Here is a 57,508-nt window from a genome sequence, read left to right on the forward strand (position 1 = left end):
TTACCGTCTTGATGTCTAAAAATCGTATCTCTATCGGTATGAGAAGAAATCTCTCCCCGAATAATTGGCATGTAAAATAAGCTTGAATTACCTACTCGGCTTAATATCCTGGGAATGGGATGGATAATGTTGAAATTAGAATGAAAACTGTAGGCGGGGCTTTCATTATTCACAATTTCAAGACTATTGGGTTTAGGTGAGTTTATCATCACCTCTCTAGGATGCTCTTTTGTTCCATTTATTGTTTCCTGAACTACCAGAAGCGTATCATTTTCTTTATAAAAAGATATAGGATGCCCCAGAAGTTTACTGCTTGTTGATTCAAATTTTCCTTCGAGGCTGTAAGTGAGAATAACCATTTTCTGCCAATCTGCCACATAGACAATGTTTTTCTTTTCATCTAAGTGAAGTGCATAGGGCATAGCATATTCATCTGGCCCTTCACCAAACTCTCCAATTTTCAAGAGAAACATACCATTATTATCAAATTTTAATAACCCTTGTTTTCTATCTAAAAGAAGGAAGAAGTTTTGCGAAAAAACCAAGTCTTGGATTGATGTAAGGGGAGGGTTTCCAAGAACCTCAAGGTTAATAGAGTCTAGTATTTCAATAATGAACTCTGGTGAATCGCCTTTCAAAAATTCAACATGAATTTCTACAGTATTAGCGGATTCCATTGTTCCGGTGTAGTCCTTTTTCTTACAGTATTGAAATAGGCTAGCTAAAATTAAAAAGAAGAATAATGTGGTATTTTCATTTTACATTTTCGAACCTTAGCTAACATGAGAGAGAGTAGTTTAATTTTAATCTGTCAGTTATTTTACCGCATTTAGTGCAACTCGAAACAGCCTAAAATAATCTCGCTCAACCTCCTCATCAGCCTTTTCCATCATCCAGAGTTGTCCATCTCGCAAAAGCATGCTGCTAGGCTCCAATCCCTGAGGAACAAAATCATTAAGAATATTTCCTGAAGAGTCAACTATTGCGATACGAGAAGGGTACTTTTTTTGCATCCTCTCTCGAAAGTCTTTGGCCTCGTCTTGAGATTTGTTTTCAAAATTGGTTTGTGTATCAAGTTGGTCGTACCCAGGAAAATATGCTACTAGAAAGAAGTTTTGAAATTTTTTAATATTTAAAATCATTCCTGAGGTAAATCGAAGTCCAAAAAATGAAACATCTTCAGAATATTCATCAGCACCTTTGAAATAGTTGTAACCCTTTAAATCTATGGGCAGAGTAGATTCTATTTCATAGGGAGGAGAAGCTTCAAACGTATAAATCACAGGTTCTAAACCGAATGCTACATGAATTTTTTTATTTTCTATGTGAAAAACCGGATCCCATGCATTTCGGAAAAAATACTTTCCACTTTTAAAAATACTGCTTTCTGGAAATTTAATGATCCCTTCTCTTTCCCCTGTTGCAGGATCTAACAAGTCCAATAAGTACATTTCATCATATCTACTCTTATTTGAATAATCGTTATCCTTGGGGGAATCCTGATTGATGTATACATATTTATCTCCCATTTTTTCCATCCCATGGCCCATCAACAAAGGGGAATAATTTGGAACTTGAAAATTAATATGTTTCACTTTTGAAATCAGTCTTCCATCAAAATTGTAGGTCATAAAACCATTATAACCATTGGCCAAAAATGAATTGTCATCGACAATTCTCAAAGTAGATGATAAAGAAGAATAAGTGTCGGGGTAATCCCCTGTTTTAGAAAATGAGGAGAAAACCAAACCTTCAAAATCGGCCAAATGGATATCTTCTGAAAACATGGAATAATTATGTACAAAAAGTATGGTCTTAAATTCAGGATGAATATCGTGAACATTGGGATTTCCTAAAAAATCTACTTTAATACTATCCAGCTTAACTAATTCGGGAATTTCAATTGATTTTAATCCCTCAACTTCTTCAGAGGATTTACCATCAGAGTTGCAGGAGAAAAAAAGAATTGAAGAAAAAAACAGCAAATAAAAAGATCTCATAGAAATTAGATTCAAGGAGTTAAAAAAAGGAGAGAATGAGGATCTCATTCTCTGAAACCATATTAAAACTTGATTTCCTAATTTAAAAAATTAAGCAATTACTTTGAACTTAAATCTTAAGTTATCATTAGAATTAACATTTTATAACTATCCGATTCATTTCAGAAACCGAATCCTAGTTCAATTGGATACCTGCCGGCTGATTCTTCAACTTAAGCTGTGGTTTTTAGGATTTGAAAAATTTATTTTGGCCAGACTGACTCATTGAGATAAAAAAAGCAAGGATTTACCCTTGCTTTTTAGATTGAACTCTACTGTCCCATATTTTTCGGCTTTTCGAAAGCAGAGTATGGATATCTCGTGAACTGTGTCAATTATTCGAAAATTTAGGAAAAGGAGAAAAATTAATCTAAAACATCTACTTCCAGTCAATAGCCCCTTTCCTTTAAAAATATTTTAATTACTTCCTCCCCTGCTTCATCGCCTCGGCCACCAGTTCTTGGGCAAATGAACCTTTGAGTTCGACGACCATCAAGTCGCCTTCATCTCCCCCTACCATCACTACCAAATCGGAAATGGTTTTTCCTCCTTTGGAATACACCACTATTTCACCTTTATCGGCCATCTCCATCAATAATTCATAGCGTTCTTTCTCTAATCCTTTTTTGAGCGCTTTGAATTCGACTCCACTCCGATCCGATTGCTCAGGTAGCTTGAAAAAATTCAGCTTCTCAATGGATTTGGCTACAGTAGCCATATCATCTTCATCAATATCAATTTTGAAACCCTCCGCAAAATTCAGGAAGTTTCCACCCAACTCCATGTTGAAGAAATCCTCATGTCCCTTGTATTTTTCTTTCAAGGCAGCGACACTTTTACTTTGAGCATTTGCAGCCAAGGCGAATCCCGCCAAGACAATTACTAAAATCAGCTTTTTCATTTTATGTAGGTTTAGTTTAATTATTTATTAAAGTCATTAAGAAAATTGCGACTTGGCAGAAAGATTAAGGAATAATTGTATTTCAAAATCCCCCTACCCTCCTTTTAAAAGGGGAATTGCTTAAGCATCCCAACCAAATCCCTCTTCTATTTAAGCCTGCTGAAAATTGCGGTTAATCCTCATTACTTTTTTCCTTTCGGTCCTTTTCCGTACTGATCCATGCCGGGGAGATTAGTTTTATCAGCCAACATATTCAGATCTTCATAAGTGAAGCTTCCCAGCAAGGAAATCATAGAAAATTCCTTCCCCTCTCCTGAAATCATCAAGAGCTCCCGGATCAAACCTCCTTCTTCCCGTATCATAAATTTCAGACTGGAACCCTTTTCCTGTACATCCATCAGCTCTTCATACTTATTCCTGGTCAATGTGCCCATCGCTTCCTTGTAGTAAGATTTTCCGTCTACTTCATCCGAAGAAAGAATTCTGATACCCTTGATTTTTTGAAGCAGTATACCTAGCTCCTTGGAGTCTTTTTCAGCTGCATTGCTTTTCAAAAACCCTCCGGCCATCTGCATCATTTTAGGAGATATATAAACTCGGCTGAACCGATCATCATCCATATATTTTGCGAAAAACCGCTGAATCGCATCTTCCTGAGCCTGCACCTTAAATACAAAGCACATGAGAAGAAAAGGAATGAGTAGTAGCTTTTTCATAATTTATTATTCTTCTGTTTTAAATAAATCTTCCGGCGCGGACAAATACTTTAAATCATTCATTTTTGACATTTTCTCCTGACCCTTGGATAAATTCTGCTGAATCAAAGAGAGTGCCGCCACCACTTCCCGATAAGCCTGCTCCTCCTGCTGTCTTTCGTAAACTCTCCAGCCTACATAAGATCCCAGCAGAATTGCGACAGATGCCGCCCAATTCAACCAGGCCAGGCTTCTCACCCTAACCCTTTTTGGAATTTTCACCCGGACAGGTTCCTCTTGCTTCATTTCATCCAGAAGCCCAAATAGCTGCTTTTCAGACTCAAAACCTTGGACTCTACTCAATAGGAGTTTGAGTTCTGCTTCTTCTTCCACACTGCTCGAAGCTTCCCAATATTTATCCAGAAGCTCTTTGATTCGCTCGTTCATTTGATTGATGCCTGTTTGGTTAATTGTTCCCGAATACTCTTCCTGGCTCGATGTAAGTTCACTTTGACTTGCTCTATGGAAATTTCCAGATATTCGGCGATTTCATCATAGCTCAAACCTTCCACTTCTCTCAGCTGGAAAACTTCCTGCTGCTTGGTCGTCAGATTTTTCATCAGGGAGAAAATCTTCGGGACTCGTTGGTCAATTTCCTCCTCTTCACTTTCTTGGAAAATCAATTCCGCCTCATCCTCTAAAGCATTGAGCTTAGCTGATTTTCTGAAATGCATCAAAGCCTCATTTTTCAAGCTCTTCACCAGCCAGCCTTTGAGATTGGGATGATTTGCCAATTCGTTTTGCCTTAGAAAAGAACGCTCGAAAACATTTTGTAGAAGGTCCTCTGCCAAGGATTTGTCCTTTACCCAAAGGAAAACCAAGCGGTATAACGCGCTTTTCATAGGCCAGATATGTCCTTCAAAAAATGAATTCATTCAGGTAGATGATGCAGATGGATTCCGAATGTTACACTTTTTTGAAAAAAATTTGGAAACAATCCGAAAAATCAGGAAACCCGAATCATTATTAACAGTTTCCTTTTCAGTTCGTTATGCTATGGTAAAGCGCCGAAAAGATTTTAGATTTATTTTAAATTATTTCAAAAAATAGTATGCATGCAGACTATTTCTTACTTTGCATTAATGAAATTGTCAAAAAAAGAGAGCGGAATAAGATCCAAAAGGGCAAAAAAAATCCCGACCACATGGGCCGGGATGGTGGTGATGAGTGGACTCGAACCACCGACTCACGGATTTTCAGTCCGATGCTCTACCAACTGAGCTACATCACCGTTCTGTAAAGTGATGCAAAGGTAGGTATTTGACTTTTCGATACAAATCATTTGAAAAAAAAATTATTCAAGTAAACCCAAACAAAACGCTAATCTCATCAATATGAGCTTTTTACCTCAAATCGCTTTTTTGGTCATTTTAGGAGTAGCAGGCTTCATTTTAGCCAAAAGGATCAAATTTCTGAAAAGAAACATCCTTTTGGGGAAGGCCGAAACCCGAAATGATCAAACCGACACTCGCTGGAAGACCATGCTTTTGGTAGCTTTTGGACAACAGAAAATGTTCAAACGTCTGATTCCCGCTTTCCTCCACCTATTAATTTATGTGGGATTCATTGTCATCAATTTGGAAGTGCTGGAATTTGTTCTGGACGGAATCCTTGGAACTCACCGACTCTTTGCACCGGCATTAGGCTCTGTCTATACAGTTGCCATGAATATCTTTGAATTCCTCGCCGTTGCAGTCTTGATCTCTTGCGTGGCTTTTCTTTGGAGAAGAAATGTCAGCAAAGTGCCCCGCTTCAACAAGCCCGAAATGAAGGGTTGGCCGAGCTTGGACGCCAATTTGATTTTGGTTATTGAGATTGTACTGATGTGTGCCATTCTCACCATGAATGCTACCGATCAAATTCTAGCCAATCGTGGAGATGAGCATTATACCATTTTAGGCACCCTGTTTTTCAGCAGTTTGATCCAGCCAATTTTTGAAGGCATGTCCACTGGTAGCTTGGTTGTGATTGAGCGCTTCGCATGGTGGTTCCACATTGCCGGAATTCTTGCATTCGCCATTTATGTCACCTATTCCAAGCACCTCCACATTTTCCTTGCCTTCCCAAATACTTGGTATTCCAATTTGAAGCCAAAAGGAGAGATGCCCAATATGCCAGAGGTGACCAATGAAGTCAATATGATGTTGGGAATCCCTTCGGAAACACCAGCAGATCCTCCTGCCGAAATTGGGAGATTTGGAGCCAAGGATGTCAATGATTTGACTTGGGTGAATGTATTAAATGCCTATTCCTGTACGGAGTGTGGTAGGTGTACAGCAGAGTGTCCTGCCAACCTAACTGGCAAAAAACTATCCCCGAGAAAAATCATGATGGATGTGCGTGATCGTGCAGAAGAAGTAGGTAAAAGCATAGACGCCGGCGGACCAGGTCTCGAGGATGGAAAATCCTTGCTGGGGGATTATATCACCAAAGAAGAGCTCAATGCCTGTACCTCCTGCAATGCCTGTGTGGAAGCCTGTCCTGTCAATATAGACCCGCTTTCCATTATTCTCCAGATGAGAAGGTATGTAGCCATGGAAGAATCAGGCACACCTGCCCAATGGAACGCGATGTTTCAAAATATGGAAACCAGCTTTTCACCTTGGAAATTCAGCCCTCAGGATAGATTCAACTGGGCTGATTCAGTCAAAGAAGAACAAGTCAAGTAATTCAGGTCTTGCTTCTCAACTCTAAAATCTAAAAGTCTAAAAAATGTCTACATATCAAGTACCAACCATGGCCGAAATGGTCGGCAAAGGAGAAAGTCCAGAAATACTTTTTTGGGTAGGCTGCGCTGGATCATTTGATGATCGCTACAAAGCAGTGACTCAGGCTTTCGTCAAAATATTAAATAAAGTAGGTGTTTCTTTCGCGGTATTAGGTCCGGAAGAAGCCTGTACTGGAGACCCTGCACGTAGAGCAGGAAATGAGTTTTTATTTCAAATGCAGGCCGTGGCCAATATTCAGGTAATGAATGGCTATGAGGTGAAAAAGGTGGTCACCGCATGCCCGCATTGTTTTAATACCATCAAAAACGAATATCCGGCTTTGGGCGGAAAGTATGAGGTAATCCACCATTCTCAATTCCTCCAGCAACTGATCAATGAGGGAAAAGTAGTCCTTCAGGGAGGGGGAGAATTCAAAGGCAAAAAAATCACCTTTCATGACTCTTGCTATTTGGGAAGAGCCAATAATGTATACGAAGCTCCAAGAGAAGTCATCAAGGCGCTGGACGTGGAATTGGTGGAGATGAAGCGTTGCCGTACCAAAGGTCTATGTTGCGGTGCAGGTGGAGCTCAGATGTTCAAGGAACCAGAACCAGGCAAAAAAGATATCAATATTGAACGCACTGAAGAAGCGTTGGCCACCGGTGCCAATGCCATTGCAGTAGGATGTCCGTTTTGCCTAACCATGATGACCGATGGTGTCAAAAACAAAGAGAAGGAAAATGAAGTCAAAGTTTATGATTTGGCTGAGATGATCGCCAAGGATATGGGAATTTGATTGATTGATTGAATCAATTTGACCCTTTTTGCCGTTAGGTAGAAAGGGTTTTTCTTTACCTAAAATTTCGAAACATGTACGTGCCATTTGATACCCTACCGGAGAATAGCAGAGTATGGCTTTATCAGTCAGAAAGAAAATTTTCTTCGGAAGAAATAAAGTTGATTCAATCCCGTCTAAGCCATTTTTGCGAAAGTTGGAATGCGCACGGGAATCCGCTCCCCACTTCTTTTGAAATTCTGGATGATCAAATTCTGGTCTTGGCAGTGGATGAATCTGCTGCTGGCGCTTCAGGATGTTCCATTGACAGTTCGGTGAGAACTTTAAGAGAGCTGGAACAGCAATTACGGGTGGATTTGACAAATAGCGGAAAAGTCAGCTTCAAGTCAGAAGATGGAGCCATAGAGGTTGCTCATGCGCTAAGTATAAAAAATAAAGTATTGGAGGGGGCAATTACCAAGGATACACCGGTGATCAACCCAGTTCTCCAATCAAAGAAAGACCTGGAAAATATCTGGATTTCTGCAGGGAAAAGTTGGTTAAACAAATATTTTCCAAATTAATTAGTAATATTCAGCATAGAGCAGCAAAGCAAGACCCATGAAACAACGATTTTTTGGCACCTTCCTTCTAGTTTTGACCCTTTTGGGGGCCTGTAAAAGCCTTCAGGAGAAAGGAACAGAGCAATATCTTTCTGGCCAATATCAATATGCAATCGGAACTTTTTCTCAGATTTTGGAAGAAGATCCGGATAATTTAGAGGCCAATGAGATAGTTGCCGAAAGCTATCGTCTTTCTAACCGAATTGAAAATTCTGCTCCTTATTACCAAAAACTAGTAGAAGAAGATCCTTCATTTAATCGCTATTTTTTCTTGGGGCAAAGTCTCAAAGCACAACAGAAAACAGAGGAAGCCAAAGAGGCTTTTGAAAATGCTAAAGCCTACACACAAGATGAAGCTCTTTTGGCAAGGGTTCAGCGAGAATTGGAAGCCATCAAATTAGCAGAAGGGATTGCAAATTATTGGCCTTATCATGAATTGGTCAATTACAGAGAACTGAATACTCCGGGACCGGATTATGCACCTATTGTCAGTGAAAACTTTTTATACTTTACCAGCGCGCGCCAAGCTTCAGGTATTTATCCGGCCACAGGGATGCCTTACACCAAGTTATTCCGAACCAGAGCCGAAGATTTGAGAGTGGATGTCAGCGGTATACGAACACTCCCCGAATTTCAAAATGAAGAGGGTTTGAATCAAGCTGCCATCGCGATCAGCCCGGATGGTAATACCATTATTTATGCAAGGGGGAACTCTACTTCTCCGAAAGACTTGCCTGAAACTGCATTATTTGCCTCTTATTTTAGAGGAGGAGGTTTTACACAGCCTATTTGGATGCCTGTCAATGAAGATGAGTTTTGGTGGAACTCAACTCCAGCTTTCAGTCCCGATGGCAATACCCTTTATTTTGCATCCAATCGCCCCGGAGGTTTTGGCGGCATTGATTTATACAAGGCAACCAAATTAGCCAATGGAGACTTTGGCAATGCAGTCAATCTAGGTCCGAATATCAATACCCCTGGAAATGAGCTTTTCCCAAGAATGGCTCCTGATGGGAAGTTTTTCTTTGCTTCAGATGGCCATCCCGGCTATGGAAAATTAGATCTTTTCGTGGCTGAAAACGACGAAAATGGAAAGCAAGTCATCAAGAATTTGGGAGAAAACATCAACAGTCCAGCGGATGATTTCGGAATCTTTTTTACGAATTACCCAAAAGAGGGCTTTCTTTCCTCTAATCGCGAAGGTGGAATCGGAGATGATGATATTTATTATTTTGTCGACAAAACGCCTAAGCCAAAAATTGTCAACGTTCTATTGAATGTAACTACTCAGGAAAGAGTAGCCGGACAGGCAAATCAGGTCTTGCCTCAAGCAAGGGTGGTTTTGTATGATGGCAACAACAAGCAAATAGGTGGTGATTTCTCCAATACCAATGGAAGAGTTAGATTCACCTTGACCCCAGAAGCAGATTATACCATCATCGCTTCGAAAAATGGGTACTTCTCAAAATCCATCCCATACACGACCAAAGGAAAAACGCCGGATCCATCCACCTTGGTGCAGGATGTCACCAACGTGACCTTGGATACCACTTTGGTTTTGGATCAACTGATTTTGGATAAATCCATCATCTTGGAAAATATCTACTATGATCTGGATAAAGCAGATATCCGAGCAGATGCCGCAAAAGAACTCGATAAGTTAGTGCAGATCCTGAAGGATAATCCTAGCATCAGGATAGAGTTAAGTTCCCATACCGATGATAGAGCTTCGGACTCTTACAACTTGAATCTTTCACAAAGAAGAGCCCAGTCAGCGGTGGATTACATCGTTTCTCAGGGTATTTCAAGAGATAGGTTGGTTGCAAAAGGATACGGAGAAACTCAGCTCATCATCCCGAATGCTCAAACCGAAGAAGAACATCAGGTCAATAGACGTACCGAGTTCAAGGTAATCGAGATTAAGGAGTAGAGGTTTTTTCGTGAAAGGAATAGGTGTTTGTTATATTAAAAAACACTTTTACTTCGAACGAAAAGTGAATACCCATTTCAAATAGGGTAAATGAGATTCTATTATTTCCCTGACCAATTAATAATCTTTAGATCTGAGACTGTCAATTTCACCTAATGCCAATTCCCCCTTTACAAAGGGGGTAAGGGGGATTTGTAAACACATTCAGTCTATCTGAGGATTTACATTTAAATCTGTAAGCTTTTTGAGGGCTAGTCAATTAAAAAATGAATTAAACTCACAGAAAAATCCCCCTAGCCCCCTTTTTTATAAATCTACTTCCCAAAGCTGTACACAGTTCCAAAGGGGGAATTGTAAGGTGCATCACCAAAGACCAATTTTCAAAATTTTACCTCAGCCTTCTTTCCTAACTATAAGCAAATCCCCCTTTACAAAGGGGGCAAGGGGGATTTTAATAGTTTAAAAACGTCTCAAAAACTTGTTCGTTCCCATCCATTTTTATCCTCCCAATCGTCTATATAGGCATTAATTTCCTCCAAAACAGAAGGCATGGATCTCTTGATTTCCACATCAGAAAATCTCAAAAAATTGAGCTCTAAACTCTCTAAAATTTTTTGTCTTTTTTGGTCAGAAATAACTGACTCTTCGTCAAAATGAGAATCTCCATCAATTTCAATTACGAGATTTAACTTTTTACAGTAAAAATCGACAATGAATTTTGATAAAGGTTTTTGCCTATTGAAACTATAACCTCGAAACCGAGAAGCTCGAAGTTGCTTCCACAAAAGAACCTCAGATAAAGTTGAGTGTGACCTCAATTCTCGTGAGAATTCCTTAAGTGATTTAGAATAGGGAATAAATCGCATTAAGGTTGAAAATCATTTTTCAACTAATTTAATAAATTAAAATAAGCATTAAATCCCCCTAACCCCCTTTTTTATCCCTTTTCTTCCCAAAATGGTGCACGTTTCCAAAGGGGGAATTGCAACGTATATCACCAAAGGCAGGAATATTCAAGAATACCTCCTCCGGATCTCTACTTTCTGCTTTTGTCGGGTCCAAAGGGCATGGGCTAAATCTGAAGCCAGGTAATCAGGATCGGATTCGTTAAGGATTTTTTTAAGCTTTTCCTCTCCTAAATCTATTCTGTAACAAACCTGTAAAAGTCGCTCAAAGTCCCTGTTTAGCATTTCCTGAACTGCCTTGCTGATGATTTTTAAATATTCCTCTTCGCTCATGGAGGCTGCCTGATCAGAAAGATTCAACTCCTTCTGAATCAATTCAAAGCTTTCAGAATTGATAGTTTGATCCATATACACATCAAAAAAGCCCCGCAATTGCGAGGCTGACTATTAGGATTCTTTTTCTTCTTTTTTATCCTCTGTATCTTCCAATACCTCAGGAGCATTGGTTCGGATAATTTTATACCAAGAAATCAATTTCTTGATATCGGAAGTATAAACTCTAGACTCATCTACATCAGGTAGAATATGCTTCATAAATGCTCTCAATTCAGCATCATCAGGATTGGCATCCAAACCCAAATCACCCTGAAATTCAGCTTCGATTTTTTTCATCACGGACTCCAAAGGCTCCGCTCCCTCTTCCGTAAGGGTATAAATTGAAATATCGCTAAGAATTGAGACTCTTTGAGCCATTCCCGCTACCATTTTCCCTTTTTTCTCATCCATGCTTTCCAAGATCACTCCTGATCTTGAAGGCTTCAACACTTTGTAAAGTCCCGGTTTACCGGATACGGTGGCTATATCTTTAAAATTCATAGGTTGTATTTTTCAGCTTGCAAATATAGAACTTGGGTCTAAATGACCTCACGGCTTTCGTATTCTTTCACGAGATCTAAGATAAATTCCTCCAAATCATCCTTTCCCTGTCCAGTTTCGGAACTGGTAATCAGGTAATCCGGAATTTCTTCGAAAATCTCATTCATTTTTTTGAGGAACTTCTGAATATTTTGATGGGTCTTACTTTTGGACTGCTTGTCAGCTTTCGTAAAAACGATTGCTGCAGGAACCCCATTGGTTCCACACCATAGCAAAAAGTCCAAATCGATTTTTTGAGGTTCTAACCTACTATCGATCAAAACAAAAACTCCACAGAGGTTTTCTCTTTTAGTGAGGTAGGTTGTGATCATATTTTCCCAACCTTCTTTCACCTTTACATTCACTTTGGCAAATCCATAACCCGGCAAATCCACTAAATACCAGCGATCATCGATTTTAAAATGATTAATCAACTGGGTTTTTCCAGGCTTCTGAGAAGTCTTGGCCAGCTCCTTCTTTCCGGTTAGCATATTGATCAGGGAGCTTTTCCCCACATTGGATCTCCCGATAAAAGCTACTTCAGCCCGATCAGGCTTTGGACAGTTGGAAGGATTATTATTGGAAACTACAAATTCTGCTTTTTGGATCATGACTCTTGTGTTCGCTGCAAAAATAAGGCTTTATTATTTAGCAAATGAATTCCATTCAAACTCAACAATTTTCAATTCCTCGGGTTTCTTGAGTAATATTGTGTCCCATTAGAATGATTTTGTGATGTCTGTCGTCCCTTACAAAGATAAAGAAGACCCGAAAAAAGCCCAGGTGGCTGAAATGTTCAATAATATCAGTCCAAAATATGACCTGCTCAATCATGTGCTTAGTCTTGGAATTGATATTATCTGGAGAAAGAAAGCAATCAAGATGCTCAAAAAAGATCAGCCAAAACTGATCTTGGACATTGCTACCGGTACCGGAGATTTTGCGATTGAAGCTTTGGCCTTGAATCCGGATAAAATCATCGGGGTAGATATTTCTGAGGGCATGCTTTCCGAAGGCCGAAAGAAAATGAAGAAACGTGGCTTCGAAGATAAGATCGAAATGCAGCTCGGCGATTCTGAAGGATTGCTCTTTGAGGATAATAAGTTTGATGCTGTCATCGTTTCATTTGGAGTTAGAAACTTCGAAAACCTGGAAAAGGGTTTGGCAGATATGTATAGGGTATTGAAGCCTGGAGGGAAAACAGTGATTTTGGAATTTAGCAAGCCGAGAGCATTTCCAATGAAGCAGGCATATTCCTTTTATTCCAATACTGTGCTTCCTCAAATAGGAAAGATTGTATCCAAGGACAATTCTGCTTATACTTATCTTCCTGAATCAGTACAGGCATTTCCAGATGGACAGGATTTTCTGGCGGTATTGAAAAAAGTTGGATTTCACAGCACTGTATGCAAACCACTTACTTTTGGAATAAGCTCGATTTACGTAGGGGAAAAGTAATTTTCCTGCTTTTTCTTGCTGTTCTATTTTCTTCTGAAAAACTGTCTGCCCAAGGACTGTTTGGAATGACCAGTACTTCCGGTTCGGATGATAAGCTGGTTTCCTATGGTTTCTTTCTGGCAGGTCACAACAGTACCTACCGTTTAGAGTATAGTAATGCGTTTTTAAATGCTGCAAACCCAGCTGCCGGAGATGTAAGGGCCATCTTCCCAAGATATAACCCCGGTTTTTCTTTGGGTTTCATCGGAATGCTACGATTTCATGATCAGGTTCAATTGCTGTTTACTCCCAAAGTAGGTTTTTACGAGTTTAAGACAGAAGTTCATTTCTTTCCAGACAACTTCCCAGGGAATAACACACCTTCTCCTGATGAACCTGTCAATTCCACTTTTGACATTCAGACTTATACTTCAGAGGCTACGATGGTGGAATTGCCTCTTTTGATGAAGTATAAATCAGTCAGGTTTAATAACACCCGAATGTATTTCCTTGGAGGTGGCAGCTATCAATTCAGAACCAAGTCTCAGGAAGAAGCAAATTTAGAGGATCTGGTTACTACTGGACAGGACTTCACTATTGAGATGGGAATGGGATTCGAGATTTATTTCAAATTTTTCAAATTTGCTCCTGAAATCCGCTTTTCTCATGGCTTGAATAATTTGTATCAGGCCGAAAATACCAATCCGGACATACGGGATGCACTCACCTCCGTCCGAAGAAAAACGATTACTTTGTATCTGAATTTCCAGTAAATTTTTCCCATTATCAGGTTTGAATTTTTGTTTTTTTCCAATTCCCCTAACTTGGGAATATGGAAAGAAAAATCGCATTGATCACAGGGGCTACTTCTGGAATTGGAAAGGCCTGTGCTCTTATTTTGGCAAAAAACGGTTATCATATCATCGCCACAGGCAGAAGAGCTGAAAGATTGGATGAACTCAAAAAGGAAGTCCCTTCAGGAATAGAGGTTTTGCCTTTGGTTTTTGATGTAAGAGATAAAGAAGCTGTATTTGGATTGATTGAGAATCTACCGGAAAACTGGAAAAATATAGAAATCCTGGTTAACAACGCTGGAAATGCGCATGGCTTAGATCCTATCCAATCAGGAAGTCTGGATGACTGGGATGCAATGATGGACATCAATGTGAAAGGACTCCTCTATGTTTCCAAAGCGGTAATTCCGGGCATGTGTGAAAGAAAATCAGGAACTATCATCAATATCGGTTCCATCGCCGGAAAAGAAGTCTATCCCAATGGAAATGTGTACTGCGGTTCCAAGCATGCTGTAGATGCCATCACCAAAGGCATGAGAATGGATTTAAATCCATTTGGTATCAAAGTAATAGGTATTCACCCTGGCTTGGTGGAAACGGAGTTTTCTGTGGTGAGATTCAAAGGCGATGAAAATCGAGCAGAGAAAGTTTATCAGGGATTTGAACCCTTAGTAGCTCAGGATATTGCCGAAATAGTAGAGTTCTGTGTAAACAGACCTTCTCATGTAGTTTTAGCGGATATTGTTGTATTGCCCACAGCTCAGGCATCCTCCACCCTAGTCAACAAAAAACTTTGAAAAAATTCATCTACATAGTATTGATCAGCATGGTGGCATGCTCGGCGCCCAAAAGCGATCAGGAAGTCTTTTCTGAAAGTCAAAGGCAAGAAGCTGAGGCAATCACGGCCCCTACCCTATATGCCGTTTCGGAACTGGAACAAAGGCTCATTGATCAAGGATTAGTGGACTTGCAGGAATATATCCCCGGGATCAGGGTAGAATTGAAGTATTCCACTACTGATAATTTTTTTGGACAGGATGTCTATGGAGAATTGGATAGAGCTTACCTACAGCCTGAGGTGGCGGATCAATTGAAAAAGGCCCAAGAGCTTCTCCAAGCAGAAAATCCAGATTATACGCTATTGGTTTATGATGGAGTCAGACCCCTCTCGGTTCAACAGATTTTATGGGACAATTTGGATAAGCCGGATAGTATTAAACCGCTTTATGTGGCAGATCCCAAAGTTGGCAGTTTGCATAATTTTGGTGTAGCTGTGGATTTGACCATTTATGATACCAAAGCTGATTCGGCACTGGATATGGGCACTGGCTATGATTACTTTGGCTACCCTGCTTATCCTGATCGGGAAAAACAAATGCTCGCCGAGAAGAAGATTACTCCTAATCAAGTGGCCAATCGTGAAATTTTAAGGAAAGTGATGAATGCTGCTGGATTCAAAGGGATAGGATCTGAATGGTGGCATTTCAACGCTTATACCCGAAAAGAAGCTGGGGAAAAATTTGAAATAGTTCAGTAAATCCAGCTCTTCACTCCTGCTGAATTCCTGATTAGCTTCCCCATTTTCTAAATGGGAATATTACCTTTGCACAAGTTCAAAATCCTGCTCCGTGTACAAATCTCTACTAAAGCCTCTACTCTTCCTAAAGAAACCGGAAGCTGCACACCATCTCACATTTGACCTCACCAAGCTGACTTTTAACCTACCCATAGTAAAGTCTGCATTGAAAGCTAATTTCAGATTGGATGATCCTTTGTTGGAAAGGGAGGTATTTGGATTGAAATTCAAAAATCCCGTGGGATTGGCAGCCGGATTTGATAAAGATGCCAAGCTGATTGATGAAATGGCCATGTTGGGTTTTGGTTTTATTGAGATTGGAACATTGACCCCAAAGCCTCAGGAAGGAAATCCTCAACCTCGATTGTTTCGGCTTCCTCAGGATGAAGCACTTATCAACAGAATGGGCTTTAATAACGGCGGGGTGCTGGAAGCTGTGGAGCGATTGAAAAAAAGAAAATCCGATGTCATCGTCGGTGGGAATATTGGCAAAAACAAGGTAACTCCTAATGAAAATGCAGTGGATGATTACCTGTATTGCCTCGAAGCATTGCATCCCTATGTGGATTATTTTGTGGTTAATGTCAGTTCACCCAACACTCCAAACCTTCGGGATTTACAGGAAAAAGAGCCCTTAAAAGCTTTGCTTTCGGCAGTCAAATCTGCGAATGATAAAAAAGAAAAGCCAAAGCCCATCCTTCTCAAAATTGCCCCGGATTTGACAGATGGACAATTGGACGATATTATAGAGATTGTCCTGGAAACAGAAATAGACGGAGTTATCGCCACCAATACCACTATTGATCGCAGTGCTTTGAAGACGGACAAGAATCAGGTAGAAGCAATAGGCGCGGGAGGGGTAAGCGGAAAAGTTCTGAAAAACAGAAGTACCGAAGTAATCCGATACCTCAATCAGAAATCCATCGGCGCTTTTCCTATCATTGGAGTAGGGGGAATTTATTCTGCAGAAGATGCGATAGAAAAATTACAGGCCGGAGCCAGCTTAGTTCAAGTCTACTCAGGCATGATTTATGAGGGACCTAGCCTGATTAAACGTATCAAAAAAGGATTATTGGCTTATTTTTCGAGGTAATTTGCCAAACTTCCTTAGGAAGCCTTATCTTAAAATCGGATTTGAATCTAATACATGGCCACCAATTCACCCAGGACCAATACTTTTCGAAAAAAAGGAGAAAACGCAAAAAAAGCAGCCTCTACTAAAAGTAAAGGACCCAAAATCTCTTTGGGAGGCTTCAAAAACTCCAAGTTTGTCTTAACCCTAGGCATCATCTTGATGTCTGCAGGGATATTTTTGTTTATAGCTTTCATCAGTTATCTGCTGAATGGCCCTGCAGACCAAAGCGTGGTCATGAACAATGATTCTGAGGCCATCAGGGAATCTGCCAGAGAATCTCAAAACTGGTTGGGATTTTTGGGTGCTCAGGCAGGCCATTGGATGATTTACAGATGGTTTGGCGTCGCAGCATTTCTTTTTCCGCCCTTTCTATTCATTTTGGGTTTTAGATGGACTTTTAAGCTTTCCATTATCTCATTAACCCGCTATACCAGCTTTGCTTTATTCTTTACTTTCTGGTTGGGTTTATTGACCGGATATATCGTGATTTTAGTGCAGGGATACTCTTATTGGAGTTTCTTGTCTGGAGGTTTTGGTTACGAATTGGCCAAGCTTTCCTCTGATTTCTTGGGATGGGGCACTTTTATTCTAATTGGCGGAGCACTGCTGATTTTCGTGATATTCTTTTTTGATATTGATAAACTAGATTGGTTTAGCCTCAAAAATACCGGAGATGATATTCCCTATGAGGAAGATGAATCTGAAGGCTCTGATGATTTGGCTATCAAGCCGAGTTCGAAAAATGAAGATCCATTTGCTCTGGATGATGAGGAAGAAATCGAAGATGATGGGTCAAGCTGGACTGTCAAAGGAAATGAAGGACCTATTGAACTTTCCACCGAAAAAACTGAAGAAGAGGATGACCTTTTCAATGTACCTCAGGTAAACCTGCTGGACGAAATCAAGGAAAAGAAATCAGAAGTAGTGGCGGAGGAGAAGCAGTTCTCTGTTACTAAGCCTGTTCATGAGGAAAAGACTGCGGAAGAAGTAGAAAACCTAGACCCCTACGATCCGACCCTGGATCTGCCGAGATACAAATACCCAACCTTGGATTTGTTGAATGAATATGATCTTCAAAAAGTAACCGTTACCCGGCAGGAACTGGAAGAGAATAAAAACAAAATCGTAGAGACCTTAGAGAACTTCAAAATAGGAATCCAGGAAATCAAGGCTACGATAGGTCCTACTGTAACGCTGTATGAAATTGTACCGGAACCGGGGGTTAAAATTTCAAAGATCAAAAACTTGGAAGATGATATTGCCCTTAGTTTAGCTGCCCTAGGTATTCGTATTATCGCCCCAATCCCAGGTAAAGGAACGATTGGGATAGAAGTTCCAAACAAAAACCGCGAATTAGTGCCGGCAAGAGCTGTTTTGGGCACAGAGAAATTCATGCGCTCAGACAAAGATCTGCCTATTGCCTTGGGAAAAACCATCTCCAATGAGGTATTTGTCGTGGATTTGGCCAAAATGCCTCACCTATTGATGGCAGGTGCTACGGGACAAGGTAAGTCTGTGGGTCTGAATATGATTTTGGCTTCCTTGATTTACAAGAAGCACCCATCTCAGCTGAAGTTTGTATTGGTAGATCCCAAAAAAGTGGAATTAACCCTTTTTAATAAAATAGAAAGGCACTTTTTAGCCAAGCTTCCAGGATCGGAAGAGGCGATCATCACGGACACCAAAAAAGTAATTTATACACTGAATTCACTCTGTATTGAAATGGATAATCGCTACAATCTTTTGAAAGATGCCGGAGCGAGAAATCTCAAAGAATACAATGCGAAATTCATAGCAAGGAAGCTGAATCCTGAGAAAGGACATAGATTCATGCCTTATATCGTATTAGTTATAGATGAATTGGCCGACTTGATGATGACTGCCGGTAAAGAAATCGAAGGACCAATTGCTCGGTTGGCACAATTAGCCAGAGCGATCGGAATACATTTGGTAGTGGCCACTCAGAGACCTTCTGTTAATGTGATCACAGGTATAATCAAAGCCAACTTCCCAGCTAGACTTTCTTTCCGGGTGACTTCAAAAATTGACTCCCGTACCATTTTGGATGCAGGTGGAGCTGACCAGCTTATTGGCATGGGAGATATGCTGCTTTCGCAAGGGTCTGAAATGATTCGATTGCAATGCGCTTTCTTGGATACTCCTGAAGTAGATGCGATTTGCGACTGGATTGGAGAGCAAAAAGGCTATTCAGATGCCTATCTCTTGCCTGAATTTGAGGGAGAAGAAAGTGAAAGTGGAGTAGGCGAAGTAGATTTATCAGACAGAGACCCACTTTTTGACGATGCTGCTCGATTGATTGTCATGCATCAACAGGGAAGTACCTCCCTGATTCAGAGAAAACTAAAATTGGGATACAACCGTGCAGGTAGAATTGTAGATCAGTTGGAGGCAGCTGGAGTGGTTGGGCCTTTTGAAGGATCCAAAGCCCGAGAAGTACTCATCCAAGATGAAGCTAGTTTGGAACAGTTATTGAATAGCTTGTAAGTACCGGTTTAGTTTCCATCGGTATTATACACATGAACAAATTAGCCCTAGTTATAACCCTGGTTCTGAGCCTGGCCTTAGAACTCCCTACCTTTGCCCAAAAAGACCCCAAAGCCAAAACCGTATTGGATGCCATGAGCCAAAAGTTCAAAAGCATGAACGGTTTTACGGCTCAATTCGATTTTACTTATCAGGATAATACAGGCTCAAGTGATAGGCAAAGTGGTGAAGTAGCCGTGAAAGGCGAACAATATCGTCTGAAGCTTCCTGAGCAGGAAATCTACAATGATGGCAAGACTGTCTGGACTTTTATTCAAGCTGACGGATACAGAGAAGTGACTATCAATGATGTCTCCCAGACTGAAGGAGAATTGACCCCTTCCAATATCTATAGAATGTATCAGTCAGGCTTTGACTATAAGCTCTTGGCTGACAAGCAATATCAAGGCAAAACAGTATCTGTTGTTGAACTCAAAGCCACCACCAACAATACACCTTTTGAGCGGGTCAAACTGATGATTGACAAAAACACCAAAGATTTGCTTGGATGGGAAATGTTTGATGGACAAGGAGGAATGTTTTCCTATACTTTCAAAAACCTCAAGCAAAACACCAATCTACCTTCCAGCTATTTTGCTTTTGATCCAAAAAAATATCCGGGAATAGAAATTATTGATTTAAGGTAATCTTCTCCGGAATCAACTTTAACCAAGAGTGGATCAATTCCAGCCCGTATTCTGTGAGCAAGGCTTCCGGATGATACTGAACTCCTACTATTGGCAAAAAGGAATGCTGAATCCCCATAATTTCTCCTGAGTTCGTTTCAAGGATTGGGATTATTTCTTGAGGCAATTGTTGAAGCTGAAGCGAATGATATCTGGTGACCTGAAAAGTTTTCGGAAGGTTTTCCAACAATTCAGGCTGCCCAACTTTATTCACGGCGTAAACTTTCCCATGAGTGGGTTTCCTGTTTTTTACCAATGAAGCTCCAAAAAACTCTCCTACAGCCTGGTGTCCAAGGCATACACCCAAAATAGGTGTTCGCTGATGATACTCTTCCAGAATAGCCATTAAGTTTCCCGCCTGTTTAGGAATTCCAGGCCCAGGAGATAATATGAGTCCTTCAAATTGAATGCTTTTTAATTCAGCAAGGGATACATCATTTCTGACTACCTGAAGCTCCTCCCCTGTTTGCCGAATCAAGTCAGCCAGCATATGACTGAATGAATCAAAATTATCTATCAGCAGTAACATCCTTCACCTTCTCAACCAACTTATCAAAACTGCTTTTAGTGGACTCTACCTCAGGGAAAAAGGGAGAAACAGAATCTATTACTCCAGGAGCCCAAGGTTCGATGTACCCGATCATTTCGGAGTTTCTCTCCCATTTTTTGGGGAAATCAAAGTCAAATTCTTTGGTAAACCACAGAAAGAGACTTAGAAAAAATCCCGCTTTTACTACTCCAAAGAGCACTCCGGCAAAGGAATCAAAAGTCCCTAAAATGGTCAAATCCATGACTTTTTTCAAAACCCATCCGACAATCCGGATAAGCAGCAAACTAATCACAAAGATGATCAGGAAGCCTATGACAGGATAGGAGATATTCACTGATTCCACATTCTCTCCCAGCCAAGCAGCTAATGGATCCATAAAATAGAATCCTAAAATCACTGCAATCACAAAACCAAAAAGGCCAAGGATTCCAAGCAGGAATCCTTGTTTGTATCCTTCATAGGCGCCTAGCAACAGCACGCCTACAATGACTATATCTATGATTGAGTTGCTCTCCAATTTAGCTATTTAACAATGCTTTTACTTTATCAGCAATAGCCTTGCCATCTGCTTTTCCTGCTAGCTGTTTGCTAGCCACTCCCATCACTTTTCCCATATCTTTCGGGCTGGAAGCACCAGTTTGTGAGATAATTTCTTTCACTGCCTGAGTCAGTTCCTCATCAGTCAATTCCTTAGGCAAAAACTCTTGAATCACCTTCAACTCGGCCATTTCCACCTCATGCAAATCAAATCTACCTTGTTGTTCGTAGATATCTGCAGAGTCTTTTCTCTGTTTGGCAGCTTTGGTCAACAGCTTCAATTCATCATCTGAAGAAATTTCTCCTTTAGCTCCGCCTTTGGTTTCTTCCAATAAAATCATCGACTTGATTGCTCGCAAGGCTGTCAATCTTCCCTTATCTTTAGCAATCATCGCTGATTTTATTTCACTTTCTATCTTCTGCTTTAAACTCATTCGTCCTAAGTTTGTGTTATACTACTATTATCCGGACAAAAATACCTTTTTGACTCGTTTATGACTAAACTAAGTGTAAATATTAATAAAATAGCCACTTTGAGAAACGCGCGAGGAGCTAATAACCCCAATGTGGTGCAGGTGGCCTTGGACTGCGAACGATTTGGTGCTGAAGGAATCACGGTGCACCCAAGACCTGATGAAAGGCATATCCGATTTCAGGATGTATTAGACCTTTCCGAGGTCGTAACTACTGAATTTAATATAGAAGGGTATCCCGATAAGCGGTATATGGAGCTGGTGAAAAGGGTAAAACCTGCACAAGCTACCCTGGTGCCTGACCCACCAGAGGCTATCACCTCCAATACCGGTTGGGACACGATTACCCATCAGAGTTTTTTGAAAGATATCGTAGCTGAATTGAAAGAATCAGGCTGTAGAGTATCCATCTTCATCAATCCTGAGAGCAAGTATTTTAAACCTGCCAAAGAAACCGGAACCGACCGGGTGGAATTATATACAGAACCTTATGCAGCCCACTACCATGAGGACCGGGAAAAAGCGGTTGCTGCCTATGTTGAAGTATCCAAAATTGCTAAGGAATTAGGTTTGGGACTAAATGCCGGACATGATTTAGACCTACACAACCTGGCATTTTTGAAACACAAAATCCCTTTTTTGGATGAGGTTTCCATAGGCCATGCCTTGGTTTGTGATGCTTTGTATTACGGGCTGGAAAATACGATTCAGATGTATAGAAGAAGACTAGAAGTCTGAAAGCTCAAGGTAGAAAGCTGAAATTTCAGAATCCAAAATTTTGAAAATACCCATACTTTAGTTGTATACTTTCAGAGTAAAAAGTATCTCCATTACTTGATGAGTTTTAGATAAAGGTGAATTTCTCATTGAAAATTAAATAGATGAAATCGAGCATGGCCCAAAGTGACACTCAGAGAGACGCCCCGATGTATCGGAGAACCAATGCGAAGATTCCATTTGACCTCTGAAAAACAAATTATAAACACATGAAATTAAACTTTAAGAAAACAGGCACAGGTAAACCTTTGGTGATTCTTCATGGGCTATTTGGTTCTGCGGACAACTGGTTTTCCATTGCCAAAGAACTGGAGAAAGACTTTACACTTTACCTGGTGGATCAAAGAAATCATGGAGATTCCCCGCACTCGGAGGAATGGAATTACGGGGTCATGGTGGAAGATTTAAAGGAGCTAATTGATGAGGAAGGCTTGGATAGAATCTACCTCATGGGTCATTCCATGGGAGGCAAAACTGCCATGAATTTTGCAGTGGAGTATCCTGAACGGGTGGATCGATTAATCGTAGCCGATATTGCACCCAGATATTATGAAGTCCATCATCAAACTATTTTAGAAGGGCTTAATTCCATCAAATTAGATCAAATCAAATCCAGAAAAGAGGCTGATGATCAGTTGGCAAAGTATATTGATGAAGTAGGCATCCGTCAATTTTTATTGAAAAGTCTGGGTAGAAACAGTGAAGGTTTTGTCTGGAAAATCAATCTTCCTGTGATCACTGAAAATATAGAAGAAGTAGGTGAAGAGTTGGACTCCGATGGAAAATACGAAGGCCCTACCCTATTTCTGGGAGGATCCAATTCAAACTACATTCGGCAGGAAGACCTACCGGATATCTTGGAGCATTTTCCCAACTATCAAATCGAATTTGTACAGGATGCAGGGCATTGGTTACACGCAGAGAAGCCAGAAGCAGTAATTCAGGAAGTCAGAAGATTCTTGAATTAACTTTAAAGGTCTTGATTGAGTTTTGTTTCAGCTTTCTCATTTGAGCTTTCTGACTTTCACTTCACCTTTCGTCCATGCTTCATCACCATATCCACATCCTGTAGCAGGTTGATATAGCGAAGCACATCCCCTCGCACAGCGATGATGTCGGCATATTTTCCTTCGGAGATTGTGCCATAGTCCTTGTCGACTTTCATCGCCACAGCAGGCCAATAAGTAGCAGCTTTGATTGTTAGGAGTGGATCCATACCGAAGCGATTCACCCAGACATCCAGCTCATTCCAGGTGCTTTGGCTATGAAACTTCATGGGGATGCCGCTGTCTGTCCCGATCAAAAGAACCGCCCCGCTTTGTCGGAGTTGATTGAATTTCCGTTCTAAGGTTGGTTTTCTCACAGGCGTAAGCTGGAAATAGGACATCCTACCTGGATAGCGCAAGGATGCCCGGATATCTCTGATAATCGAATCAGGTAAACCCAGGTGCCAAGAGGGATCATCCAGTTTTTCGGGATTATCTCGGACATATTCGTAATTGTACAAGCCTTCTACGGTAGGGGTCCAGAAAATGGGTCCCAAATTCATCTTGGCAGCACGCTCCTTCAATAGCTGCATAATATCTTCCGGATATTCAGGAGCCGAACTGAGCCCCGTATGCTCGAAGCAGTCAACTCCTATCTTTAACCCGACTCTAATTTCATCCGGTCTATGGGAGTGCCCCACCACCGGAAGCCCATATTTGTGGGCTTCATCAACCACGGCTTGTGCTTCCTCCAAGGTCATCTGATCCTGATCAATAAGCTTAATTACATCCACACCGGCGTCGGCCAATTTTTTCACTTTTGCCCGTGCATCCGCAGGACCGTTTACTCCCCATCTAAATGCTTCAGTTCCTGGATAAGGCTTCTTTTGGATAAATGGCCCGGAAACGTAAATAGTGGGACCTGGAATTTCACCCCGATTGATTCGGTCTCGTACATTAATACTTGCTTCCAAAGGGGCACCTAAATCCCTGGCGCTGGTCACTCCAGCCATCAGCAACTGATGGGCGGAGGATGGCATAATAACGGGCTCAAAAAGATCAATGTAGGTGCTGTCCCAATGTGCGTAATCGCTGTGCCCATTAATCATCAAGTGAACGTGCATATCCCAAAGCCCGGGAAGGACACTCATTCCTTCAGTTGAGATAATTTCGGCCCCTGCCGGAATCTCCAAACTTCCCACTTGCCCCACAGCCTTGATCCGCTCTCCTTCGACAATGATGACCGAATTACGAATCGGCGTACCTCCGAATCCGTCGATCAGCGTGCCTCCTACGAGGGCTTTGAGGTTTTGGGGAAACAAATTGCCTGAAATCAGGAAAAAAACAAGGAAGAGCTGGGTTTTAAAATTCATAAGCATCTGATTTGGTCTGATCCAATCAAAAGGTAATGATTTTGCTTTTTAAATTTTAACTTCGTTGTCTAAAATCAAATTCAAGATGCCCCAAGGAAAACTTTTTTTGATCCCCAATGTACTCGCAGAAAATACGGCAGATGCGGTCATTACTCCCCAAGTGAAAGAGGTGATCGCTCATACCAAAGTTTTTCTGGTCGAAAATCTCAGAACCGCACGTCGCTATATCTCCAGTTTGAAATTGGGCGTAAACTTGGAGGAAGTCCATATGGAAATCTTGGATAAAAATACCACGCCGGAGAGCATCAACCGATTACTGCAACCTCTTTTCAAAGGCGCCGATGTTGGAATTATTTCTGAAGCTGGATGTCCGGGAATTGCAGACCCAGGAGCTTTGGCAGTGGCTCATGCCCATGCCAGAGGGATTCAGGTGGTTCCACTATCAGGGCCAAGTTCCATGTTTTTGGCCTTGATGGGCTCTGGTTTTTCCGGTCAGTCATTCGCTTTTCACGGATACTTACCCATAGACAAAAAAGAAAGAAATCAGGCTCTGAGAAAACTGGAAGCAGAGTCAGCAAAAGAGCATAGAGCCCAGATTTTTATGGAAACACCCTTCCGCAACAATCAATTGCTGGAAGATGCATTGGCGGCCCTTTCTCCTCAAACCAAATTGTGCATTGCCAAAAATCTGACCGCTGCTGATGAACTGATCCAAACCAAGACCATTTCGGACTGGAAAAAGAACCCTATTGACCTGCATAAGATCCCGACTGTATTCATCCTTCAAAGCTTTTAACCATGTTTATTCTTGACGCACATTTGGACCTGAGCATGAATGCTTTGGAGTGGAACAGAGATTTGACTCGACCAATCTCAGAAATTAATGCCAGGGAAAAAGGACTGAATGACAAACCCGACAGAGGCCGGGCGACTGTCTCCCTTCCAGAGTTAAGAAAAGGAAATATAGGTTTGGTTGTCGCAACTCAAATTGCCCGCTATGTCGCTCCGGGAAATCCCCTGCCCGGATGGCATTCCCCAGAGCAGGCTTGGGCTCATACACAGGGACAATTGGCATGGTACCAAGCGATGGTTGACCAAGGTGAAATGTCCCAAATCAAAAATTGGAAAGAATTAGAGGCTCACTTGGCGAGCTGGAATGCTGCAACTGATAAAAGCAAGCACCCAATAGGCTTTATACTTTCTCTGGAAGGTGCAGACTCCCTGGTCAATTTGGATTATTTGGAAAAAGCCTACGATTATGGATTGCGTGCAATCGGGCCAGCTCATTACGGCCCCGGACGCTATGCGCATGGAACTGATGCTTCTGCCCCACTCAATTCTCAAGGGAAAGAATTACTTAGAAAAATGGATGAGCTGGGTATGATCTTAGATGCCACGCATTTATGTGACGAAGCATTTTGGGAGGCCTTGAAAATATTTAAGGGACCAGTCTGGGCCAGCCACAACAATTGCCGGGCCTTGGTGGATCATAACCGCCAGTTTTCAGATGATATGATCCAGGCCTTGATAGAGCGAGGAGCCGTGATAGGAGGAGCATTTGATGCCTGGATGCTTAGTCCCAACTGGGAAAGGGGAAAATCTACGCCAGTTGAGCGGGACGTGAGAATTACTACAGTTTTGGATCATTTGGATCACATTTGCCAAATTGCCGGAAATGCTGACCACATAGGAATAGGTTCAGACTTGGATGGAGGATTTGGCAAAGAGCAATGCCCTTGGGATTTGGAAAGCATTGCTGATCTCAGCAAGATTCCAGACCTGCTGAAGAACAAGGGTTTCGAGAAAAATGACATAGAAAAAGTCATGCACGGCAATTGGTTGAACTTTTTGAAGAAAAATTGGGGATAATTGATCTGAAATTGTATAAATCTACCCTTTGATTGGTTGCATAAATAATTCAAATTGAATTATTTGCAGTAGTTAAACGCCAACCTTTCAATTTCTATGAATTTTAAATTTCTACTAAGTTTTCTGATTTGTGGTTTTATTGTTTTTTCTTCTCAAGGCCAAAAGCTTCAAATAAGAGCAAATCATTCTGATGCTAAATTTATCTTATTAAATGATTACGATGACTCCGAAAAGCAGGAGTTGGGAACGGGATCAATTGAGTATAAGCTTGAAAAAAACTCCAAGAATCGGATAAAAATTACCAAACCAGGCTATCAGCCAGTCATCAAAGAGTACAATAAAGACCTGAAATGGGATAAATCGCAAGATGTAGTTTTAGATACCCGAAGAATTGATATCTCAGTTGAGCCTTTTGATGCCGAGATATTTGTAGATGGCAGAAAAATCGGGTCAAAAGCTATTTACATGACCATCCCCAAAGACCGCTCTGCTACTTTGGAAATTAAAAAGCCGGGTTTTGCGTCGGTTACCAAAACCTATTACAATTCACCAGAGCGAGAGACTCCTCCGGTTCGAGAATTTTTCGAATTAAAAAATAGACAAGTTCGCCTGGAAGTACAGCCAGCAGACGGGCAAGTAAGCCTCAACGGAATGCCTATGGGTAAAGGAAATCAAGATATCATCGTTCCGGCTGGTGATTGTGTTACTGTAAAAGTCAATAAAGAAGGCTTTGTAGAGTACACCAAAGTTTATTGCAACAAACCTGGAATCGACCCTGATCCTCCTGTGAGAGAATCTGCTGTTTTGGATGAAAGATTGGTGAAAATCACCACTATTCCTACAGATGCAGCGATTGAGGTATTGGGACAGCGTGTAGGCGTAGGTTCCTACGAATTGAAAGTACCTAAAGGTCGTTGTATTTCTGTTATTGTATCCAAAGATGGTTTTGTGAAATATTACAAAGACTACTGCAATCAAACAGATAGAAATACACCACCTGTAGCAGATGCTATTGAAATGGCTAGGGATCAAGCCTACGACAATTCGGTTTCTTCAGATTTGGCAAATGTCAGAATCACTGTACCTGTGAATAAATCCTACAGCGCCGAAGAAGCTTGGAGAATATTATCCTCCATTGTTACCCGATATTTTGATATTTTAGAAACTGTGGATTTTAACACAGGATATCTGACCACTTCTTGGCAAGTCGAGAATTTCAATTCATCTGTCATCAGAACCAGAGTTATTGTGAGTTCTGGAGGCAACTCCGACCAATTAGCCTATGCTGTCAAATTAGTCAGTCAAGCGGCAGATCTTAATGATCCAAGTAGGGTGAAAGAGGTGGTTACCGTTAAGGATGATGAGCTATTTAGAGATTGGTCAAGAATCATGATTAAATACCAAGGATTGATTGAGGAGATTCAAGCACGATTGCAATAAATCAATATTCAAAAACAACAAAAAAACCTCAGAAAATATCTTCTGAGGTTTTTTTATAGCCCCGACGGGAATCCCCGTCCGAATGGCTTCAGCCGGGCGGAGAACCTAGATCTAGCATTTAGGAAACGCTTGTTATTAGGTAGTTTTTCAAATACCAGTATTTCAATTGTTTGTAAATTTTTATTGCAGTAAAACACGTCCCCATTCTATCTCTAACTGCAAGGTGATTTTACCTTCATCCCCTCAGGCAACACCTACTTCGTAACAATCTTGAGGAAGTTCGAAGAATCAAATCTGACATATCGTAAAATGAAGGTAGGTGAGGGTTTTTATCTATTGCCCTGGTCATGGCTGAAGTAAAAAACCAAGGAGATTTACACACACATTCTTTCGATTTCCAATAAAAAGGAGCAGAGTTCGCTAGACAGTTTGGACGAAATTCTTAATTTAGTTTCGGAATAAGACAAGAATCCATTTAACAAATAATATAGACGACTAATGGGGACTTGGAGAGTTTGTGAATGCCCCTGATTTTGTATGGCGAATAAGAAGGGTAATATTTCAATCTCCCTTTTCATTTAAAAATCAAACAGCTCCCGATTTTTAATATGTTCTTGAGCTGATGGGAAAAAACGTGCACTAGTTCATGAGTCGCTGGCGCACGAGCGAATTGGGTAATGGGAGAATTCGTTAGGCAGTAAGATGGAATAACATTACTAAAGGTGCATCTATGCAGCTAGAAATGGTAAATAGAATTACAAAAAGTGCATAAATAAACAAGTTATAGGGCATTTTAAAAGACGACACAACTACAATGAGTTTGAAAGGACAAACAGTAAGAATAATAGTAAGTGAACCTTGGGATTGGGAAGAAAATCTTTTCGGGACGATTATTTCTGACCGTGGCGGAGAAAAATTATTGGTTAAATTGACTAAACCAATAAAAGGCAAAAAATTGACAAGCGACCTAATCGAACTTAAACCAAGATATGAAAAGGAAACATTTAAACCACTTGGACAACATTACTCTGTGACAGTTGGCGGTGCTTTGGTAAAAGAAGAAAATGACGAATTTGATTATATAATAATCGGCAGTGTAACAATCGATTAAAATGACATTAGCTGAACTACATACAAAATTAAAAAGCAATGGAATTGGCGAAGACCAATATTTCCTACACGGACTTTTCGGCTCTACTGACGACAATGACAAAATAGGCTTAACAATAAGACAAGGACAAAACGGACTTGAATATGAAACTTTTTATAAAGAGCGTGGTGAGAAACACTCAATAAGAACTTTTACGACTGAAAAAGAAGCTTGTGAACACATTTTTAAAAAACTCATTGACGAACAAATACTTTACAGAATCCAAAAAATTGTAGGTCTATCAGGAATGACAGTGAATGAAAGACTATGGGAAAGCGGACTAATGGACGAGTTTGATAGAGCCAAAAAGAAAGACAAAACAAGAGCGAAGGAAATTTTAAGGTGGTTAAGAGTTGACGAACCTTCAATTCAAAAGATTGTAAAATGACGACAGAAGAAAAAAAAACGCCCTATAACAGGCGTTTGGCTCAATGGCGGGTAACGTGGTTAATTGAACATTTTACCTCGTATCAACTTTTGTGGTGTATTGACAGTTTAGTGCTCCGAAATCCGCCACTGCGCCAAGCGCCAAAACGTTAATATAGTAGCCCTGCTAGGAATCGAACCTAGATCTAGCGTTTAGGAAACGCTTGTTCTATCCGTTGAACTACAGGGCCAAGCCTTGAATCTAAATTCAAGTCACGCAAGTTAAAATAAAACCCTACTTTTTGACAAATTATTTCGACCCAACTTATGGCATTACAGGGAATTACCCTATCTTTGCACTCCAAATTTAGGATGGACGGGTTCCATCCACTAAACAAACACAATTTAAATTATGGCAGTTAAAATCAGATTAGCACGTAGAGGTAGAAAGAAAATGGCTATCTATGACGTGGTTATCGCAGATGCAAGAGCTCCACGTGATGGACGCTTCATCGAGAAAATCGGTACTTACAATCCGAACACTAACCCTGCTTCCATCAACATCAACAATGAGCGTGCTCTACAGTGGTTGTTGAACGGAGCTCAGCCAACTGACACTGTAAAAGCTATGCTTTCTTACAGAGGTGTCATGCTGAAAAAACACCTTCAAATCGGTGTAATCAAAGGAGCAATCACTCAAGAACAAGCGGATGCGAAGTTCGAAGCTTGGTTGAACGAAAAAGACGCGAAAATCGCAGGCAAGGTTGATTCTATCGGCAAGGCTAAAGAAGAAGCTCGTAAGAAAGCTTTGGAAGCTGAAGCTGCTAAGAACCAGGCTCGTTTGGATGCTATCAAAGCTAGAGAAGACGAAGCAAAAGCTGCTGCAGCGGCTGCTGAGGCTCCTGCTGAAGAAGCTAGCGAAGAAGCAGCTCCTGAAGCTTCCGCAGAAGGCGACGAAGCAACAGAAGCTTAATAAAGAATCTCCCCATGAACAAGGAGCAATGCTTTCAATTAGGCTATGTAGCCAAGGTTCATGGACTTCGTGGTGAAATAGTTGTGGTGCTGGATGTGGATTATCCAGAGGATTATGAAGATCTGGAGCACCTTTTCCTCGAACAAAAAGGCAGATTGGTTCCATTCTTTTTGGAACACTTTGTCTTACAGCCAGGAAATAAAGCCTTGGCAAAATTTGAGGAGCTGGATCGCATAGAGCAGGTGGAGCATTTGGTAGGGTCGGAAGTTTACCTTCCGCTTAGCGAACTTCCCGAACTAACAGACGATCAATATTACTACCATGAATTAATAGGGTTTGAGGTAGAGGATGAAACCAAGGGACTTCTCGGTCCGGTGGAAATCATTTACGATCTGGAAACCCAAGATCTCCTCGGAGTAAAACACCAAAACAAAGAAGTGCTCATCCCAATTCAGGATGGCATCATTCAAAAGGTGGACAAGGCAGCTAAAAAAGTTTACTGCCGATTACCCGAAGGTTTACTTGACATTTATTTGGAAGACTGAGGCATGCACATTGACATCATCAGCGTTGTTCCCGGATTATTGGAAGGGCCTTTCTCTCACTCTATTCTAAAAAGAGCTGAGGAAAAAGGACTAGCCACAATTCGAGTGCACAATTTGCGGGATTATGCCACTGGCAAGCAAAAGCAGGTAGACGATTATGCCTTTGGAGGCGGCGCGGGAATGGTCATGATGATTGAACCCATCGCCAACTGCATCGAGGCTTTGCAAAAAGAGAGAACATATGATGAAATCATCTATATGACTCCTGACGGCAAGACTTTTGATCAGCCCATGGCAAATACGCTATCGATGAAGCAAAATCTACTGATCCTTTGTGGTCACTACAAAGGTGTGGATGAGAGAATTCGAGAGCGGTTTATCACTCAGGAAATCAGTATCGGAGATTTCGTCCTTTCAGGAGGTGAATTGGCAGCAGCTGTAGTGGCGGATGCAGTGATCAGACTCCTACCGGGCGTTTTAAACGATGAGACTTCTGCCTTGACAGATTCCTTTCAGGACAATCTGTTAGCCCCACCAGTCTATACCAGGCCTGCTGAATGGCAAGGAATGGAAGTGCCGGAAGTGTTACTTTCTGGGCATGAAGCCAAAATAAATGAATGGAGATTTGAAGCGTCGGTTCGCCGAACCCGTGAGCGAAGACCTGACCTTTGGGCCAAGTCCGGATTAGGGGAAAGCGATTTGAAATCGAACAAAAAGTAATTGAATAAGCCACGCGTTGGCCAAACAGCGAAAGCATAAAATATAGAAGCTATGAGCGAACTAATGAAAATTGTAGAAGCGGAATACAGCGAGGCGAGAGCCAAATTCCCTTCTTTCAAAGCTGGTGATACCATCAACGTACACGTACGTATCAAAGAAGGTAACAAGGAAAGAATCCAGCAGTTCCAGGGAACTGTAATCCAGCGTAAAAACCCGAATACCAATGGTGAGACTTTCACAGTAAGAAAAATCTCGAACGGTATCGGTGTAGAGCGTATCTTCCCTATCCTTTCTCCTTCTATCGAGCAAATCGATCTATTGAGACAAGGTAGAGTAAGAAGAGCTAGATTGTTCTACTTGAGAGGACGTCAGGGTAAAGCTGCTCGTATCAAGGAAAAAATCCAGGTGAAGCACTAAGCTTCTCCGGAAATCATAAAAAAGGAACTCAGCAATGGGTTCCTTTTTTGGTTTAAAGCCATTTGTAGACAGGAAAAAGCCAGCCCTCCATTTCATTCAGCTCAACCCCTCTTACAATCCTCCACAAATCCTTATCTTTGCACCCTGATTTGAAAAACTTTATATCAAATAGCCTGTTTTCAGACTAGAAACACAATTCCATGAGTAGAGAAGTTCGCGTACGATTTGCCCCTTCACCCACAGGGCCCTTGCATATTGGAGGTGTAAGAACCGCCCTATACAATTACCTTTTTGCCAAAAAAACGGGAGGTAAATTCCTCTTGAGAATAGAAGATACAGATCAGAATAGATTTGTTCCTGGTGCAGAGGAGTACATTAAAGACTCTTTGGAATGGTTGGGGATAGCTCCAGATGAAAGCCCATGGAATCCAGGTTCGGTAGCCCCTTATCGCCAATCTGAGCGAAAGGCTGACTATATGCAGTACGCTTTGGACTTAGTGGAAAAGGGACATGCCTACTATGCTTTTGATACAGCAGAGGAACTGGAAGCTATGCGGGAAAGACTAACAGCTGCCAGAGTGGTGACCCCTCAGTATAACAGCATTACCCGAACCCAAATGAAAAACTCTCTGACGCTCTCTGAAGAAGAGGTGAAAGAGCGCTTAGCATCGGGTGAACCTTATGTCATTCGGGTGAAAATCCCTCGAAAAGAAGAGGTGAGAATGAATGACCTGATTCGAGGATGGGTGATGGTTCATTCCAGTACTTTGGATGATAAAGTATTGATGAAGTCTGACGGGATGCCAACCTATCACCTTGCAAACATCGTGGATGATCATTTGATGGACATTACGCATGTCATCAGAGGGGAAGAATGGCTACCATCAGCTCCATTGCACGTGCTACTTTATAAATTCTTCGGTTGGGAAGACACCATGCCGGAATTTGCTCATCTGCCACTCCTTCTGAAACCAGATGGTAATGGAAAATTATCCAAAAGAGATGGCGATAAGTTAGGGTTCCCTGTTTTCCCACTCAATTGGGAAAATAAGGAAAGCGGAGAAACGGCTGCAGGTTTTAGAGAGCAAGGCTATCTTCCTGAAGCCCTATTAAACTTCCTGGCATTCTTGGGTTGGAATCCCGGAGATGAGCGCGAGATTTTTTCCAAAGAAGAATTGATAGAAGCATTTAGCATAGAAAGAATCGGTAAGGCAGGAACCAAATTCGACATCGCTAAAGCAAAATGGTATAATGAGCAATACATCCGTACCAAATCCAACCAAGAATTGGCTATACAGGTAATTGCCGATGCAGCCAAGGATGGCATGGAGCTTTCTCAGGAAAAGGCAGAGGCTATCGTTGCTTTGACAAAAGAGCGAGTAACGTTCGCGTCTGAAATCTGGAGTGAAAATAAATTCTTGCTAATCGCTCCTACCTCATTTGACGAGCAGGTAGCCAGTAAAAAATGGAATGAAGATGCAGTCAAAGTACTGGAGCACTATGCAGGAAGTATAGAGGCTCATTCTGGCGATTTTGACGGGGCAACCGCCAAGTCCCTATTGGAAAATTCGGCCGCTGCTGTGGAAGTTAAGTTGGGAAAAGTTATGCAAGCAGTAAGATTGGCGGTCACAGGTGCAGGTGCAGGACCGGATTTGATGGAGATATTTGCTATCTTAGGTGCTAAGGAAGTAGCAGCAAGAATCAAGTTTGCGATTGAAAGCCTTCCTGTTGCAGGATAAAATTCAAGTCATGGCTAAAAAGAAAAAAACCAAAAAAGAAGACCCAAAAGTTCACGATGAACTGAAAGGTTTCAAAATGGAAATCAACTCATTCGGAGAGATTAATTCTTCCTTTCCTATCGATAAAATCAACGAGTTTTTGAATAAAAATGTGGAAGACAAAAAGTTGAAAGATCGAGACGATTTAGAAGATGTTAAAAAACCTAAGAAATAGAAAAAAGCTCCTAATTGGAGCTTTTTTTCTTTTCTTTTAAAGATAATTATCTACAAACTAATTACTTTTAAACTTTACCTAATAGTTTCGATAAATCAGATGAAAGCAGGAAAACCACTCATTCTATTTTTGTTATTCATTCTAAATGCTTCCTTAACCTATTCCCAAACAGGCAGTATCAAAGGCATTGTCAAAGACGCTGACACAGGGGAGACACTACCGTTTTGCAATGTGTTTATCAATAATACCACCATCTCTACAGTCACAGATATGAATGGCGCTTATTTATTGGAAAATCTTGAAGCGGGACCCTTGGAGTTGAGCTTTTCCTTTATGGGCTATCAGGCAGAGACCAAAAAAGTCAATTTAAATCCTGGAGGTCTCCTGACTGTCAACCTAAGTATGAAAGCCCTTGAAACCGAGCTGTCAGATGTAGAAATCAAAGCGAAAAGAGATAAAAGTTGGGAAAGGGATCTAAGGAAATTTCAAAATCTCTTCTTGGGAAATGATGCCATTGCTGCGCAGGCAATCATAGAAAATCCCTGGGTGGTAGACTTCCCCGAAGTGAGCGATAAAAACACCTTCAAGGCCTCCACCCAATTACCCTTGGAAATCAATAACAACTACTTGGGCTATAAAATAACTTTTGACTTAAAAGAGTTTTTCAATACCCCAACCAATTATCGGATAGCAGGCGCAGCGAGATTTGAGGAGATGAAACCTGAATCGGAAACCCAGCGCAAAACTTGGGAACAAAACCGTGCCGACGTCTACAGAAAGTCCCCTCAGAACATGTTCCGGGCTATCATCAATGGAGAGCAGGAAAGGGAAGGCTTTTTCCTTTATGGAGATAAACCAGGAGGCTCTCCTTCTCTCAACATGCGCTCAGATATTTTTGCGAATGAATTGGGTCGCTCGGTAATCCCTTACAAAACTGATCAAATGGTGGTGCCAGCTGACAAGCCAGGGGAATATTGGATCAATCTGAAAGGCAGAATTGAGATTCATTATCAAAAAGGATATACACAAATCAACACCTACAAAGATGCCCCATATCCGGTATCCTGGCTGGAGGTCAATGGAGGAAAAGTTCGGGTTCGGGAAAATGGATCAATTCTCAATCCACAGGACCTGGTTTTCTCCGGAGATATGGATAGGAAAAGGATCGCTACTATCCTACCCTTAGATTACGACGCTGAGAAAGCTATTCAACTTCAAAATTTAGAGAGAACTGCAGCTAATTTTCAGGAGAAGGTCTACCTGCATACGGATAAACCTTATTACTATGCTGGAGATGAGGTGTTTTTCAAGGCTTACTTTAAGTATGGAAATCCTTACCTGAAAGAGGAATTGAGCAAAGTTCTGCATGTGGAATTATTGAATTCTACTAGGGACTTTGTCATTGAGAAAAAATTCAAAATTTTTGATGGAGTAGTAGTGGGAAATTTTTACCTACCAGATAGTTTATCAGAGAAAAAATATTACCTGAGAGCCTATACCAACTGGAATAAAAATTACGGCCCGGATCATTACTTCATTAAAACCCTTCCTGTTTTAGGCCCTTTTGAAAGACTTAACGCTAAAGGGGAACTGACCCTGGGCTCGGAATATATTCAGGTCAATACCCCTAAAAATAGCTATGGCCCTCGGGAAAAAGTAAACTTGACATTGACTCTTACTGATAAAAATCAAAAGCCAATTCAAGCCAATTTATCAGTATCAGTTTTAGATCAAAGTTTGGTGTCGCCTATGGAGGATCCTGCTAAAATCAAACAGACTTTAGTCTTGGATGAGATTCCAGAGAGCATCAAAATTGATCGCTTTTCCTATCCAGTAGAAAAATCCCTCACCCAAAAAGGAAAAGTCCTGGATGAAAAAGGAAAAGGAGTACAAAGTCAGGTTACTGTTTTCATCAATGATTTTGAAGGAATTGTAGATCTAGAGTCAGATCGAAATGGGGATTTTTCTTTGGAGGAAATGGAATTCTACGGTCCTATGAAAATTGCAATTCAGGCTCAGGACAAAAAAGGAAAGAACATCTCTAATATTCAGTTGGAGCCGGAACTAAATGCACCTGTCTCTTTGCCAAAAAACAGCATATTTCCTACGATTGAAAAAAGTGATACACCTATCCGGGAAATAAATCTCCGTGAAAGAGAACAGGAATTGGAACCTGTACTGGTAGAAGATAAAAAAGCCACCAAGATTGAGGCTATTTATGGAAATGCTGACTATGTGGTTAGCGGTGATAAAATCATGGCAACCGGAAATTCAGTTGATTTAGTCAATAGCTTGGCAGGGAATGTTCCGGGCATGCGGGTAACCCTAGAGGGTGCCTCTGGAAGACAACAAATACGTTTGAGAGGTGGAGCTACTTCAGTAAGCAGCTCGATGGAACCCTTGGTCATGATCAATGGTGCAATCATGGCCAGTACAGGAAGTTCAACTGCGGCAGACAACCTTAGAAGTATCAATCCCAATGATATTGATAGAATTGAGGTCGTTTCCAGAACTGTATCTATGCTTGGTGATCAAGGAAGAAATGGAGTAATAGCTGTTTATCTCAAAGAAGGAAATCAAAACATCTCATCCCCTTTGATGCCTACAGTAGGCTTGTCCCAATTTGTGATCGAAGGGTATGAACCTGTCAAGTCCTTCTTTTACATGGATTATGAGCAAGAAAAAGATTTCAGCGGGAAGGATCAAAGACAAACACTTTACTGGAATCCTTACCTAGTAACTGATGAATCCGGAAAAGTGAATATCAGTTTTTACACCAATGATCTAGCTGGCCCGATGATTGTGGAAGTGAGGGGTCTTGGACTCAATGGAGAGCCAGTTTCCGGAACTTTCATCATCAATTCCAAATAGTTATTTGGTTGGTTAATCCTTAATTTTGCACATGCGTCAATTCATCCTGCTTTCTTTTTTAATTTTTCTCAGTCATTTTGGATTCTCCCAAACAAGTGTTGGGGTTAGAGCTGGCTATGCGACTTCCTCTTATTCATACAGGCCTGCAGCAAATTTTCGGGCTATCAGCACCGAGAGTGTAGGTAAGCCCACTTTTGCCTTGGTCGTAGAGCATTTTAATTCAAAAAACGCTGGGATTGAACTTAATATCCAATGGATCACTTTGGGCTTTCAGCAGGTCAATGGAGAAGATGAACCCATTTTAGTCAATAGGACAGAGTTAGAATACTTGAAATTCCCATTACTAGCTAGTTTTTTTGCCGGGAGAAGCGGAAGATTTCAAATCAAAATGGGCCCTCATTTTGGTTATCTGATGAAAGCTAATGAAGTTCAAAGGCAAATCAGCAACCCCAATACACCTGTGATTCCTACTTACGGAGGAGCCAACGACAAGCCGAATCGATTTATGTATGGACTTACCGGTGGAGCAGGGATTTCCAAACTATTTGGCAAGAGCACCATTTCGGGAGAGGTTCGTTTTTCTTATGACTTCACCAATCCTGAGAGTCAGGACAGGATTTTCGACATGAATTCTACAAATTTGGAGTTTACACTAGCGTATTTGTTTAGAGTGCGAGATCCTAAGACTAAGAAATAGATTATTTAGGTAATTGGTTTTCAACCTTTTTAAAAATCTTAATTTTTTTCCTTTCGTTCTGTCATATATTCCTCTCTTTACCCGACTAAAGGATGTAAATGAATCGGTCACAGCTCGAACATATCTTAAAGCTTCATCATCGAGAAGCCTACATCTGGGCAAGGCAATGCTGTCAATTTGATGATGAACTCGCTAAAGACATGCTTCAGCAATCTTATCTCAAAATCCTTGAAGGAAAAGCTAAGCTAAAAGATGCTACTAAGGTTAAAACCTGGCTTTTTTCAATCATCCGATATACTTGCATAGATTCATTGAGAAAAGGAAATAGACTGCAGGCCTTAGGAGAAAAGGATGATTTTATAGAACCTGAGAAGGATACTGAAGAATTGAATTTTGAGGCAATTCTCAGCCAACTTCCGACAATGCAAAGAGAAGTCATTACTTCGGTTTTTTACCACCAAATGACTATTGCTGAAAGTGCTGAGATCCTTCAAATCAGCCTTGGAACGGCCCGAACTCATTACGAGCGCGGAAAAAAGAAACTCAAAGAATTAATCTTAAAATCCCAAATACTGGAATATCATGGAAAATGATCAACTGATAAAAGACTTTTTCTCTGAAATGAAGAAGCAAGATCAAAACCTTCCTATTCCCGAATTCCCGGAAACAAAGGTGAGCACCTTTAATTGGTGGTTCCCAATGGGAATAGCTGCATCCTTACTCGTTGGAGGATTATTATGGTATCAACAAGAACCAGCCAAAGAAGCGCCCAATGAGGTAATTATTATTTCTCTTCAAGAAAATGAAAATCAGCAGCAAACATTGATTATAGAGGAAAAGGCATACATCGATGTTTGGGAGTCAAGCACCTCCTCATTACTAACAGAATTCTAAGCTAAACCAACTTAACCTATGAAAAACCTATTAATAATCCCCCTTTTCCTGCTTTCTTCTATTGTGATGGCCCAGGATATTTTCAAAAAGAATTTATACTCTGCCGACCAAATCATGGAGGCACGGGAGAAAATCAACCTGACTGATGCCCAAGCCACTAAGATTAAAAAAATCCATGCAGAAAATGCTGGAGAATTCTCTACCCTAAAATGGGACTTGGATGAAGCCAATGCCAAATTGGAAAAGATGCTTCAATTGCCTAAAGTAGATGCCTTAGCTGTTAATAAACAATTAGACAAGGTTTTACAGCTCGAAAACCAATTGAAGAAAAAGCAGCTCAGTTCTTTGGTTGCCATCAAAAACGAATTGACAGAGGAGCAAATCAAACAGATGGGACAAACTCGAGTATTAGGATATTCCAGTATTAGCCCTTCAACTTCTGTACGCGGATCAATAGCTAGTGGACTTCGTGGTACTGGACAAACGAGATCGGGCCAACCTGCCTATAGTACCTATTCTGGATTTTCTCCAAATTCGAAAGTGAATGTGGTAGTAGCTGGGGAAGCCAGCAGTGACCAGCCCCTTTTTGTCATCAATTCGGATGCAGGAACTATGGAAAAATCCTCAATGGAGCAGCTTGATATCAATCCTAATGATATTGAAAGTATCACTGTGCTGAAAGATAAAAGTGCCACAGAAGTGTACGGAGATAAGGGCAAAAATGGAGTAATCATTATCACCCTCAAAAAGGGAGCAAAAGTTAAGATTAAATAATCAGGCAAGACATAAAGTAAAAAAGGAGGCCATTCAGCCTCCTTTGTCCTAACCCTCCAAGGGTTTAAAACCCTTGGAGGGTTCAAAACGGAAAATCAATTCAGAAACTTCCAGCTGGCTTTGTGATTTTTGTCTAGAGGTTTTCCAGTCACTTTCGCTCTTAAAATTTCCACGGGCATGGTATTTTGCTGCATGATCATGTCGTGAAAGGCTTTCTCATCCATTTTTCCGGAATCCACCATTTCTTTTCTCAAGGAATAAAACTCCAAAGCACCAATCATATAAGCAATCTGATAAAGCGGTCCGTAGCTTCCTTCAAAAGACCTTCTTACCTCTGCCTCTGCATTGGCGTATTCATGTCCTACTCGATTTACCAGTAAATCAATACATTCCTGAGGTGTCATTTTTCCTAAATGATAGTTGAGAGAAAAGATAATCCGTGCGCAACGGTGCATTCTCCAAAATAGCATACCTACCTTGTCTTTTGCATCTCTTGGAAAATCGCGATCCCAAAGCACAAACTCCCAATACAAGGCCCAACCCTCCGTCCAAAATGGTGTTCGAAATAAGCGCCTGTGAGTCATGTAGCGCTGATTCATAAATTGCTGCAGGTGGTGACCGGGAATCAATTCATGCTGAACTGTAGCTCTGGAAAAGTGAGGGTTATTCCCTCGCATTGACATCATTTTTTCCTCATGACTCATTTCGGAGGTAGGATAGGAAATCTGAATCACCTCTCCCCCCAAAAAGAAGGGACTTACTCGCTGCCTTTCTGCAGAAATCATGGATGTTCTCCAGGTTTCTTTAGCCAATTCAGGCACGGTAATCCAATCATTTTTTTCCATGATGTCAATTGCCTCATTTCCCAATCTTACTACTTCTTCCGGCCAAGCTCCTTCAGGTAAATAGGTTTCTTTGACCATCTCCAATGCTGCTTTCCAGTCATTCCCAAAACCCAATTCATTGGAGGCTTTGAGCATTTCTTTTTCACACCAGGCAAATTGCTTTTCCGCTTCAGCAATCAACTCCTCAGGAGTATAAGCTATCATTTCAAATGCCAATTGATTTAGCAGAGCTTCTCGCCCTATAGGCTTTCCGATGATCCCACTTCCATCATCCTTCACTGAATTGGTATAATGCTCTCTCAAGGCTTTGGCATAGGCTTTCATAGAAGCATCCAATCGCTTCCAAGGCTCAGGCATCCACCAAGTAAACTGCGGATCATAATCATAGTAAAAATTATAAGCCTCTCCTACCACACGGTTTAAGCTTTCCACAGCGGAAGCAGCCAAATCGGCTTTTTGCCAAGAATTGTACTTGGAGGTAGTCGGTAAAGTCTTTAATTGCGTATCAATTTGATTGGCTACCTGGTTCCAACTTGCTGCCAAAGCTTGAGAATCGGGTTGCTTGGCTCTTCTTCTATCCACTACGAATGCATGCAAAGGACTACCGAATGCAACCACGTTTTTGATCGCATCAAAATCCCTTTTTTCAAGTTGCAATTCTGCCAACTGAGTCTCGAGATAATTCCTGAAAAGCACATAGTCTATTTTACCATCCTCAGAGAATGCCTCGTAATTGTAGCTTTGCAAAGCATCCAAGTATTCTTGATTGAATGCTTGCATGCGTTCAAAATATTCATCAGAAAGTCTATTCGTATATAATCGCCCCAGTGCTCCCCTATCCGCTTGATAGGTGGTGATCATATTGGCCAATTCTGTGGCCTGCACCCAAAAACTAAAGCAAACAAATAGAAAAACTAAGAGTGTTTTTTTCATAATTGAATTGAGCTTGGTGGTTCAAAGTCTAAAATACCAAATAAACCCTAAGGTTACTATTTAAGTTAAACCACATAGCCACTTTTAAAACCGCATAGGAACGATAGAAAACATAGAATTAGAAACGATCCAATTTTTCAAAGTATTTATTGATAAAAGTCTTTTGGCCTTGCTGGAAAAGGTTAATTACATTAAAATTGATCAAAATACCCTTAGGGGCTTTCAGAAGATTCATATAATTCATTAGCTGGGCTTGGTGAATAGGCAAAATCTCATTAACTGACTTGAGTTCTAGAACCAAAACTCCTTCCACTAAAAAATCACATCTTAACAAAGTCTCTAGTTGCTGACCCCGATAAATTATTGGAACTGATAGTTCCGATTTATAATTAATAGATCGATAGTCAAACTCAGCGATAAGGCATTGATGATAAACACTTTCTAGAAGACCAGGGCCTAAAAACTTATGTACATGAATTGCCGCGCCTAAAACTTGGTAAGTCAGTTCGTCTAAAGATTTCTGGGTGTAGTTCATATCCCCATTAAATTAAAATAAAAAAAATTAGAAATGTAGTTTAAACTATAGTTTTTAGTCTATGATTTCTATGATCTCTATGCGGTAAAAATTTTTTCTTCATTGAGATCAAAACCGAAATAAATACCCGCCAAGATCTTTGAAAGTATTCTTTATGCGAGTAGAATCCACTGAAGTTTTCTCCAAGTATTCCTCCCAACCATTCGCATCCTTCAAGTCAAATTTCACCTCCACCAATTTCTCCTCAGCAAAACTATTCATCCCCCGCTTTTCGTCTACTAATCCCAAATAACTGTTCTCCGAAACCCGGTAAATTTTAGCCCAACCTTGATCTGCAGACAATCTCAAACCCAGATTTTCGGTCATAAAAATCTCCATAGGAAGCATATCCTTGTAATAAAGCCAGGTGACTGAGCCATAAAAATTCAAATTCGACCCCAATTTGGTTGACTGAGGCTCCAGGCTTTGCAATTCGGGCATTAAAATTTCATTTTCAGGATGCTGCCGAAACATTTCAAATTCCAATAAATAGCCTTCTGGATCAATCGCTACAAATCCATCATGAGCTCCTTCCGGGTTTTGTTTGAGTGAATATTTCACCGGAATATTTTCCTTCTGAACATGCTCATACCAAGCTTCTAAATTATCGGTCAATAATGCCAAAGCCACAGATTTAGCTTCTTGACCTGAATATTCAGAATCAGCCACACTTTTCAGAACCAAGCGGGAATCTCCTGCTATCTGAAAAGTAGCAGAGCTTGCATTCTCCTCCAGAAGCTTCAAGCCCAATTTTTCGGCATAAAAATCTTTTGCTTTATTCAAATCTTGAAAGAACCAGATCAACTCCTGTCCCTGAATCTGAAAATCTTCCAAGCCCCTGAATTCAGAATTTTCGGCCAACAAATTATTTATTGCTGATGAGGGATAGCCCAAAAGTCTACCGAAACGCCGACTCAAGTCCCTGATCTCTTTTTCATCTGAAGTAGATGCTAGCCGCTTTTTCAAATCCTCATAGTTTAATAAGGCCGTTCCCTTGTACAGAATTAGAACTTCTTTTCCTTCTGCTATATCCTGAGGAAACAATTTCGTTTTAACTAACTCTGATTCTCTGAAAAAACTGATTTGATATTTCTCTGCTAATCTCTCTGCTTCTGGCATAAAAAGATCCATTTCTGCCTCAGACATCAAAGGGCCTAAAGCCAAAGGCTTGACATCCGTTGCCACCATTTCGGCAAACGCCTCCACTTGACCGGATTCTTTAAGAAACTCGCGTTTCGTACAGGAAGCTGATAGAATAAGTAAAACGAAAAAGGCTAAATCACAGAGTTTAAAATTCATTTGGGTGCTTTGTTTTATTGTGCAAGATAAAGCTAGTAAGAAAAACTTTCATCCGTCTCTGCATCCATCCTTCACTTTTATGCATCTAAGGATTATAATCTGCAATACTAAATTCTTACAACATAGTAAAAATCAAATTATTAAATTGTTTTCCCGTACTAAACCAAAATTTACATTCCTTTATACTTAACCCTAACTCTTTTTATGGAACTCATCATTCAAAACCTCTCCAAAACTTACTCCAATGGAGTGAAAGCCCTCAATGATATCTCACTCACCATCCCACAGGGAATGTTTGGATTATTAGGTCCAAATGGCGCTGGAAAGTCAACCTTAATGCGTACGATAGCTACTCTTCAGGATGCTGATGAAGGAAGCATTTCTCTGGATGGGATTGATGTACTTCAGGATAAACAGTCGGTAAGGGAACGCTTGGGATATCTCCCTCAGGATTTCGGCTTATACCCTAGAATCAATGCTGAGACTATGCTGGATCATATTGCGCAAATGAAGGGAATTGGAAATAAATCTGAGCGAAAGGAGCTGGTAGCTTCACTATTGAATAGGGTAAACTTGTATAAGGATAGAAAGAAAGGTTTGGGAACTTACTCTGGAGGTATGAGACAGCGATTTGGAATTGCTCAAGCACTTGTTGGAAACCCGAGTCTGATCATAGTTGATGAACCTACAGCAGGATTAGATCCATCTGAAAGAAACCGCTTTTACAATTTACTTTCCGAAATCGGAGAAAATACTATCGTGATTCTTTCTACACACATCGTCGAAGATGTAAATACCCTTTGTTCAAATATGGCCATCATTTGCATGGGAGAATTACTGATGCAGGGAAAACCTAAAGACGGCTTAGCTATGGTACAAGGGAAAATTTATAAAAAATCCATTGATAAAAGTGAATTAGATCAATATCGCCAGGATTACCATGTGATCTCTACCAAGCTTATTGAAGGCAAATTAAGCTTGCGTGTGGAAAGTGAAGCAGCTCCCGGGAATGGTTTTGAACCAAGTCAGGCAGATTTAGAAGATGTATACTTCAGCTTTATTTCGAAAAAAGTAGATCCTATCACTATTTAATCTTGCGCTATGTTTAAGGATATCTTTCTTTTCGAATTAAAGTACAGATTTACGAGACCGGCAACCTGGATTTATTTTCTTTTATTATTTGTAGTTGCCTTGATTCTAATTGGTACGGGGAACACTCCGGCTTCAGAAAAGGTATTTCATAATGCCCCAATTGTAATCGCCAACCTCCTATTATTGATCTCAATTTTTGGGATTTTAATTGCGTCAGCGGTAATGGGAGTACCCCTTTACAGGGATTTGGAGCATAAAACAGCTACCTTTATGTTCAGTTACCCCATATCCAAATTTGGCTATTTCATGGGAAGATTTTGGGGTTCATTTGTGACCTTATTATTCATTTCCTCTGGAGCCTTGTTGGGGGTTTATTTGGGCAGCCTTTTGGGTCCAGCATTCGGAACTGATGTAGAGCGATATGGCCCTAATTCCTTGGTTAATTATTTACAGCCTTGGTTTACCTTATTGGTTCCAAACCTTTGGTTGGCCGGATCCTTATTCTTCTCATTGATTATTTTCACTAGGAATATCCGCTCCATTTATACCGGAGGAATAGTGATTTTTATTGCTTACCTATTAGCAAATTTTCTGGCTCAGGATATTGAGAACAAAAATATTGTCCAACTGATCGACCCTTTTGGCCTCAACTCCTTTGCATATGAAACTCGCTACTTAACTCCTTTTGAGCAAAACAGCTATTTTCTTCCTCTTGAAGGAAACCTACTGTTGAACAGGTTGCTTTGGATGGCGGTAGGCTTGGTGTTTTTCGTAGCCTCCTATTTTAGGTTTAGCTTCAATTATTTTTTCCAAACCTCGCAGAAGAAAAGCAAGGAGAAAGAAGTAAAGGAAAAAGGATTTATTCAGGGAAAAATCGAGTCAGTCTCAGACTTTTCCAAGGCCTATCAATGGAGCAGTTTAAAAACCCTGACCAAAATCGAAATCCAAAATATTTCCAAAGATGTTTATTTCAAATCCATCTTATTGGGTGGATTGATATTTCTGATACTGGATTTTTGGATTGGGATTACTCTTTACTCTGTGCCAAACCTTCCATCCACCAGCTTTTTGATGGAGTATAAAACTTTCGATTACAACCTCTTTGTGTTCATCATAATCGTGTTTTTCACCGGAGAAAGTTTACACAGAGATAAAGCCACAGGCTACTCTGTAATCAATGATACTTTCCCTGTTAAGGACACGGTAGTCATTGCCTCCAAGTTTTTGGGAATGGCATTCATCTGTCTGATTTTAACTACCATCCCAATTTTTGTGGGCATCATTGTCCAGACTCTTAAAGGGTATTTCAAATACGATTTAGGAGTCTATCTCACCGACTCTTACTTGATTGGGTTGCCGGATTATTTGCAAATGGTCATGTTGGTGTTTGCCGTTCATTTGGTTGTCAACAATAAGTTTGCAGGGCATGCAGCCGCTATTGGAATTTGGCTGGTTATGTTAATCCTTAGAGGATTTGCAGATTACAATTTCAATCTGTTTTTCTATAGCTATAAACCAGGTTATACCTGGAGCGACATGAATGGCTTGGGGCATTTTGGAGAACCTCTTTTCTGGTTCAATATTTACTGGACTGCCTGGGGAATATTCTTGGTTTTATTCTTCAGTATTTTCTTCTCAAGAGGTACTGAAAATTCTTTCAAAAGCAGATGGAAAACAGCCAAATCCAGACTTTCTAGCCTGGCACCAAGAGTCTCTTTCGCATTTCTCCTGTTGGCAATTTTATCAGGAGCCTATATCTATCAAACTGTCGTTTATGAAAATGGCTATCTGACTCCTGAAGAGGGAACAAGAAGACAAGTAGCTTATGAAAAGCAGCTTAAGAAATATGAAGGCATCCCTCAACCCAAATACACGAAAGTAACTATTCAAGCAGATCTTTATCCTTTAGAACGCGATGCATATTTTTCAGCAGAGGTGGAACTTGTCAATAAAACTGAAGCTCCAATAGACTCCATTCATTTTAACTCTACCTCTTTGGATGACTTTAAGGTTGTTTTGAATGGAGACACCTTGACACATCGCTTCCCACTTGACTACAAATCTAGATTGTTTCAAGTTTTTGGCAGGAAACCCGAAAGAGAATGGTATAAAATCACTGCTTTGCCGGAGACTATGATGCCAGGTGATACTTTGAGTTTTACAATTATCAGTAAGGCAACCAATCAGGGATTCCCTAATTCTGGCTATGGACGTGAACTGGTTTATAACGGAACTTTCTTCTCAGGGGGTATTCCAGAAATTGGCTATAATTCACAAGCGGAAATTTCCTCTGATGAAGACAGAAGAAAATACGAGCTTCCGGAAAAACCGGAGGATCTGCCACCTCACGATGATCCTCAGGGTAAAAGAACCCTTTTGTTTGCGGACGATGCAGATTTCATTCAATTCGAAGCTGTAGTAAGTACCATCCCATCACAGATTGCTGTAGCTCCGGGTTATTTGCAAAAGGAGTGGGAAGAAAACGGACGAAGATATTTCCATTATATTCAGGATACTCCCATTCAGGCCTTCTTCACCTTTGTTTCGGCAGAATATGAGGTATTGAAAGACGTAGCTGAATTACCGGATGGTCAGAAAGTGGATATTGAAATCTTTTACGATAAAAAGCATGCCTACAATCTCGACCGCTTCCTTCAGGCTTACAAAGATGGGTTAACCTATTTTTCGGAGACTTATGGAAATTTCCAGTTTAGGCAAATGAGATTATTGGAATTTCCTCGCTACGCAAGATTTGCTCAGTCCTTCCCGAATACCGTTCCCTTTTCCGAAAGTTTTGGATGGGTTGCCGACTTCAAAAATCCCGATGACTTCGATTACGTGTATTACGTGACTGCGCATGAGTTGGCTCATCAGTGGTGGGGCCATCAAATTACCCCCAACTATACCCGAGGTTCCAATTTGACTTCGGAGGCCTTGGCAGAGTTTTCTGCACTCATTCTCACAGAAAGAAGATATGGGAAAGACAATATGAAGCGATTCCTCAAAGACGAACTAGATGACTATTTGAGAGGTCGATCAAATGAAAGTAAAAAAGAGAACGTTTTCATCAACTGTAACAGACCTTACCAATGGTACAACAAAGGTAGCTTGATTCTTTATGGCTTACGGGATCTAATAGGTGCGGAAGCAATGGATTCAGCTTTGTACAACTTCAATAAGGAATTTGGTTTGAGGCAAAGCCCTCCTTTCCCGGGAAGTTCGGATTTATACAGACATCTTAAAGCAGTTACTCCTGATAGCATTCAATACTATCTAGACGATACCTGGAATAAGATCACCTTGTATGATAATAGAGCAGAATCTGTGAGCACCAAAAAGTTGGGAGATAACGAATACGAAATCACCCTAAACATTCGCTCTCAAAAGCTCTATGCAGACGAAACAGGAAGAGAGTCCAATGCTGAATATAAAGCTGATTACATTGATATAGGTGTATTTGCAGCGGAGGATAAGGATGAAAATGGAAGAACTCGAGTTAATCCACTCTATATTCAAAAGCATAAAATCAAACCTGGAGCATCCACAATCACTATAAAGGTAAAAGGAGGAGTACCTGTGAAAGCAGGAATTGACCCTTACAATAAGCTGATTGATCGAGTTCCTGATGATAATACAACTTCTATTTCAATCTGATTTAAAAGCCCTGAAAATTTCAGGGCTTTTTAGTTTCTTTTTCGTCTAAAATAAGAAGGTGTCTCCCCTTGGATTTTTCTAAAAGCCCTATTGAAATAGGATAGATTTTCAAACCCTACCTGAAAGGCAATTTCAGCAATTCCCAGCTCCGTTTCTTCCAAAAGCTTCAATGCTTCATTTACCCTCAATTGATTGAGGTATTGGGTAAATGTTTTTCTCGTTCTCAATTTGAAAAATCTACAAAAAGCTTCCTTACTCATCGATGCCACACTTGCTGCTTCCTCTAGCCTTATAGTCCGGTTTTTGTTTTCCAGCAAAAAACGCAAAATAATATCCATCCTACTGCCATCTTTCTCCGACAAACCCCAGTTCAATTCAGCATGATTCAAGGCGTTTAAATCATCTTTAGCTTTCTCTAAAACAGCTAACATTTCCATTCCTTTCTGAAATCGGAACAGTCCATTACAGCTTTCAAATTCCGCTATCAATTCCGTTAACCTATCTCTACAAGCCCCTGAAACCTGAAAACAGGCTCCCTTAGTTTGGCTTAAGCTTCGCAGTCCCTGCAAGTCTTCTACCTCCAAAATAGAATCCCCTAAAGCCTGAAAATCAAAAAACAGAGTATTCCCGGCAGCTTTTAAATTAGAATCCGCTTCAAAATATTCTGGATCACTCCTAAATACATGTGGCACATTTTCTCCCAAAAAAAAGATATCTCCCGGCTCAAACCTTCCCACGTAATCCCCACTTAAAAACTGCCCTTTCCCCTCTAGAATTAAGGTGAGTTGTAGTTGGGGGTGCTGATGCAACTTGTCATAAAAGTGATTTCCACGGTCTTTTTGAAACCGGATAAACTCCTTTTGGGATTTAGGTATCTGAAAGGAAATTACTTTTGACATTGAAATATTAATATCTGATTATCCGCAATCATGCCAGTTGCCTTATTTTCCTTGCTTGACAGGTTGGAAGACCGAAGACCGAAGCTTCCGGATTCTGATCTTTTCAGCAGACAAGAAGCCGAATTTTTGTCAATAATGGTAAGAAAGCGGATATCCATAAATTAATATCAAATTATTCAATTGTGAATTAATAATCATAAATATAATCAATATAGTATCAGTATAGATTAATCCTGTAAAAGTCTTTCCACTTGCTCTTAGCTACCTTTGATCCAATAAAGATCAAATAATTAAAGCTTATGAATTGGAAAGGCGTTTTCCCCGCAGTCACTACCAAGTTTCACAAAGATGGATCCTTGGATATGGATTTATTCTTTAAAAATCTGGATTTCCAATTGGAGTCCGGGGTGCATGGAATTATTCTGGGAGGAACTTTGGGAGAAAGTTCTGTTTTGTCTCAGGAAGAAAAAATACAACTGACAAAAGAAACTGTTCAATACATTGGAGGAAAAGTTCCTGTAATCCTGAATATTGCAGAAGGGGCTACAAGAGATGCCATAGATTGGGCAAAAGAAGCAGAAAAGCTAGGAGCGTCTGGTCTGATGATCCTGCCTCCTATGCGTTATGCCGCAGATGCCAGAGAGGTTGTTGCCTATTTCAAGGCAGTTGCTAATTCTACCCAGTTACCTATGATGATTTATAACAACCCGGTAGATTACAAGACTTTGGTAACGCTGGACATGTTTGAAGAATTGGCGGAATGCCAAAATATCCAGGCAATTAAAGAATCTACAAGAGATATCTCAAATGTCACCCGTATGCATAATCGCTTTGGGGACCGATTCAAAATTCTATGTGGGGTAGATACCTTGGCAATGGAAGAATTGCTAATGGGTGCAGTTGGCTGGGTTGCAGGTTTGGTTTGCGCTTTTCCAAAGGAAACGGTGGCTGTTTATAACTTGATTCAAGAGGGTAAAATCGATGAAGCCAGAAAAATTTATCAATGGTTTTTACCTTTATTGGAACTGGACATTCATCCGAAACTAGTTCAGTATATTAAGCTAGCTGAACAGCATTGTGGTATCGGCTCTGAGCATGTCCGTGCTCCTAGACTAACTATAATTGGAGAAGAAAGAGAAAGGATAGAAAAAATCATTTTGGACGGAATACAAAACCGTCCGAAAATATAGAAAGGAAATAAATTAGGGATCCCTCAAAATACTCCTTGCAAGCAGGGTAAATTATTTTGCGAATTGAAGCATATTTCAGGGTATTCCCATGGTATTTCTAGCATAATTCATACTTTAAGCCCATGAACTTAGACCAGATTTTCAACTCCGCACAAGAGGCCTTTTTGTTTTATAAGAATATATCAGGAAAAGAAAAGGCAGCTTTTTTAGATTCTATAGCAGAAACACTCGAGGCTAACAGGGAAGAAATTGTACCCTTAGCCGTAGAGGAATCCAACTTACCTGAGGGTAGAATTAATGGTGAATTAGGAAGAACAGTTGGCCAAATTCGTCTATTCGCGGGTTTGGTAAGGGAAGGTTCCTGGCTAGAAGCGACCGTGGATCCTGCAGATCCAAACAGGCAACCACTTCCTAAAGCTGATATCAGGAGAATGCTCAGCCCTTTAGGGCCGGTGGTAGTGTTCGGGGCAAGTAACTTTCCCTTAGCCTTCTCCACAGCGGGAGGGGATACTATATCTGCTCTGGCAGCCGGATGCCCTGTTATTTACAAGGCGCATCCTGCACATCCAGAAACTTCCAAAAAAGTAGCAGATTGTATTCACCAAGCAATTCTGAAATCAAGCCTTCCTTCCGGGATTTTCAGCCATGTGGAAGGAGGAATAGACATTGGTCAGGAATTGGTCAAACATCCTTTGGCAAAGGCTGTAGGTTTTACAGGTTCACATAAGGGAGGAAAGGCCTTGTTTGATCTAGCTAATCAAAGAGAGGAACCTATCCCTGTTTATGCGGAAATGGGCTCAGTGAATCCTATTTTTTGTTTCAAAGAGAAGTTGGCAAATCAGCTGGAACCTTTGGCAAAAGCTTTTGTAGGCTCCCTAACTTTGGGAGTTGGGCAGTTTTGCACTAATCCCGGATTAATATTCGTCCCAAAAGCTCAAGCAAAAGCTTTTGAAAAGGCAATATCTGATGAATTAAATGATATCGCTTCAGCTCCTATGCTTCATCCTGGAATCGCTCAAGCCTACTACGACTCTATACAATACTTACAATCCAGAGAGGAATTGAGATGGGTTAAAGTAGCCGATCCTCAACATTTGATCAACGGGAGTACTGCCTTAGCCGAGATCAAAGCTTCGGATTGGCTCAAAGATACTGTTTTCCAAAAAGAGGTTTTTGGTGCATTCGCCATGATGGTGGTATATGAAAATCAGGATGAATTACTCGAAATTGCAAAACACCTCCATGGTCAATTAACCATTACTATTTGGGCTGAAAATCATGAATTACAAGATCAGCTATTCTTGTTGAATTTGCTGGAAGAAAAGTGCGGAAGATTGTTGTTTAAAGGAGTTCCAACGGGAGTTGAAGTGGGTTTTGCCATGCAGCATGGTGGCCCATACCCATCCACTACAGACGCTAGAGGCACCTCAGTTGGAGCTTATGCCATCAAACGATTTGCAAGACCAATTGCTTTCCAGGACATGCCACAGGAATTGCTTCCAGATGCATTGAAAGATGGAAATCCACTGGGAATCTGGAGAATGGTGAATGGTGAGTATAAAAAATAAGATACAATAGAAATACAGTGGAAATATGCCCAGCAAGCAGGGTGAAATACTTTTCAATTAGTATTTCTGAAATCTTGGTATGATATATTTCACCCGACGAAGGAGGGAATATTTCAATATAATTTAAACCTTTCATTTCATTTAATGTCTCGTCACACATTCAGCTGTATCGATGCCCATACTTGTGGCAATCCTGTCCGGGTAGTTTCAGGTGGAGTCCCTTTCCTTCACGGAAACTCCATGTTGGAAAAAAGACAATATTTTCTGGAAAATTACGACTGGATTCGCACGGGATTGATGTTCGAACCAAGGGGTCATGATATGATGTCAGGCTCTATGCTTTTCCCTCCGCATAATCCCGAAAATGATTTGGCAGTGCTCTTTATCGAAACTTCCGGATGCCTCCCCATGTGCGGGCACGGTACGATAGGAACGATCACCATTGCTATAGAAGAGGGTTTGGTATATCCCAAAACTCCAGGATTCTTGAGAATGGAAGCTCCTGCCGGTTTGGTCTTGGTCGAATATCAGCAGGAAGGCAAGAAAGTGAAGTCAGTTAAACTTACCAATGTCAAAAGTTATCTGGCAGCGGAAGATTTGGAAGTTGAAATTGAAGAACTGGGCAAATTGAAAGTGGATGTGGCCTATGGCGGGAATTTTTACTGTATTGTTGACCCACAGGAAAATTTTCAGGGCTTGGAGCATTACAAGGCTGAACAGTTGATCTCAATGGCCAGAAATCTCCGAAAAAAAATGAATGAGCGCTATGAGTTTATACATCCCGAACACGAACAAATCCGGGGGCTTTCTCATGTTCTTTGGACCGGAAAAACCCTAGCAGAAAGCAGCACCGCAAGAAATGCGGTATTCTATGGAGATAAAGCTATTGACCGCTCTCCATGTGGGACTGGCACTTCAGCCAGAATGGCCCAGTGGTATGCGAAAGGTTGGTTGAAACCCGGAGAGAAATTTATTCATGAAAGCTTTATTGGATCCAAGTTTATTGGCAGAATTGAAGAGGTTACCAGTATTGCTGGAAAACCAGCCATAGTACCCAGTATTGAAGGCTGGGCAAAAGTTTATGGATACAACACCATCATATTGGATGATGATGATCCTTATGTACATGGATTCCAAGTCATTTAAGAGTCAAGATGCGAGAGCCAAGAAATTAGACTTTATGGAATCTTGTTTCTTGTATCTAGCTTCTAGCTTCTAATTATGAAACCAACCATCATCATCGGCGGAGGAATTGTAGGACTCTTTTCCGCTTATTTTCTACAAAAAGAGGGAATTGAGGTAACGATTATTGATCGCACCGACCTTCAAGATAATTGCTCTACGGGCAATGCGGGAATGATCGTACCGAGCCATATCATCCCATTGGCAGCGCCGGGTATGATTACAAAGGGGATTTCCTGGATGTTTTCCTCCAAGAGTCCATTTTATATCCATCCCAGATTAGACTACAAACTCCTACAATGGTGTTTGTTATTTTTCAAATCTGCCAATCAAAAACAGGTAGAAAAAGCTATCCCTTTTCTGAAAAATCTAAGCTTACTCAGTAAGGCACTTTATCTGAATTTTAAAGATGAACACCCTGAGGCGCATTTGGCATTACAGGAAAAAGGCTTGATGATGGTTTATCAAACCGAAGCCGTTGAAAAGGAAGAGGTTGAATTTGCACATCTGGCAAGAAAATATGGCTTAGAAGCTGAGGTATTGATACCATCAGACATTAGGAATGTAGAGCCAAACTTAGAAGTAAAGGCCAAGGGAGCTGTTCTTTTTCCCGGAGATGCACATTTAGATCCGGGAGCTTTGTATAGCTTTTTGAAAACCTACTTAGAAGAAAAAGGAGTAAAGATATTGGCCTCCACCCAGGTTTTAGGTTTTGATAAATCAGGAGGAAAAGTGTCAAGTATTCTTACTGATAAGGGGTCCATCCCCGCCGAGAAAGTCCTCTTATGCGGAGGATCTTGGTCTGGTGAGTTGGCAAAAATGCTGAACTTTTCGCTCCCTATGATGGGTGGAAAAGGATATTCTTTTCTTCAAGATAACAAACCCGAAATCAAACAGGCAAGTATCCTCACTGAGATGAAGGTAGCGGTCAGCCCATATGGAGAGCAGATTAGATTTGGGGGCACCATGGAGATCGCAGGTACAAACCAGTCTATCAATATGAATAGAGTCAAAGGTATTTTTGAATCTATTAATCGCTATTATCCAGATTTTCAAGCTAAGTTTCCAAAAGCAGAAAATATTTGGAAAGGATTGAGACCTTGCTCGCCAGATGGATTGCCTTACATTGGTTTTGCCCCTGGTTATTCGAATGTATTGGTGGGAAGTGGACATTCAATGATGGGAATATCATTGGCACCTGCTACAGGAAAACTCTTAGCCGAACTGCATCAACAAAAAGATAATTCAATAGAGATTGGCGGTTTTGAAGTGGGAAGGTTTAATTAAATGAACAGGTGACCAAAATTCTTGTTCAAACAAACAATTACTCTATTTCTATTAAAAATTTACAAACGGTTTATTCTTTTTAATCTGATTTAATTTATTTCATGTTGAACTTAATCAACCCAAAGAATGAAAGGAATTGAAAATCATTTGGTCTTATTAATCATCCGTCTTGGTGCCGGAGGTATGATGCTAACACATGGCATTCCCAAAATTGGAAGAATCATGGCTGATGAGGTGAAGTTTGCAGATCCTTTCGGATTGGGTCCAACCTTCTCTTTGGCGCTGGCGATCTTCGCAGAAGTGATTTGTTCTGCCTTGATTATTCTGGGTGTCAAGGTTCGCCTGGCTAGTATCCCATTAATGATTACCATGCTTACAGCAGCTTTCTACGCCCATTGGGATGATCCATTTGGAAGGAAAGAGCTTCCACTTTTATACTGCCTGGTATTTCTAGGTTTATTGGCATTCGGGGGAGGAAAGTACTCCTTGGATACCATTTTCAAGAAAAAATAAAAAAACCACAACCCTTACGAGTTGTGGTCTGGAAATTAGGTCTATTGTAATTACTTCCCTCCTAAGGCATTGGCACCTGCAACGATCTCCAAGATCTCGTTGGTAATAGCCGCCTGACGGGTTCTGTTATACATCAATCTCAATTCTTTGAGCAATTCACCGGCATTTTCAGTTGCCTTATCCATAGCAGTCATTCTAGCTCCATGCTCGGAAGCATTGCTTTCCAAGACTGCTTTGTAAAATTGAATCTTCAAAGATGTAGGAACCAATTCCTCAATGATATAAGATCTGGATGGTTCTAAGATATAATCTGTTTCTGCTACTTTTTCCTCTCCGTTATTCTCTTTTGCCATTGGCAAAAACTGTTCAGTACGGATAATCTGAGTAGCTACGTTTTTGAATTCATTGTAAACCAAAACCACCTGATCAAAGTCTCCAGCTACATAGGCGTTCATAGCGAACTCAGCAGCAGCTCTAACATTGTCAAAAGATACATCAGAAAAAACCTGATAGAATTGGCTGATTACAGAAAACTCACGCTTTTTGAAAGTCTCGTAAGCCTTTTTTCCCAAAGGTAAGATGGTGATTTCTTTCCCGGCAAATTGTCCTTTAATCGCAGCATTGGTTGCTTTGATTACGTTGGAATTGAAAGCACCGCACAAGCCTTTGTCCGAAGTCACAGGTACAATCAACACCTTATTTACTTCCCGCTTTTGAGCAAAAACAATATCTGCTGCTCCATCTTGTGAAGCGGAAACATTGTTGAGAATATTGGTCAACTTCTGAGAATAAGGACGCATCTGAACGATTTTGTCCTGAGCTCTTCTGAGTTTCGCAGCAGAAACCATTTTCATAGCTTTGGTAATCTGCTGAGTAGAAACTACCGAGGTGATTCGCTGCTTTACTTCCTTAAGGTTAGCCATCAGTGCTTAATTGTAATCGGATATAAAGTGCCGGAGGAATACACCCCCGGCTAATTGATTTATTTTGCGTATTTCGGTGATAATTCTGCAGCTGCTTTCTTTAGAATTTCACCAGCTCCGTCAATATCTCCTTTTAGGATCAACTGCAAAGCTTCCGGATAAGAAGTATCCAACAAAGTATAGAATTCCTTTTCGAATGCTCTTGCTTTCTCAACAGGTACAGAATCCATCAATCCTCTTGTAGAAGCATAGATAATAGCTACCTGATGAGCTACGGATACTGGAGAGTATTGAGGCTGCTTCAAGATCTCTTGGTTTCTTCTACCTCTTTCGATTGTTCTCTTGGTAGTTGCATCCAAATCAGAACCGAACTTGGCAAATGCTTCCAATTCACGGAACTGAGCTTGATCCAATTTCAAAGTACCGGCTACTTTTTTCATGGACTTGATCTGTGCATTACCACCTACTCGGGATACAGAGATACCTACGTTAATTGCAGGTCTGATACCGGAGTTGAACAAGTTAGTCTCCAAGAAAATCTGACCGTCAGTAATGGAAATTACGTTAGTCGGAATGTAAGCAGAAACGTCACCAGCTTGAGTCTCGATAATTGGCAAGGCTGTTAAAGAACCTCCACCTTTTACCAAAGGCTTGATAGACTCAGGAAGATCGTTCATTTGCTGAGCAATGGCATCAGACTTATTGATCTTAGCTGCTCTTTCCAATAATCTGGAGTGCAAATAGAATACATCACCTGGATAAGCTTCACGTCCCGGAGGTCTTCTTAGCAATAGGGAAACTTCACGGTATGCAACTGCCTGCTTAGACAAGTCATCATAAACAACCAATGCAGGTCTTCCGGTATCACGGAAGAATTCACCGATCGCTGCACCAGTAAATGGAGCAAAGAATTGCATCGGAGCTGGGTCAGCAGCAGATGCAGAAACAATAACTGTATATGGAAGAGCTCCACCTTTATCCAAGGCTGCAACAACGTTTGCAACTGTAGAAGCTTTCTGACCGATAGCAACATAGATACAGAAAACAGGTTCGCCTCTATCGTAAAATTCTTTTTGGTTGATGATAGCATCAATAACTACGGCAGTCTTTCCAGTCTGACGGTCACCGATAACTAATTCACGCTGCCCTCTTCCAATTGGAATCATGGCATCGATAGACTTAATTCCAGTTTGAAGAGGCTCAGTTACAGGCTGTCTGTAGATTACACCTGGTGCCTTACGCTCCAAAGGCATTTCATACAAATCACCTGCGATTGGTCCTTTACCATCAATTGGGTTACCCAAAGTATCCACTACTCGGCCCAACATGCCTTCACCGACTTGGATAGAGGCAATTTTCTTGGTACGCTTTACAGTATCGCCTTCTTTGATCTCTTTAGAGTCACCGAACAATACCGCACCTACGTTGTCCTCTTCTAGGTTCAGTACCATTGCTTTCAGACCATTGTCGAATTCCAGCAATTCACCGGCCTGAGCCTTAGAAAGTCCATAGATACGAGCTACACCGTCCCCTACTTGAAGGACTGTACCCACTTCTTCGAGTTCGGCCTCTGTTCTGGCTCCGGAGAGTTGTTCTCTCAAGATTGCCGAAACTTCATCTGGTCTTACTTCTGCCATGATATAGATTGATTAATGCTTTTGGATTAGATTTTACTTTCGTAATGATTTTCGCTAAACTGATTTTTCAATACTCTCAGTTTACTGCTTAATGACTCATCCAATTGACGGTCATTCACTTTTAATACATATCCTCCGATCATCGCAGGATTGATTTTTTCAACTAACTGCACTGAGTCCTTTCCGGAAATTTCTTTAACAATGGCAATAAACTCTTTGCGCATTTTCTCATCTATCGGGAAAGTAGTAGTCAATTCAGCTACTTGAATAGATTTATGAATGTTGTATTGAATCTCAAATTCTTTAGCAACGTCTATCAGAATTTCTTCTCTGTTTTTTCTGGAAACAATTTCAAAGAAAGTCAGGGTCATTTCCTGAGCTCCTTTAGCAAAAAGTGCTTTCAAAACCTTCAATTTCTTTTCAGAATTGATGATTGGGTTTTTCAGCAATAAGCTCAGATCTCTATTGCCATTGGCAATAGTGGTAAGCTTTTGGAAATCCTCATGAACTTCTTCCAACTGACCTTTTTCAAGGGCTAGTTCCAAAATGGACTTGGCATAGCGGGATGCTACTCTTTGGTTTGACATGGGAGGATCTTAGTTTAGCTTCAAATCTTTGATGAATTCGTCAACCAACTCTTTCTGAGCTTTCTCATCTGACAAATTCTTTCTCAATAATTTCTCTGTTACTTCAAGGGTCAAGACAGCTACTTGAGTTTTCACCTCAGCTAAAGCGGCTTTCTTCTCAGTCTCGATCACTGCTTTCGCATTTTCGATCATTTGAGCTCCCTGCTTGCTGGCCTCGGCCTTAGCGTCTTCAATCAT

At 40.8% G+C, this 57,508-nt stretch carries 58 protein-coding genes and 2 tRNA genes (1 of these 60 running past the window's edge); 36 read left to right on the forward strand and 24 right to left on the reverse strand.

The window, feature by feature from the left end; translation table 11 throughout:
* From B2906_RS03355 to B2906_RS03385, 7 genes are all read right to left on the reverse strand, one after another.
* Positions 1-677, reverse strand: a 677-nt coding sequence (locus B2906_RS03355; protein WP_286935606.1) for a 6-bladed beta-propeller, incomplete at its 3' end; no start/stop codon positions are given.
* Between the two features lie 138 nt (positions 678-815).
* Positions 816-2,000, reverse strand: a complete 1,185-nt coding sequence (locus B2906_RS03360; protein WP_255590396.1) for a hypothetical protein — start codon at positions 1,998-2,000, stop codon at positions 816-818.
* A gap of 460 nt (positions 2,001-2,460) precedes the next feature.
* A complete protein-coding gene (locus B2906_RS03365) occupies positions 2,461-2,940 on the reverse strand; it encodes a DUF4252 domain-containing protein (protein WP_219957066.1) in 480 nt (159 codons plus the stop codon).
* Positions 2,941-3,122: 182 nt separating this feature from the next.
* Positions 3,123-3,656, reverse strand: a complete 534-nt coding sequence (locus tag B2906_RS03370) for a DUF4252 domain-containing protein (protein ID WP_091652422.1) — start codon at positions 3,654-3,656, stop codon at positions 3,123-3,125.
* Positions 3,657-3,662: 6 nt separating this feature from the next.
* Positions 3,663-4,082, reverse strand: coding sequence for a hypothetical protein (locus B2906_RS03375; protein WP_219957067.1), 420 nt, complete (start codon positions 4,080-4,082; stop codon positions 3,663-3,665).
* Positions 4,079-4,537, reverse strand: coding sequence for an RNA polymerase sigma factor (locus tag B2906_RS03380; RefSeq protein ID WP_255590397.1), 459 nt, complete (start codon positions 4,535-4,537; stop codon positions 4,079-4,081). The genes B2906_RS03375 and B2906_RS03380 overlap by 4 nt, the downstream gene beginning before the upstream one ends.
* 313 nt (positions 4,538-4,850) lie before the next feature.
* Positions 4,851-4,926, reverse strand: a tRNA-Phe gene (locus tag B2906_RS03385).
* 103 nt (positions 4,927-5,029) lie between these two features.
* Between B2906_RS03385 and B2906_RS03390 the strand changes: the two genes are divergently transcribed.
* The 4 genes from B2906_RS03390 to B2906_RS03405 all read left to right on the forward strand — a co-directional run bounded on the left by B2906_RS03390 (position 5,030) and on the right by B2906_RS03405 (position 9,731).
* Positions 5,030-6,364 carry a 4Fe-4S dicluster domain-containing protein gene (locus tag B2906_RS03390; RefSeq protein WP_091652414.1) on the forward strand — a complete coding sequence of 445 codons (1,335 nt, stop codon included), beginning with the start codon at positions 5,030-5,032 and terminating at the stop codon, positions 6,362-6,364.
* Between the two features lie 43 nt (positions 6,365-6,407).
* A complete protein-coding gene (locus tag B2906_RS03395; protein WP_219957069.1) occupies positions 6,408-7,199 on the forward strand; it encodes a (Fe-S)-binding protein in 792 nt (263 codons plus the stop codon).
* A 74-nt stretch (positions 7,200-7,273) separates the two neighbouring features.
* Complete coding sequence (locus B2906_RS03400; RefSeq protein ID WP_219957070.1) at positions 7,274-7,762, forward strand: hypothetical protein; 489 nt, start codon at positions 7,274-7,276, stop codon at positions 7,760-7,762.
* Between the two features lie 37 nt (positions 7,763-7,799).
* On the forward strand, positions 7,800-9,731 hold the full coding sequence (locus B2906_RS03405; RefSeq protein WP_219957071.1) for an OmpA family protein: 1,932 nt from the start codon (positions 7,800-7,802) through the stop codon (positions 9,729-9,731).
* 470 nt (positions 9,732-10,201) lie between these two features.
* On the opposite strand, the gene B2906_RS03410 is transcribed toward B2906_RS03405, so the two are convergent.
* From B2906_RS03410 to yihA, 4 genes are all read right to left on the reverse strand, one after another.
* Positions 10,202-10,597: an endonuclease domain-containing protein gene (locus B2906_RS03410; protein WP_219957075.1), complete on the reverse strand. Its 396-nt coding sequence runs from the start codon at positions 10,595-10,597 to the stop codon at positions 10,202-10,204.
* A 147-nt stretch (positions 10,598-10,744) separates the two neighbouring features.
* Positions 10,745-11,044, reverse strand: a complete 300-nt coding sequence (locus B2906_RS03415) for a hypothetical protein (RefSeq protein ID WP_219957076.1) — start codon at positions 11,042-11,044, stop codon at positions 10,745-10,747.
* Between the two features lie 39 nt (positions 11,045-11,083).
* Positions 11,084-11,512 (reverse strand): DUF5606 domain-containing protein, encoded by a 429-nt coding sequence (locus B2906_RS03420; RefSeq protein WP_219957077.1) that lies wholly within the window; start codon positions 11,510-11,512, stop codon positions 11,084-11,086.
* Positions 11,513-11,550: 38 nt separating this feature from the next.
* A complete protein-coding gene (yihA, locus tag B2906_RS03425) occupies positions 11,551-12,162 on the reverse strand; it encodes a ribosome biogenesis GTP-binding protein YihA/YsxC (RefSeq protein WP_091652395.1) in 612 nt (203 codons plus the stop codon).
* 124 nt (positions 12,163-12,286) lie between these two features.
* Between yihA and ubiE the strand changes: the two genes are divergently transcribed.
* From ubiE to B2906_RS03460, 7 genes are all read left to right on the forward strand, one after another.
* A complete protein-coding gene (ubiE, locus tag B2906_RS03430) occupies positions 12,287-13,009 on the forward strand; it encodes a bifunctional demethylmenaquinone methyltransferase/2-methoxy-6-polyprenyl-1,4-benzoquinol methylase UbiE (RefSeq protein WP_091652392.1) in 723 nt (240 codons plus the stop codon).
* On the forward strand, positions 12,958-13,761 hold the full coding sequence (locus B2906_RS03435; RefSeq protein ID WP_286935608.1) for a porin family protein: 804 nt from the start codon (positions 12,958-12,960) through the stop codon (positions 13,759-13,761). The genes ubiE and B2906_RS03435 overlap by 52 nt, the downstream gene beginning before the upstream one ends.
* 59 nt (positions 13,762-13,820) lie before the next feature.
* On the forward strand, positions 13,821-14,579 hold the full coding sequence (locus B2906_RS03440) for an SDR family NAD(P)-dependent oxidoreductase (protein WP_286935609.1): 759 nt from the start codon (positions 13,821-13,823) through the stop codon (positions 14,577-14,579).
* Positions 14,576-15,319 carry a M15 family metallopeptidase gene (locus tag B2906_RS03445; protein ID WP_286935610.1) on the forward strand — a complete coding sequence of 248 codons (744 nt, stop codon included), beginning with the start codon at positions 14,576-14,578 and terminating at the stop codon, positions 15,317-15,319. Before B2906_RS03440 ends, B2906_RS03445 begins: the two co-directional genes overlap by 4 nt.
* 91 nt (positions 15,320-15,410) lie before the next feature.
* Complete coding sequence (locus B2906_RS03450) at positions 15,411-16,451, forward strand: quinone-dependent dihydroorotate dehydrogenase (protein ID WP_286935611.1); 1,041 nt, start codon at positions 15,411-15,413, stop codon at positions 16,449-16,451.
* A gap of 54 nt (positions 16,452-16,505) precedes the next feature.
* Positions 16,506-18,998 carry an FtsK/SpoIIIE family DNA translocase gene (locus B2906_RS03455; protein ID WP_091652380.1) on the forward strand — a complete coding sequence of 831 codons (2,493 nt, stop codon included), beginning with the start codon at positions 16,506-16,508 and terminating at the stop codon, positions 18,996-18,998.
* A gap of 32 nt (positions 18,999-19,030) precedes the next feature.
* Positions 19,031-19,684 carry a LolA family protein gene (locus tag B2906_RS03460; protein WP_286935612.1) on the forward strand — a complete coding sequence of 218 codons (654 nt, stop codon included), beginning with the start codon at positions 19,031-19,033 and terminating at the stop codon, positions 19,682-19,684.
* Here B2906_RS03460 and B2906_RS03465 read toward each other — a convergent pair.
* From B2906_RS03465 to B2906_RS03475, 3 genes are read right to left on the reverse strand one after another with little or no spacing between them, the layout of a single operon-like run.
* On the reverse strand, positions 19,668-20,252 hold the full coding sequence (locus tag B2906_RS03465; RefSeq protein WP_286935614.1) for an anthranilate synthase component II: 585 nt from the start codon (positions 20,250-20,252) through the stop codon (positions 19,668-19,670). The two genes, B2906_RS03460 and B2906_RS03465, sit on opposite strands and share 17 nt — an antisense overlap.
* Positions 20,233-20,790, reverse strand: coding sequence for a CvpA family protein (locus tag B2906_RS03470; protein WP_175557861.1), 558 nt, complete (start codon positions 20,788-20,790; stop codon positions 20,233-20,235). The genes B2906_RS03465 and B2906_RS03470 overlap by 20 nt, the downstream gene beginning before the upstream one ends.
* A 1-nt stretch (position 20,791) precedes the next feature.
* On the reverse strand, positions 20,792-21,244 hold the full coding sequence (locus B2906_RS03475) for a GatB/YqeY domain-containing protein (RefSeq protein WP_091652369.1): 453 nt from the start codon (positions 21,242-21,244) through the stop codon (positions 20,792-20,794).
* A gap of 60 nt (positions 21,245-21,304) precedes the next feature.
* On the opposite strand from B2906_RS03475, the gene B2906_RS03480 reads away from it, so the two are divergent.
* Together B2906_RS03480 and B2906_RS03485 are read left to right on the forward strand one after the other, a co-directional pair.
* The gene (locus tag B2906_RS03480) at positions 21,305-22,021 is read left to right on the forward strand and encodes a pyridoxine 5'-phosphate synthase (protein WP_286935615.1); all 717 of its coding nucleotides are present in this window, start codon (positions 21,305-21,307) and stop codon (positions 22,019-22,021) included.
* Between the two features lie 248 nt (positions 22,022-22,269).
* Positions 22,270-23,028: an alpha/beta fold hydrolase gene (locus tag B2906_RS03485; protein WP_286935616.1), complete on the forward strand. Its 759-nt coding sequence runs from the start codon at positions 22,270-22,272 to the stop codon at positions 23,026-23,028.
* A gap of 56 nt (positions 23,029-23,084) precedes the next feature.
* Here the strand turns inward: B2906_RS03485 and B2906_RS03490 are convergent, their stop codons facing one another.
* Positions 23,085-24,419, reverse strand: coding sequence for an amidohydrolase family protein (locus B2906_RS03490; RefSeq protein WP_286935617.1), 1,335 nt, complete (start codon positions 24,417-24,419; stop codon positions 23,085-23,087).
* 85 nt (positions 24,420-24,504) lie between these two features.
* Here B2906_RS03490 and B2906_RS03495 point away from each other — a divergent pair, with 85 nt between their 5' ends.
* The 5 genes from B2906_RS03495 to B2906_RS03515 all read left to right on the forward strand — a co-directional run bounded on the left by B2906_RS03495 (position 24,505) and on the right by B2906_RS03515 (position 29,266).
* Entirely contained in the window at positions 24,505-25,215 is a 711-nt protein-coding gene (locus tag B2906_RS03495; RefSeq protein ID WP_286935618.1) for an SAM-dependent methyltransferase, read from the forward strand.
* Positions 25,216-25,217: 2 nt separating this feature from the next.
* The gene (locus B2906_RS03500) at positions 25,218-26,288 is read left to right on the forward strand and encodes a dipeptidase (RefSeq protein ID WP_286935620.1); all 1,071 of its coding nucleotides are present in this window, start codon (positions 25,218-25,220) and stop codon (positions 26,286-26,288) included.
* Between the two features lie 96 nt (positions 26,289-26,384).
* Positions 26,385-27,728, forward strand: coding sequence for a hypothetical protein (locus tag B2906_RS03505; protein ID WP_286935621.1), 1,344 nt, complete (start codon positions 26,385-26,387; stop codon positions 27,726-27,728).
* An 814-nt stretch (positions 27,729-28,542) separates the two neighbouring features.
* Positions 28,543-28,839 (forward strand): hypothetical protein, encoded by a 297-nt coding sequence (locus B2906_RS03510; protein ID WP_286935622.1) that lies wholly within the window; start codon positions 28,543-28,545, stop codon positions 28,837-28,839.
* A 1-nt stretch (position 28,840) separates the two neighbouring features.
* The gene (locus tag B2906_RS03515) at positions 28,841-29,266 is read left to right on the forward strand and encodes a hypothetical protein (protein ID WP_286935623.1); all 426 of its coding nucleotides are present in this window, start codon (positions 28,841-28,843) and stop codon (positions 29,264-29,266) included.
* 157 nt (positions 29,267-29,423) lie between these two features.
* Here the strand turns inward: B2906_RS03515 and B2906_RS03520 are convergent.
* Positions 29,424-29,495 (reverse strand) — tRNA-Arg (locus B2906_RS03520).
* 161 nt (positions 29,496-29,656) lie between these two features.
* Here B2906_RS03520 and B2906_RS03525 point away from each other — a divergent pair.
* From B2906_RS03525 to B2906_RS03575, 11 genes are all read left to right on the forward strand, one after another.
* Entirely contained in the window at positions 29,657-30,217 is a 561-nt protein-coding gene (locus tag B2906_RS03525; RefSeq protein WP_091652347.1) for a 30S ribosomal protein S16, read from the forward strand.
* A 14-nt stretch (positions 30,218-30,231) separates the two neighbouring features.
* Positions 30,232-30,762, forward strand: a complete 531-nt coding sequence (gene rimM / locus B2906_RS03530; protein WP_219957095.1) for a ribosome maturation factor RimM — start codon at positions 30,232-30,234, stop codon at positions 30,760-30,762.
* A gap of 3 nt (positions 30,763-30,765) precedes the next feature.
* Complete coding sequence (trmD, locus tag B2906_RS03535; protein ID WP_091652340.1) at positions 30,766-31,482, forward strand: tRNA (guanosine(37)-N1)-methyltransferase TrmD; 717 nt, start codon at positions 30,766-30,768, stop codon at positions 31,480-31,482.
* Between the two features lie 51 nt (positions 31,483-31,533).
* Positions 31,534-31,899 carry a 50S ribosomal protein L19 gene (gene rplS, locus B2906_RS03540; RefSeq protein WP_091652338.1) on the forward strand — a complete coding sequence of 122 codons (366 nt, stop codon included), beginning with the start codon at positions 31,534-31,536 and terminating at the stop codon, positions 31,897-31,899.
* Positions 31,900-32,099: 200 nt separating this feature from the next.
* The gene (gene gltX / locus B2906_RS03545) at positions 32,100-33,638 is read left to right on the forward strand and encodes a glutamate--tRNA ligase (protein ID WP_286935624.1); all 1,539 of its coding nucleotides are present in this window, start codon (positions 32,100-32,102) and stop codon (positions 33,636-33,638) included.
* Between the two features lie 10 nt (positions 33,639-33,648).
* Positions 33,649-33,852 carry a hypothetical protein gene (locus B2906_RS03550; protein ID WP_219957097.1) on the forward strand — a complete coding sequence of 68 codons (204 nt, stop codon included), beginning with the start codon at positions 33,649-33,651 and terminating at the stop codon, positions 33,850-33,852.
* 99 nt (positions 33,853-33,951) lie between these two features.
* The gene (locus B2906_RS03555; RefSeq protein ID WP_219957098.1) at positions 33,952-36,723 is read left to right on the forward strand and encodes a TonB-dependent receptor; all 2,772 of its coding nucleotides are present in this window, start codon (positions 33,952-33,954) and stop codon (positions 36,721-36,723) included.
* 31 nt (positions 36,724-36,754) lie between these two features.
* The gene (locus tag B2906_RS03560) at positions 36,755-37,420 is read left to right on the forward strand and encodes an outer membrane beta-barrel protein (RefSeq protein ID WP_219957099.1); all 666 of its coding nucleotides are present in this window, start codon (positions 36,755-36,757) and stop codon (positions 37,418-37,420) included.
* A gap of 98 nt (positions 37,421-37,518) precedes the next feature.
* Positions 37,519-38,013, forward strand: coding sequence for an RNA polymerase sigma factor (locus B2906_RS03565; RefSeq protein WP_091652319.1), 495 nt, complete (start codon positions 37,519-37,521; stop codon positions 38,011-38,013).
* A complete protein-coding gene (locus B2906_RS03570; RefSeq protein ID WP_219957100.1) occupies positions 38,003-38,314 on the forward strand; it encodes a hypothetical protein in 312 nt (103 codons plus the stop codon). The genes B2906_RS03565 and B2906_RS03570 overlap by 11 nt, the downstream gene beginning before the upstream one ends.
* Before the next feature lie 18 nt (positions 38,315-38,332).
* Complete coding sequence (locus B2906_RS03575; RefSeq protein WP_219957101.1) at positions 38,333-39,088, forward strand: Spy/CpxP family protein refolding chaperone; 756 nt, start codon at positions 38,333-38,335, stop codon at positions 39,086-39,088.
* 95 nt (positions 39,089-39,183) lie between these two features.
* On the opposite strand, the gene B2906_RS03580 is transcribed toward B2906_RS03575, so the two are convergent.
* The 3 genes from B2906_RS03580 to B2906_RS03590 all read right to left on the reverse strand — a co-directional run bounded on the left by B2906_RS03580 (position 39,184) and on the right by B2906_RS03590 (position 42,739).
* The gene (locus tag B2906_RS03580) at positions 39,184-40,866 is read right to left on the reverse strand and encodes a DUF885 family protein (RefSeq protein ID WP_219957102.1); all 1,683 of its coding nucleotides are present in this window, start codon (positions 40,864-40,866) and stop codon (positions 39,184-39,186) included.
* Positions 40,867-40,984: 118 nt separating this feature from the next.
* Positions 40,985-41,401, reverse strand: a complete 417-nt coding sequence (locus B2906_RS03585; RefSeq protein WP_219957103.1) for a GxxExxY protein — start codon at positions 41,399-41,401, stop codon at positions 40,985-40,987.
* Positions 41,402-41,509: 108 nt separating this feature from the next.
* Positions 41,510-42,739: a VOC family protein gene (locus B2906_RS03590; RefSeq protein ID WP_219957104.1), complete on the reverse strand. Its 1,230-nt coding sequence runs from the start codon at positions 42,737-42,739 to the stop codon at positions 41,510-41,512.
* A gap of 204 nt (positions 42,740-42,943) precedes the next feature.
* On the opposite strand from B2906_RS03590, the gene B2906_RS03595 reads away from it, so the two are divergent.
* Complete coding sequence (locus B2906_RS03595; protein WP_091652309.1) at positions 42,944-43,831, forward strand: ABC transporter ATP-binding protein; 888 nt, start codon at positions 42,944-42,946, stop codon at positions 43,829-43,831.
* Positions 43,832-43,840: 9 nt separating this feature from the next.
* On the forward strand, positions 43,841-47,485 hold the full coding sequence (locus tag B2906_RS03600; protein ID WP_219957105.1) for an ABC transporter permease/M1 family aminopeptidase: 3,645 nt from the start codon (positions 43,841-43,843) through the stop codon (positions 47,483-47,485).
* Positions 47,486-47,514: 29 nt separating this feature from the next.
* On the opposite strand, the gene B2906_RS03605 is transcribed toward B2906_RS03600, so the two are convergent.
* Entirely contained in the window at positions 47,515-48,384 is an 870-nt protein-coding gene (locus B2906_RS03605; protein WP_219957106.1) for an AraC family transcriptional regulator, read from the reverse strand.
* Between the two features lie 299 nt (positions 48,385-48,683).
* Between B2906_RS03605 and B2906_RS03610 the strand changes: the two genes are divergently transcribed.
* From B2906_RS03610 to B2906_RS03630, 5 genes are all read left to right on the forward strand, one after another.
* Entirely contained in the window at positions 48,684-49,574 is an 891-nt protein-coding gene (locus tag B2906_RS03610; RefSeq protein ID WP_219957107.1) for a dihydrodipicolinate synthase family protein, read from the forward strand.
* Positions 49,575-49,696: 122 nt separating this feature from the next.
* The gene (locus B2906_RS03615; protein ID WP_219957108.1) at positions 49,697-51,142 is read left to right on the forward strand and encodes an aldehyde dehydrogenase (NADP(+)); all 1,446 of its coding nucleotides are present in this window, start codon (positions 49,697-49,699) and stop codon (positions 51,140-51,142) included.
* Positions 51,143-51,286: 144 nt separating this feature from the next.
* Positions 51,287-52,288 (forward strand): 4-hydroxyproline epimerase, encoded by a 1,002-nt coding sequence (locus B2906_RS03620; protein WP_219957109.1) that lies wholly within the window; start codon positions 51,287-51,289, stop codon positions 52,286-52,288.
* Positions 52,289-52,363: 75 nt separating this feature from the next.
* Positions 52,364-53,611: an NAD(P)/FAD-dependent oxidoreductase gene (locus B2906_RS03625; RefSeq protein ID WP_219957110.1), complete on the forward strand. Its 1,248-nt coding sequence runs from the start codon at positions 52,364-52,366 to the stop codon at positions 53,609-53,611.
* Between the two features lie 126 nt (positions 53,612-53,737).
* Positions 53,738-54,124 (forward strand): DoxX family protein, encoded by a 387-nt coding sequence (locus B2906_RS03630; protein ID WP_219957111.1) that lies wholly within the window; start codon positions 53,738-53,740, stop codon positions 54,122-54,124.
* Positions 54,125-54,174: 50 nt separating this feature from the next.
* On the opposite strand, the gene atpG is transcribed toward B2906_RS03630, so the two are convergent.
* The 4 genes in view from atpG to B2906_RS03650 are tightly spaced (at most 59 nt apart) and all read right to left on the reverse strand, a layout consistent with a single transcriptional unit that may run on beyond the window.
* Positions 54,175-55,047: an ATP synthase F1 subunit gamma gene (gene atpG, locus B2906_RS03635; protein ID WP_219957112.1), complete on the reverse strand. Its 873-nt coding sequence runs from the start codon at positions 55,045-55,047 to the stop codon at positions 54,175-54,177.
* A 59-nt stretch (positions 55,048-55,106) separates the two neighbouring features.
* The gene (atpA, locus tag B2906_RS03640; RefSeq protein ID WP_219957113.1) at positions 55,107-56,684 is read right to left on the reverse strand and encodes a F0F1 ATP synthase subunit alpha; all 1,578 of its coding nucleotides are present in this window, start codon (positions 56,682-56,684) and stop codon (positions 55,107-55,109) included.
* A 26-nt stretch (positions 56,685-56,710) separates the two neighbouring features.
* Positions 56,711-57,271 (reverse strand): ATP synthase F1 subunit delta, encoded by a 561-nt coding sequence (gene atpH / locus B2906_RS03645; protein WP_219957114.1) that lies wholly within the window; start codon positions 57,269-57,271, stop codon positions 56,711-56,713.
* Positions 57,272-57,280: 9 nt separating this feature from the next.
* Positions 57,281-57,508, reverse strand: the 3' portion of a protein-coding gene (locus tag B2906_RS03650; protein WP_144604603.1) for a F0F1 ATP synthase subunit B. 267 nt of this gene lie beyond the right edge of the window; 228 of the gene's 495 nt are visible here — the last part of the coding sequence; its start codon lies off the right edge, out of view; it ends in the stop codon at positions 57,281-57,283.

Origin of the sequence: Algoriphagus sp. UBA3586, from assembly GCF_002376385.1 — a bacterium.
GTDB classification, from domain to species: Bacteria; Bacteroidota; Bacteroidia; order Cytophagales; family Cyclobacteriaceae; genus Algoriphagus; species Algoriphagus ornithinivorans.

Excerpts from the sequence above, each read along its gene's own strand:
- B2906_RS03360 (WP_255590396.1), bottom strand. The coding sequence starts at position 2,000 with ATGAGATCTTTTTATTTGCTGTTTTTTTCTTCAATTCTTTTTTTCTCC.
- B2906_RS03365 (WP_219957066.1), bottom strand. The coding sequence starts at position 2,940 with ATGAAAAAGCTGATTTTAGTAATTGTCTTGGCGGGATTCGCCTTGGCT.
- B2906_RS03370 (WP_091652422.1), bottom strand. The coding sequence starts at position 3,656 with ATGAAAAAGCTACTACTCATTCCTTTTCTTCTCATGTGCTTTGTATTT.
- B2906_RS03375 (WP_219957067.1), bottom strand. The coding sequence starts at position 4,082 with ATGAACGAGCGAATCAAAGAGCTTCTGGATAAATATTGGGAAGCTTCG.
- B2906_RS03380 (WP_255590397.1), bottom strand. The coding sequence starts at position 4,537 with ATGAAAAGCGCGTTATACCGCTTGGTTTTCCTTTGGGTAAAGGACAAA.
- B2906_RS03390 (WP_091652414.1), top strand. The coding sequence starts at position 5,030 with ATGAGCTTTTTACCTCAAATCGCTTTTTTGGTCATTTTAGGAGTAGCA.
- B2906_RS03395 (WP_219957069.1), top strand. The coding sequence starts at position 6,408 with ATGTCTACATATCAAGTACCAACCATGGCCGAAATGGTCGGCAAAGGA.
- B2906_RS03400 (WP_219957070.1), top strand. The coding sequence starts at position 7,274 with ATGTACGTGCCATTTGATACCCTACCGGAGAATAGCAGAGTATGGCTT.
- B2906_RS03405 (WP_219957071.1), top strand. The coding sequence starts at position 7,800 with ATGAAACAACGATTTTTTGGCACCTTCCTTCTAGTTTTGACCCTTTTG.
- B2906_RS03410 (WP_219957075.1), bottom strand. The coding sequence starts at position 10,597 with ATGCGATTTATTCCCTATTCTAAATCACTTAAGGAATTCTCACGAGAA.
- B2906_RS03415 (WP_219957076.1), bottom strand. The coding sequence starts at position 11,044 with ATGGATCAAACTATCAATTCTGAAAGCTTTGAATTGATTCAGAAGGAG.
- B2906_RS03420 (WP_219957077.1), bottom strand. The coding sequence starts at position 11,512 with ATGAATTTTAAAGATATAGCCACCGTATCCGGTAAACCGGGACTTTAC.
- yihA (WP_091652395.1), bottom strand. The coding sequence starts at position 12,162 with ATGATCCAAAAAGCAGAATTTGTAGTTTCCAATAATAATCCTTCCAAC.
- ubiE (WP_091652392.1), top strand. The coding sequence starts at position 12,287 with ATGTCTGTCGTCCCTTACAAAGATAAAGAAGACCCGAAAAAAGCCCAG.
- B2906_RS03435 (WP_286935608.1), top strand. The coding sequence starts at position 12,958 with ATGCAAACCACTTACTTTTGGAATAAGCTCGATTTACGTAGGGGAAAA.
- B2906_RS03440 (WP_286935609.1), top strand. The coding sequence starts at position 13,821 with ATGGAAAGAAAAATCGCATTGATCACAGGGGCTACTTCTGGAATTGGA.
- B2906_RS03455 (WP_091652380.1), top strand. The coding sequence starts at position 16,506 with ATGGCCACCAATTCACCCAGGACCAATACTTTTCGAAAAAAAGGAGAA.
- B2906_RS03460 (WP_286935612.1), top strand. The coding sequence starts at position 19,031 with ATGAACAAATTAGCCCTAGTTATAACCCTGGTTCTGAGCCTGGCCTTA.
- B2906_RS03465 (WP_286935614.1), bottom strand. The coding sequence starts at position 20,252 with ATGTTACTGCTGATAGATAATTTTGATTCATTCAGTCATATGCTGGCT.
- B2906_RS03475 (WP_091652369.1), bottom strand. The coding sequence starts at position 21,244 with ATGAGTTTAAAGCAGAAGATAGAAAGTGAAATAAAATCAGCGATGATT.
- B2906_RS03480 (WP_286935615.1), top strand. The coding sequence starts at position 21,305 with ATGACTAAACTAAGTGTAAATATTAATAAAATAGCCACTTTGAGAAAC.
- B2906_RS03485 (WP_286935616.1), top strand. The coding sequence starts at position 22,270 with ATGAAATTAAACTTTAAGAAAACAGGCACAGGTAAACCTTTGGTGATT.
- B2906_RS03490 (WP_286935617.1), bottom strand. The coding sequence starts at position 24,419 with ATGAATTTTAAAACCCAGCTCTTCCTTGTTTTTTTCCTGATTTCAGGC.
- B2906_RS03495 (WP_286935618.1), top strand. The coding sequence starts at position 24,505 with ATGCCCCAAGGAAAACTTTTTTTGATCCCCAATGTACTCGCAGAAAAT.
- B2906_RS03500 (WP_286935620.1), top strand. The coding sequence starts at position 25,218 with ATGTTTATTCTTGACGCACATTTGGACCTGAGCATGAATGCTTTGGAG.
- B2906_RS03505 (WP_286935621.1), top strand. The coding sequence starts at position 26,385 with ATGAATTTTAAATTTCTACTAAGTTTTCTGATTTGTGGTTTTATTGTT.
- B2906_RS03510 (WP_286935622.1), top strand. The coding sequence starts at position 28,543 with ATGAGTTTGAAAGGACAAACAGTAAGAATAATAGTAAGTGAACCTTGG.
- B2906_RS03515 (WP_286935623.1), top strand. The coding sequence starts at position 28,841 with ATGACATTAGCTGAACTACATACAAAATTAAAAAGCAATGGAATTGGC.
- B2906_RS03525 (WP_091652347.1), top strand. The coding sequence starts at position 29,657 with ATGGCAGTTAAAATCAGATTAGCACGTAGAGGTAGAAAGAAAATGGCT.
- rimM (WP_219957095.1), top strand. The coding sequence starts at position 30,232 with ATGAACAAGGAGCAATGCTTTCAATTAGGCTATGTAGCCAAGGTTCAT.
- trmD (WP_091652340.1), top strand. The coding sequence starts at position 30,766 with ATGCACATTGACATCATCAGCGTTGTTCCCGGATTATTGGAAGGGCCT.
- rplS (WP_091652338.1), top strand. The coding sequence starts at position 31,534 with ATGAGCGAACTAATGAAAATTGTAGAAGCGGAATACAGCGAGGCGAGA.
- gltX (WP_286935624.1), top strand. The coding sequence starts at position 32,100 with ATGAGTAGAGAAGTTCGCGTACGATTTGCCCCTTCACCCACAGGGCCC.
- B2906_RS03550 (WP_219957097.1), top strand. The coding sequence starts at position 33,649 with ATGGCTAAAAAGAAAAAAACCAAAAAAGAAGACCCAAAAGTTCACGAT.
- B2906_RS03555 (WP_219957098.1), top strand. The coding sequence starts at position 33,952 with ATGAAAGCAGGAAAACCACTCATTCTATTTTTGTTATTCATTCTAAAT.
- B2906_RS03560 (WP_219957099.1), top strand. The coding sequence starts at position 36,755 with ATGCGTCAATTCATCCTGCTTTCTTTTTTAATTTTTCTCAGTCATTTT.
- B2906_RS03565 (WP_091652319.1), top strand. The coding sequence starts at position 37,519 with ATGAATCGGTCACAGCTCGAACATATCTTAAAGCTTCATCATCGAGAA.
- B2906_RS03570 (WP_219957100.1), top strand. The coding sequence starts at position 38,003 with ATGGAAAATGATCAACTGATAAAAGACTTTTTCTCTGAAATGAAGAAG.
- B2906_RS03575 (WP_219957101.1), top strand. The coding sequence starts at position 38,333 with ATGAAAAACCTATTAATAATCCCCCTTTTCCTGCTTTCTTCTATTGTG.
- B2906_RS03580 (WP_219957102.1), bottom strand. The coding sequence starts at position 40,866 with ATGAAAAAAACACTCTTAGTTTTTCTATTTGTTTGCTTTAGTTTTTGG.
- B2906_RS03585 (WP_219957103.1), bottom strand. The coding sequence starts at position 41,401 with ATGAACTACACCCAGAAATCTTTAGACGAACTGACTTACCAAGTTTTA.
- B2906_RS03590 (WP_219957104.1), bottom strand. The coding sequence starts at position 42,739 with ATGAATTTTAAACTCTGTGATTTAGCCTTTTTCGTTTTACTTATTCTA.
- B2906_RS03595 (WP_091652309.1), top strand. The coding sequence starts at position 42,944 with ATGGAACTCATCATTCAAAACCTCTCCAAAACTTACTCCAATGGAGTG.
- B2906_RS03600 (WP_219957105.1), top strand. The coding sequence starts at position 43,841 with ATGTTTAAGGATATCTTTCTTTTCGAATTAAAGTACAGATTTACGAGA.
- B2906_RS03605 (WP_219957106.1), bottom strand. The coding sequence starts at position 48,384 with ATGTCAAAAGTAATTTCCTTTCAGATACCTAAATCCCAAAAGGAGTTT.
- B2906_RS03610 (WP_219957107.1), top strand. The coding sequence starts at position 48,684 with ATGAATTGGAAAGGCGTTTTCCCCGCAGTCACTACCAAGTTTCACAAA.
- B2906_RS03615 (WP_219957108.1), top strand. The coding sequence starts at position 49,697 with ATGAACTTAGACCAGATTTTCAACTCCGCACAAGAGGCCTTTTTGTTT.
- B2906_RS03620 (WP_219957109.1), top strand. The coding sequence starts at position 51,287 with ATGTCTCGTCACACATTCAGCTGTATCGATGCCCATACTTGTGGCAAT.
- B2906_RS03625 (WP_219957110.1), top strand. The coding sequence starts at position 52,364 with ATGAAACCAACCATCATCATCGGCGGAGGAATTGTAGGACTCTTTTCC.
- B2906_RS03630 (WP_219957111.1), top strand. The coding sequence starts at position 53,738 with ATGAAAGGAATTGAAAATCATTTGGTCTTATTAATCATCCGTCTTGGT.
- atpG (WP_219957112.1), bottom strand. The coding sequence starts at position 55,047 with ATGGCTAACCTTAAGGAAGTAAAGCAGCGAATCACCTCGGTAGTTTCT.
- atpA (WP_219957113.1), bottom strand. The coding sequence starts at position 56,684 with ATGGCAGAAGTAAGACCAGATGAAGTTTCGGCAATCTTGAGAGAACAA.
- atpH (WP_219957114.1), bottom strand. The coding sequence starts at position 57,271 with ATGTCAAACCAAAGAGTAGCATCCCGCTATGCCAAGTCCATTTTGGAA.